This window comes from Luteococcus sp. H91 (genome assembly GCF_038433135.1).
Taxonomy (GTDB): domain Bacteria; phylum Actinomycetota; class Actinomycetes; order Propionibacteriales; family Propionibacteriaceae; genus Luteococcus.
On record NZ_JBCDMV010000009.1, the window covers coordinates 1 to 57,671 of the forward strand.

45 protein-coding genes (1 of these 45 running past the window's edge) are annotated in these 57,671 nt (G+C 68.2%); 10 read left to right on the forward strand and 35 right to left on the reverse strand.

What is annotated here, in order from left to right:
* From AAEX57_RS06485 to hisD, 7 genes are all read right to left on the reverse strand, one after another.
* Positions 1 to 754, reverse strand: a 754-nt coding sequence (locus AAEX57_RS06485; RefSeq protein WP_342097765.1) for a GNAT family N-acetyltransferase, incomplete at its 3' end; no start/stop codon positions are given.
* Between the two features lie 8 nt (positions 755 to 762).
* A complete protein-coding gene (locus AAEX57_RS06490) occupies positions 763 to 3,084 on the reverse strand; it encodes an HAD-IB family hydrolase (RefSeq protein WP_342091319.1) in 2,322 nt (773 codons plus the stop codon).
* Positions 3,081 to 3,818 (reverse strand): bifunctional 1-(5-phosphoribosyl)-5-((5-phosphoribosylamino)methylideneamino)imidazole-4-carboxamide isomerase/phosphoribosylanthranilate isomerase PriA, encoded by a 738-nt coding sequence (gene priA / locus AAEX57_RS06495; RefSeq protein WP_342091318.1) that lies wholly within the window; start codon positions 3,816 to 3,818, stop codon positions 3,081 to 3,083. Before priA ends, AAEX57_RS06490 begins: the two co-directional genes overlap by 4 nt.
* Before the next feature lie 9 nt (positions 3,819 to 3,827).
* Positions 3,828 to 4,451 carry an imidazole glycerol phosphate synthase subunit HisH gene (hisH, locus tag AAEX57_RS06500; protein ID WP_342091317.1) on the reverse strand — a complete coding sequence of 208 codons (624 nt, stop codon included), beginning with the start codon at positions 4,449 to 4,451 and terminating at the stop codon, positions 3,828 to 3,830.
* Positions 4,452 to 4,483: 32 nt separating this feature from the next.
* On the reverse strand, positions 4,484 to 5,092 hold the full coding sequence (hisB, locus tag AAEX57_RS06505; protein ID WP_342091316.1) for an imidazoleglycerol-phosphate dehydratase HisB: 609 nt from the start codon (positions 5,090 to 5,092) through the stop codon (positions 4,484 to 4,486).
* Positions 5,089 to 6,216 (reverse strand): histidinol-phosphate transaminase, encoded by a 1,128-nt coding sequence (locus AAEX57_RS06510; RefSeq protein WP_342091315.1) that lies wholly within the window; start codon positions 6,214 to 6,216, stop codon positions 5,089 to 5,091. Before AAEX57_RS06510 ends, hisB begins: the two co-directional genes overlap by 4 nt.
* Complete coding sequence (hisD, locus tag AAEX57_RS06515) at positions 6,216 to 7,562, reverse strand: histidinol dehydrogenase (protein WP_446721095.1); 1,347 nt, start codon at positions 7,560 to 7,562, stop codon at positions 6,216 to 6,218. Before hisD ends, AAEX57_RS06510 begins: the two co-directional genes overlap by 1 nt.
* Before the next feature lie 95 nt (positions 7,563 to 7,657).
* Between hisD and AAEX57_RS06520 the strand changes: the two genes are divergently transcribed.
* From AAEX57_RS06520 to bluB, 3 genes are all read left to right on the forward strand, one after another.
* Positions 7,658 to 8,407 carry a DUF554 domain-containing protein gene (locus AAEX57_RS06520; RefSeq protein ID WP_342091314.1) on the forward strand — a complete coding sequence of 250 codons (750 nt, stop codon included), beginning with the start codon at positions 7,658 to 7,660 and terminating at the stop codon, positions 8,405 to 8,407.
* A 9-nt stretch (positions 8,408 to 8,416) separates the two neighbouring features.
* Positions 8,417 to 8,908: a Cys-tRNA(Pro) deacylase gene (ybaK, locus tag AAEX57_RS06525; RefSeq protein WP_342091340.1), complete on the forward strand. Its 492-nt coding sequence runs from the start codon at positions 8,417 to 8,419 to the stop codon at positions 8,906 to 8,908.
* A 69-nt stretch (positions 8,909 to 8,977) separates the two neighbouring features.
* The gene (gene bluB / locus AAEX57_RS06530) at positions 8,978 to 10,714 is read left to right on the forward strand and encodes a 5,6-dimethylbenzimidazole synthase (RefSeq protein WP_342091313.1); all 1,737 of its coding nucleotides are present in this window, start codon (positions 8,978 to 8,980) and stop codon (positions 10,712 to 10,714) included.
* 106 nt (positions 10,715 to 10,820) lie between these two features.
* On the opposite strand, the gene AAEX57_RS06535 is transcribed toward bluB, so the two are convergent.
* Genes AAEX57_RS06535 through AAEX57_RS06565 form a run of 7 tightly spaced genes read right to left on the reverse strand, consistent with a single transcriptional unit; the run spans position 10,821 to position 22,573 of the window.
* Positions 10,821 to 11,525 (reverse strand): hypothetical protein, encoded by a 705-nt coding sequence (locus AAEX57_RS06535; RefSeq protein ID WP_342091312.1) that lies wholly within the window; start codon positions 11,523 to 11,525, stop codon positions 10,821 to 10,823.
* 34 nt (positions 11,526 to 11,559) lie between these two features.
* Positions 11,560 to 15,117 (reverse strand): DNA polymerase III subunit alpha, encoded by a 3,558-nt coding sequence (gene dnaE / locus AAEX57_RS06540; RefSeq protein ID WP_342091311.1) that lies wholly within the window; start codon positions 15,115 to 15,117, stop codon positions 11,560 to 11,562.
* Between the two features lie 60 nt (positions 15,118 to 15,177).
* Complete coding sequence (locus AAEX57_RS06545; RefSeq protein WP_342091310.1) at positions 15,178 to 16,077, reverse strand: carbohydrate ABC transporter permease; 900 nt, start codon at positions 16,075 to 16,077, stop codon at positions 15,178 to 15,180.
* The gene (locus AAEX57_RS06550; protein WP_342091309.1) at positions 16,074 to 17,003 is read right to left on the reverse strand and encodes a carbohydrate ABC transporter permease; all 930 of its coding nucleotides are present in this window, start codon (positions 17,001 to 17,003) and stop codon (positions 16,074 to 16,076) included. The genes AAEX57_RS06545 and AAEX57_RS06550 overlap by 4 nt, the downstream gene beginning before the upstream one ends.
* Positions 17,004 to 17,049: 46 nt before the next feature.
* Positions 17,050 to 18,348, reverse strand: coding sequence for an ABC transporter substrate-binding protein (locus AAEX57_RS06555; RefSeq protein WP_342091308.1), 1,299 nt, complete (start codon positions 18,346 to 18,348; stop codon positions 17,050 to 17,052).
* Entirely contained in the window at positions 18,345 to 19,379 is a 1,035-nt protein-coding gene (locus AAEX57_RS06560; protein ID WP_342091307.1) for a LacI family DNA-binding transcriptional regulator, read from the reverse strand. Before AAEX57_RS06560 ends, AAEX57_RS06555 begins: the two co-directional genes overlap by 4 nt.
* Complete coding sequence (locus tag AAEX57_RS06565; RefSeq protein WP_342091306.1) at positions 19,379 to 22,573, reverse strand: glycoside hydrolase family 2 TIM barrel-domain containing protein; 3,195 nt, start codon at positions 22,571 to 22,573, stop codon at positions 19,379 to 19,381. The genes AAEX57_RS06560 and AAEX57_RS06565 overlap by 1 nt, the downstream gene beginning before the upstream one ends.
* A gap of 228 nt (positions 22,574 to 22,801) precedes the next feature.
* Between AAEX57_RS06565 and AAEX57_RS06570 the strand changes: the two genes are divergently transcribed.
* Positions 22,802 to 23,470, forward strand: a complete 669-nt coding sequence (locus AAEX57_RS06570) for an SGNH/GDSL hydrolase family protein (RefSeq protein WP_342091305.1) — start codon at positions 22,802 to 22,804, stop codon at positions 23,468 to 23,470.
* A 122-nt stretch (positions 23,471 to 23,592) separates the two neighbouring features.
* On the opposite strand, the gene AAEX57_RS06575 is transcribed toward AAEX57_RS06570, so the two are convergent.
* Positions 23,593 to 24,351, reverse strand: a complete 759-nt coding sequence (locus tag AAEX57_RS06575; protein WP_342097766.1) for a DUF6596 domain-containing protein — start codon at positions 24,349 to 24,351, stop codon at positions 23,593 to 23,595.
* Between AAEX57_RS06575 and AAEX57_RS06580 the strand changes: the two genes are divergently transcribed.
* A complete protein-coding gene (locus AAEX57_RS06580) occupies positions 24,292 to 25,197 on the forward strand; it encodes a helix-turn-helix transcriptional regulator (RefSeq protein WP_342091304.1) in 906 nt (301 codons plus the stop codon). The genes AAEX57_RS06575 and AAEX57_RS06580 overlap by 60 nt on opposite strands.
* 715 nt (positions 25,198 to 25,912) lie before the next feature.
* On the opposite strand, the gene AAEX57_RS06585 is transcribed toward AAEX57_RS06580, so the two are convergent.
* Both AAEX57_RS06585 and gltB read right to left on the reverse strand, forming a co-directional pair.
* Positions 25,913 to 27,418, reverse strand: coding sequence for a glutamate synthase subunit beta (locus tag AAEX57_RS06585; protein WP_342091303.1), 1,506 nt, complete (start codon positions 27,416 to 27,418; stop codon positions 25,913 to 25,915).
* Complete coding sequence (gltB, locus tag AAEX57_RS06590; RefSeq protein WP_342091302.1) at positions 27,411 to 31,940, reverse strand: glutamate synthase large subunit; 4,530 nt, start codon at positions 31,938 to 31,940, stop codon at positions 27,411 to 27,413. The genes AAEX57_RS06585 and gltB overlap by 8 nt, the downstream gene beginning before the upstream one ends.
* A gap of 341 nt (positions 31,941 to 32,281) precedes the next feature.
* On the opposite strand from gltB, the gene AAEX57_RS16220 reads away from it, so the two are divergent.
* Entirely contained in the window at positions 32,282 to 32,872 is a 591-nt protein-coding gene (locus tag AAEX57_RS16220; RefSeq protein ID WP_446721377.1) for a GNAT family N-acetyltransferase, read from the forward strand.
* A 77-nt stretch (positions 32,873 to 32,949) separates the two neighbouring features.
* Here AAEX57_RS16220 and AAEX57_RS06595 read toward each other — a convergent pair whose 3' ends face one another.
* From AAEX57_RS06595 to hisI, 9 genes are all read right to left on the reverse strand, one after another.
* A complete protein-coding gene (locus AAEX57_RS06595; RefSeq protein WP_342091301.1) occupies positions 32,950 to 33,417 on the reverse strand; it encodes a hypothetical protein in 468 nt (155 codons plus the stop codon).
* Positions 33,418 to 33,780: 363 nt separating this feature from the next.
* A complete protein-coding gene (lgt, locus tag AAEX57_RS06600; protein ID WP_342091338.1) occupies positions 33,781 to 34,608 on the reverse strand; it encodes a prolipoprotein diacylglyceryl transferase in 828 nt (275 codons plus the stop codon).
* A gap of 25 nt (positions 34,609 to 34,633) precedes the next feature.
* The gene (gene trpA / locus AAEX57_RS06605; protein WP_342091300.1) at positions 34,634 to 35,494 is read right to left on the reverse strand and encodes a tryptophan synthase subunit alpha; all 861 of its coding nucleotides are present in this window, start codon (positions 35,492 to 35,494) and stop codon (positions 34,634 to 34,636) included.
* Positions 35,491 to 36,747 carry a tryptophan synthase subunit beta gene (trpB, locus tag AAEX57_RS06610; RefSeq protein ID WP_342091299.1) on the reverse strand — a complete coding sequence of 419 codons (1,257 nt, stop codon included), beginning with the start codon at positions 36,745 to 36,747 and terminating at the stop codon, positions 35,491 to 35,493. Before trpB ends, trpA begins: the two co-directional genes overlap by 4 nt.
* Before the next feature lie 72 nt (positions 36,748 to 36,819).
* Complete coding sequence (gene trpC, locus AAEX57_RS06615) at positions 36,820 to 37,614, reverse strand: indole-3-glycerol phosphate synthase TrpC (protein ID WP_342091298.1); 795 nt, start codon at positions 37,612 to 37,614, stop codon at positions 36,820 to 36,822.
* A complete protein-coding gene (locus AAEX57_RS06620) occupies positions 37,611 to 37,874 on the reverse strand; it encodes an HGxxPAAW family protein (RefSeq protein WP_342091297.1) in 264 nt (87 codons plus the stop codon). Before AAEX57_RS06620 ends, trpC begins: the two co-directional genes overlap by 4 nt.
* Positions 37,871 to 38,386, reverse strand: a complete 516-nt coding sequence (locus AAEX57_RS06625) for a Trp biosynthesis-associated membrane protein (protein ID WP_342091296.1) — start codon at positions 38,384 to 38,386, stop codon at positions 37,871 to 37,873. Before AAEX57_RS06625 ends, AAEX57_RS06620 begins: the two co-directional genes overlap by 4 nt.
* The gene (locus AAEX57_RS06630) at positions 38,383 to 39,891 is read right to left on the reverse strand and encodes an anthranilate synthase component I (protein ID WP_342091337.1); all 1,509 of its coding nucleotides are present in this window, start codon (positions 39,889 to 39,891) and stop codon (positions 38,383 to 38,385) included. Before AAEX57_RS06630 ends, AAEX57_RS06625 begins: the two co-directional genes overlap by 4 nt.
* Before the next feature lie 8 nt (positions 39,892 to 39,899).
* On the reverse strand, positions 39,900 to 40,247 hold the full coding sequence (hisI, locus tag AAEX57_RS06635) for a phosphoribosyl-AMP cyclohydrolase (protein ID WP_342091295.1): 348 nt from the start codon (positions 40,245 to 40,247) through the stop codon (positions 39,900 to 39,902).
* A 200-nt stretch (positions 40,248 to 40,447) separates the two neighbouring features.
* Between hisI and AAEX57_RS06640 the strand changes: the two genes are divergently transcribed.
* A complete protein-coding gene (locus AAEX57_RS06640; RefSeq protein ID WP_342091294.1) occupies positions 40,448 to 41,089 on the forward strand; it encodes a TIGR03085 family metal-binding protein in 642 nt (213 codons plus the stop codon).
* A 43-nt stretch (positions 41,090 to 41,132) separates the two neighbouring features.
* On the opposite strand, the gene AAEX57_RS06645 is transcribed toward AAEX57_RS06640, so the two are convergent.
* The 4 genes from AAEX57_RS06645 to gatC form a co-directional block, all read right to left on the reverse strand.
* On the reverse strand, positions 41,133 to 42,494 hold the full coding sequence (locus tag AAEX57_RS06645; RefSeq protein WP_342091293.1) for a nucleobase:cation symporter-2 family protein: 1,362 nt from the start codon (positions 42,492 to 42,494) through the stop codon (positions 41,133 to 41,135).
* A gap of 215 nt (positions 42,495 to 42,709) precedes the next feature.
* Positions 42,710 to 44,209 (reverse strand): Asp-tRNA(Asn)/Glu-tRNA(Gln) amidotransferase subunit GatB, encoded by a 1,500-nt coding sequence (gene gatB / locus AAEX57_RS06650; protein ID WP_342091292.1) that lies wholly within the window; start codon positions 44,207 to 44,209, stop codon positions 42,710 to 42,712.
* Entirely contained in the window at positions 44,206 to 45,750 is a 1,545-nt protein-coding gene (gatA, locus tag AAEX57_RS06655; protein WP_446721093.1) for an Asp-tRNA(Asn)/Glu-tRNA(Gln) amidotransferase subunit GatA, read from the reverse strand. Before gatA ends, gatB begins: the two co-directional genes overlap by 4 nt.
* The gene (gatC, locus tag AAEX57_RS06660) at positions 45,750 to 46,085 is read right to left on the reverse strand and encodes an Asp-tRNA(Asn)/Glu-tRNA(Gln) amidotransferase subunit GatC (protein ID WP_342091291.1); all 336 of its coding nucleotides are present in this window, start codon (positions 46,083 to 46,085) and stop codon (positions 45,750 to 45,752) included. The genes gatA and gatC overlap by 1 nt, the downstream gene beginning before the upstream one ends.
* A 252-nt stretch (positions 46,086 to 46,337) precedes the next feature.
* Between gatC and AAEX57_RS06665 the strand changes: the two genes are divergently transcribed.
* Complete coding sequence (locus AAEX57_RS06665; protein ID WP_342091335.1) at positions 46,338 to 46,949, forward strand: amino acid-binding protein; 612 nt, start codon at positions 46,338 to 46,340, stop codon at positions 46,947 to 46,949.
* Here the strand turns inward: AAEX57_RS06665 and AAEX57_RS06670 are convergent.
* The 4 genes from AAEX57_RS06670 to AAEX57_RS06685 form a co-directional block, all read right to left on the reverse strand.
* The gene (locus AAEX57_RS06670; RefSeq protein ID WP_342091290.1) at positions 46,942 to 47,148 is read right to left on the reverse strand and encodes a hypothetical protein; all 207 of its coding nucleotides are present in this window, start codon (positions 47,146 to 47,148) and stop codon (positions 46,942 to 46,944) included. The genes AAEX57_RS06665 and AAEX57_RS06670 overlap by 8 nt on opposite strands.
* 90 nt (positions 47,149 to 47,238) lie before the next feature.
* Complete coding sequence (locus AAEX57_RS06675) at positions 47,239 to 48,258, reverse strand: methionine synthase (protein WP_342091289.1); 1,020 nt, start codon at positions 48,256 to 48,258, stop codon at positions 47,239 to 47,241.
* The gene (mnmA, locus tag AAEX57_RS06680) at positions 48,255 to 49,325 is read right to left on the reverse strand and encodes a tRNA 2-thiouridine(34) synthase MnmA (protein ID WP_446721097.1); all 1,071 of its coding nucleotides are present in this window, start codon (positions 49,323 to 49,325) and stop codon (positions 48,255 to 48,257) included. Before mnmA ends, AAEX57_RS06675 begins: the two co-directional genes overlap by 4 nt.
* 14 nt (positions 49,326 to 49,339) lie before the next feature.
* On the reverse strand, positions 49,340 to 50,506 hold the full coding sequence (locus AAEX57_RS06685) for a cysteine desulfurase family protein (RefSeq protein WP_342091287.1): 1,167 nt from the start codon (positions 50,504 to 50,506) through the stop codon (positions 49,340 to 49,342).
* A 313-nt stretch (positions 50,507 to 50,819) separates the two neighbouring features.
* Here AAEX57_RS06685 and glgX point away from each other — a divergent pair, with 313 nt between their 5' ends.
* A complete protein-coding gene (gene glgX, locus AAEX57_RS06690) occupies positions 50,820 to 53,024 on the forward strand; it encodes a glycogen debranching protein GlgX (protein WP_342091286.1) in 2,205 nt (734 codons plus the stop codon).
* A 94-nt stretch (positions 53,025 to 53,118) separates the two neighbouring features.
* On the opposite strand, the gene AAEX57_RS06695 is transcribed toward glgX, so the two are convergent.
* On the reverse strand, positions 53,119 to 55,683 hold the full coding sequence (locus AAEX57_RS06695) for a glycogen/starch/alpha-glucan phosphorylase (protein WP_342091284.1): 2,565 nt from the start codon (positions 55,681 to 55,683) through the stop codon (positions 53,119 to 53,121).
* 124 nt (positions 55,684 to 55,807) lie between these two features.
* Between AAEX57_RS06695 and AAEX57_RS06700 the strand changes: the two genes are divergently transcribed.
* On the forward strand, positions 55,808 to 57,671 hold the 5' portion of the coding sequence (locus AAEX57_RS06700) for an alpha-1,4-glucan--maltose-1-phosphate maltosyltransferase (protein ID WP_446721092.1). It continues 203 nt past the right edge of the window; the window shows 1,864 of its 2,067 coding nt (coding positions 1-1,864); its start codon is at positions 55,808 to 55,810; its stop codon lies beyond the right edge, outside the window.

A 57,671-nucleotide genomic window follows, 5' to 3' on the forward strand; every position in this document is an offset into this window, starting at 1 on the left:
AGGCGCTGTCCATCGCAGAACCCCCCACATCACCGTCGTGGGTGGCCACCCACGACCACTGCGGACGGGCAGCCCGGCGCCGCATCGAGTGTTCCCACGCGGCGGACGAGACACGGTGCACCCCGGGGACGTCGGCGAAGGCCTCATTGTGTGCCAGCCGGACGGCCTCACTCAGCTCCGGATGATAGGGCTGCAGCTGGATCCCGTCGGTGCTCGGCATGGTCGGGATGGTGCGGTGCCCGTACTCGTCCTCGAAACCCCGGTGCATGTCGAAGTACCAGCGCCGGGCGGTGAACCCACCCTGCTCCATCAGATGCCCGTGGGCACCCGCCTTCTCATCCACATAGCGGGTCAGCAGCACCCGACGGCCCAGTTCGGGATGTGTGACAAGTGTCTCGTCGAACCACTCCTGGGCCCGCGCAACCTGCCACTCCAGGAGCCGCCGGCCCAATTGCTGGTGTCGCCAGGCCGGGTGCACGCCGCCATCCAGCCAGACCTGGGGCTCACCGACGTCGAGCCCGCGAATGTGGTTCCAGCCGTAGGCGACGATGGTGCCGCCCTTGTCCCGCCCCACGACGGCATCGGCGGACGGATCCGCCCCGGGTGCGCTGTAGTACTCCTCCAGCTCGGTCAGCCCCAGGCGCTCGACCGGGTCGTCGAAGTACTCGATCGCAGTTCGCAGTTCCGCGAGCTGGTCGAGGTCCTCGGCTTGCAGGGCGGTCCATTCCAGGCTGCCCTCGACGAAGGGATCCACGTCGCCGGTCAGCGCCCGACGTTCTCGGCGCGACGAGGCAGCTTCCAGCGCTGGATGGATCGGCTGGAATGCCAGTCGACCACGCTCCAACCGCCCTTGCGGGCGGCGCGCAGCAGGCCCACGTCGGGCTGCACCGCCACCGGATTGCCGACGGTGTTCAGCATCGGCAGGTCCACATGGCTGTCGGCATAGGCGTAGCACGTGTCCAGGTCGATCTGGTGCTGGGCCGCGTAGTGCTTCAGCCACGCGGAGCGGGACTCGCCCACCATCGGCGGCGAGGTGAGGAAGCCGGTGCACACGCCGTTCGCGTCGGTGGCCAGTTCGGCGGCGATGATCACGTCGAACAGGTCCTCCAGCGGCCGGGTCAAGGGCCGGATCACGCCGGTCATCAGGATGGTGGTGTGTCCGGCGTCACGGTGCTCCTGGATCCGGGCCAGGGCGTCGGGCGAGAGGCGATCCTTCACGAAGGGTGCCATCTGTTCGTCGACGTAGGCCTCCAGCCCGCTCATCTCCATCCCCGCATAGCGCCGGTAGATGGATCGCAGGAAGGTGGCACGGTCACGTCGATCGGCACCCAGGTAGCCGGGCAGTGAGGCGGCGACCTCGGTCAGCTCCCGCACCCGCCCCACCGGGGACAGGTTGGGCAACCGGGCCCACAGGTAGGTCTCCACCACATTGGTGTCCATCACGGTGCCGTCCAGGTCGAAGGCGGCCAGCACCGTGCCCGGCTCGGCGGGCTTGAGCTCCTTGTAGGTGCTGGAACGCTTGCCGCGACGGTTGCGCAGCGCCTCCAGCCGGCGCACCGGATCGGTGATCGCCGGGGTGTGGATCTCCATCATGTAGGTCCGCCAGTCCACCGCCGAGGTGTCGAAGGCGAAGGAGGCGACGTCGTCGGGGTGCAGCGAATTGTGCAACGCCATGGTGCAGTCGTCGACGAAGTGCACCTGCGACTGCAGGTATTCCCCGTAGAGGCTGAGGTAACGGCGCAGGAAGCTGAGGCTCTTGCCCTGCTTGTCCAGCGCGGTGGCCGCCTGCCGGGTGTACTTTCCGCGCGGCGCCCAGCTGAGCGCGCGGTTGCCGACCTTGTGCGCCTTCTCGGCGACATTGAGGAAGCGCTCCACCGGCTGCTCACCGGGGAACTTCCAGGTGGCCAGCGGCGCGACCGTTCCGTCGGAGCGGGTGTAGGGGTGCTGGCTGAAGTACTCCCGGATGTACTCGTAGATCTCCCGGAAGGTCATCGGGTTCCGGGCACCGGTGGAGCAGTGGTAGAACTCCGGCTGCCCGATCTGCGGCTCGGTCGCGCAGACCGCGACGATGGCATTCACCACGTGGTCACACGGCACGATGTCCAGCGCCGCATCGGGTGAGGCCGGAAACTCCTTCAACTGTCCCTTGCCATAGGCCAGGATGATCGGATCGGCCATCTTGAAACCCTCGATCCACCCCGGGTAAGGGTGCACCAGACTGGACTCCACGATGGCGGGCCGCACGATCGAGACCTTGATGTCCTTGCCCAGGTCAGCGACGACCCGCTCCCCCATCGCCTTGGCGAAGGTGTACACGTCGGTCCAGCCCAGCGAGCGGGCGCGCTCGGTGCCCGCCTCCACCAACTTGGCCTTCACCCATTCCTGACGGCGACGCTCGGTGTCCTCCGCCGTGGTCAGGAAGCCGGCCTGCCGGTGTTCCCGCTCGGCCTGCTTGCGCAGCTCGGCCAGCTGTTCCGAGGTACGGCTCTGCGCCTCCACCAGCTCGCCCATGGCCAACGCCTGCTCGGTCTCCACCCGGTAGTCGACGTCGTGCTCGTGCGCCGCCTCGGGGATCGCGCCCCGGCGCCGCCCCGCCGTGTAGGCGGTGGAGATGTGCACATAGTGCGGGATCCTCACCAGACTGCCCTGTTCGTCGCTGCAGGCCCTCAGCATGGCCTGCATCAGCGCCTGGGTGCCCAGCACATTGGTCTTGAAGGCCGAGTCGATCGGCGGGTCGAAGCTGACATCACCGGCGCAGTGGATCACCACGTCCAGGTCCCGCGGCAGCTCGGGCACATTGGGCAGGTCGCCGGAGAGCACGTCGACGCGGGCATCACAGAGAGCCTCGGCACCACCCGCCGCCGTCGCCAGATCCTTGAAGATCGGCTTCTTGAGCAGGCTCACCACCCGATCCCGCGCGGTCACCGACCCCTTGGGCCGCACCAGCACCACGGCACGGGTGTCCGGCAGCTCGGTCAGGATCTTCCACAGGATCTGTTCACCGATGAAACCGGTCACACCGGTCATCACGATCTTCTTGCTGGCCAGCTCGTCCTTCAATCGGCCGTGCAGCAGCGCCGTCATCGGGCGTCCTCACCCTTGGCGGCGGCCAGGGCCTCGGGCAGCGTGAAGTTGCCCACGTACAGGGCCGTGCCGACGATGGCACCCTCCACGCCGATCGGCACCAGGCCGCGCAGCTGGCGCAGGTCATCCAGGGTGGAGATGCCACCGCTGGCCACCACGGCGGCCTCGGTGCGGGCACAGACCTGGCCCAGCAGTTCCAGATTGGGGCCGGTCAGCATGCCGTCGCTGGCCACGTCGGTGACGACATAGCGGGCACAGCCGGCGGCGTTCAGCCGCTCGACGGTCTCGAACAGGTCCCCACCCTCGGTGGTCCAGCCGCGGGCCGCCAACCGCGTGCCCTTCACGTCCAGACCGATCGCCACCCGGTCACCGTGGGTCTTGATGATCTGCTCACACCATTCCGGGTTCTCCAGGGCGGCGGTGCCGACATTCACCCGTCGGGCACCGGCGGCCAGTGCCCGCTCCAGGCTGGCGTCGTCGCGGATGCCGCCGGACATCTCCACATTGATGTGCAGTTCGTCGACGATCCGGGCCAACACCTCGTAATTGCTGCCGCGGCCAAAGGCCGCGTCCAGATCCACCAGGTGGATCCACTCGGCTCCCTGACTCTGCCAACGGCGGGCAGCCTCGAGCGGGTCTCCGAAGACCTTCTCGGAGCCGGCCACTCCCTGGACAAGCTGCACGGCCTGCCCGTTCTGGACGTCAACGGCGGGAAGCAGAACAAGAGAATTCACGACTGAACCCTAGCCCATCGAAGCGTTGTCACCGTGTGACAACCAGTTGGTCAGCAGTTGTGCCCCGGCGGCACCCGACTTCTCGGGGTGGAACTGGGTGCTCGACACCACACCGCGCTCGACGGCGGCGACGAAGCGATCCCCGCCATGTTCCGCCCAGGTGACCAGCGCGTCACCGGGGGCGGCGTGCACGCCATAGGAGTGCACGAAGTAGAACCGCTCATCGGCCAGCCCGGCGAAGAGCCGACTGCCGTCGGGCACCGCCACCGTGTTCCACCCCATGTGCGGCAGGCGCTCGGCGTTCAGCTGCTCCACGGTGCCGTCGAAGACCCCCAGACCCGCCGCAGCACGGCCGTGTTCCGCGCCATCACCAAACAGGATCTGGTGGCCGACGCAGATCCCCAGCAACGGCTTGCCCTGCTCGATCCAGCCGGCGATCAGCTCGTCTCCCCCGACGGCCCGCAAGCCCTCCATGCAGGCGGCGAAGGCCCCCACCCCGGGCACCAACAACTGGTCGCAACGGCGCAGCGCGTCGTGGTCGCTGCTGAGCAGCACGTCGCCGCCCGCGGCCTCCAGTGCACGGCAGGCCGAGTGCAGGTTCCCCGAGCCATAGTCCAGCACGCCGACTTTCACCAGGCGAGGGTGGCGACCGCAAGGGTGAGCGGTCACAGCGCGCCCTTGGTGCTGGGGATGCCCTGCACCCGCGGGTCCGGTGCCACGGCGGTGCGCAGCGCCCGGGCGAGGGCCTTGAACTCGGCCTCGACGATGTGGTGCGGATCCCGCCCGGCCAGCAAGCGCAGGTGGATGCACAGCCCCGCATTGAGCGCCAACGATTCGAAGACGTGGTAGGTCATCGAGCCGGCATAGGGCACCCCGGAGCCGCCGATCAGGGCGTAGACCTGGCCATCCGGTTCCCCGGTGCAGACGCAGTAGGGCCGGCCGGCCACATCCACCACGCACTGGGCCAGGGCCTCGTCCAGCGGCACCATCGCGTCGCCGTAGCGAGTGATGCCCGACTTGTCGCCCAGCGCCTGCTTGATCGCCTGGCCGAGCGCGATCGCCGTGTCCTCGACGCTGTGGTGGCCGTCGATGTGCGCGTCGCCGGTGCAGCTGATCGTCATGTCGATGCCGGAGTGCTTGCTCAACGCGGTGAGCATGTGGTCGTAGAAGCCGACGCCGGTGCTGATCTGGCTGCTGCCGGTGCCGTCCAGGTTGATGCTGACGCTGATGGTGGATTCGCTGGTGGTGCGCTCCACGGTGGCGGTGCGGCTCATGCGGACTCCTTGATGGTGGGCAGGATCTCGGTCAGGGCGGCGCGGAAGGCGGCCATCTCCTGTGGCGTTCCGGCGGAGACCCGCAGGTAGCCATCGGGGCCCGTCTCGCGGATCAGGACGCCCCGCTCCAGCAGGAGCTGCCAGACCTCATGCCGGTCGGCGAAGCGGCCGAAGAGGCAGAAATTCGCCTGGCTGGGCACCACGTCCAGGCCCTGTTCCCGCAGCCACTGCTGCAACTGCTGGCACTGGTCGCGCAGATCATCAACCCGCTGCAACATCTCGTCCGCATGGGCCAGTGCCACCAGCGCGATCGCCTGCGAGGCGGCCGAGAGGTGGTAGGGCAGCCGGACGATCCGACAGGCATCGACGATGGCCGGGGTGGCGGCAAGGTAGCCCAAACGACCGCCCGCGTAGGCGAAGGCCTTGCTCATGGTGCGGCTGACCACCAGGTGCTGGTGGCGCGGCAGCAGCGCCAGGGCGGAATCCTCCGGGATCTCGGTGAACTCCTGGTACGCCTCGTCCACCACCACGATGCAGTCCGGGCGCACCTCGGCCAGTCGGGTGCAGATCTCGTCGATCACGCTCACCGGCGTGGTGGTGCCGGTGGGGTTGTTCGGAGTGGTGATCAGGATGACGTCGGCCCGGTGTTCCGCCACGGCGGCCAGCACCGCGTCGGCCTCCACCCGGTAGCCCTCGCCGCGGGGCACCGCCACATAGTTGCTCAGGGTGTTTCGGGCGTATTCGGGGTACATCGAGTAGGTGGGGCTGAAGCCCAGCACCGTGCGGCCCGGGCCGCCGAAGGCCTGCAGCAGGTGGGTCATCACCTCATTGGACCCATTGGCGGCCCAGATGTTCTCGGCGGCCAGCCCGAAGCCGAGGTAGTCGGCCAGGGCTGTGCGCAGCTCCAGCGCCTCCCGATCCGGGTAACGGTTGACGGTGCGGGCGGATTCCGCGATCGCCTTGCCCATCTGCTCGCGCACCTTGTCGCTGGGCGGGTACGGGTTCTCGTTCACGTTGAGCGCCACCGGGACGTCCAGCTGCGGGGCGCCGTAGGGCTCCTGGCCCACCAGTTCGGCACGCAGTGGCAGCTGGTCCAGGGTGATCGGTGCGACGGGTTCGTTCATCACTGCACCTCACCGTCGACGGGCCGACGCACCGTGATGGCATTGGCATGGCCGGGCAGGTTCTCGGCCAGGGCAAAGGTCTCCACCCCGTCGGCCAGCTCCAGCAGCGCCGCCTGGTTGTAGTTGATCACGTGGACGGCGCGCATGAAGCTGCGCACATTGAGCCCCGAGCTGTGGCAGGCGCAGCCCGCGGTGGGCAGGACGTGGGTGGAACCGGCCGAGTAGTCCCCCAGCGAGACCGGCGAGTAACCACCGACGAAGATCGCGCCGGCATTGCGCACCCGCGCAGCAACCGCCTCGGGCTCGCGGGTCTGCACCTCCAGGTGCTCGGCGGCGTAGGCGTCGCAGACCAGCAGCCCCTGCTCGATGTCGCGGACCAGCACGATGCCGGACTGCTCGCCGGTCAGGGCCGTGTGTACTCGCTCGGCGTGCCGGGTGGCGGCCGCCTGCCGGGCGGTGACCTGCTGCACCGCGTCGGCAAGGGCGACGGAATCGGTGACCAGCACCGATCCGGCCATCGGGTCGTGCTCGGCCTGGCTGATCAGGTCGGCCGCGACGTGCTCCGGGTTGGCGCTGTCGTCGGCCAGGACCATGATCTCGGTGGGCCCCGCCTCCGAGTCGATGCCGACCTTGCCGCGCAGCAGCCGCTTGGCAGCGACGACGTAGATGTTGCCGGGGCCGGTGACCATGTCCACCCGCTCGCACAGGCCGGGCACACCGTGGGCGAACATCGCGATCGCCTGCGCGCCGCCGACGGCGTAGACCTCGTCGATGCCCAGGATGTGGCACAGCGCCAGGATGTTGGGGTGCGGCAGGCCGCCGAATTCCGTCTGCGGCGGGCTGGTGACGGCGATTGACTGAACCCCGGCCACCTGCGCCGGCACCACATTCATGATCACCGAGCTGGCCAGCGGCGCCAGACCACCGGGCACGTACAGCCCCACCCGACCGACGGGGATGATCCGCTGGGCGACGGTGGCACCGGGAGCGACGGTGATGCTCGGGGAGGTGCTCTCCTTCTCTGCCAGCTCGCAGACCTGCCGGCGCCGGGTGATCGACTCGTCGAAGGCGGCCCGCAGCTCGGGATCCAGTTCCCCGGCACACTGCCGGAGGATCTCCACCGGCACCCGCAGATGCTGTGGGGTCACCTTGTCGAACTGTTCGGCGAAGCGCAGCAGTGCGGCCTCGCCCTCGGCCGCGACCGCATCGCAGATCGGGCGGACCTTCTCCACCGCATGTTCGACGTCGAACGTGGCGCGCGGGACCGCGGCGCGGTAGTCGAAGGACTCGCCCTCGGCACCGGCGGCTGTCAGGTCAAGAGTTCGCAGAAGTTGGTTCTCAGGCACGGGCCGAGTCTAGTTTGCGGCCCCGACAGTTTCCGGCGGCTTCCACCGGCTGGCACGGGCCAGCCCCGGCTGACCTGCTGTGATGGGATGCACGCGTGGAATTCCTGCAGCACGGCTTCATCGGCGTCGGCACTGTGGTCAACATCGTGACGATCCTGCTCGGCTCGGCCGCCGGCCTGGCCCTGGGCGGGCGGCTCTCCGCCCGCACCGCCGCCACCGTCACCGACGGCCTGGGCCTGGTGGTGCTGGTGATCGCCGCCCTGTCCCTGCGGCCCCTGCTGCAACCCACGCTGAACCAGGCGGTGGGTGATGGTGCGGCGCTGATCGTGATCCTGCTGGCCCTGATCACCGGCTCGCTGATCGGCTCCTGGCTACGGCTGGAGGAGCGGATGGACGATCTGGGCCGGTGGGTGCGCAGCAAGCTGGGCGCCGACGATTCGCACCGCTTCGTCGACGGCTTCGTGACCGCGACCCTGGTCTTCTGCGTCGGCCCGCTCTCCATCCTGGGATCGCTCTCCGACGGGCTGGGCCGTGGCGCAGAACAGCTGCTGGCCAAAGCCGTCCTGGACGGTTTCGCGGCGGTGGCCTTCGCCAGCTCCCTGGGCGTCGGGGTGATGCTGTCCGCCGTCACGGTGGGCCTCTACCAGGGAACGCTCACCCTGCTCGGCTTCCTGCTGGGCGACGTCCTGCCGCCCGCCCAGATCGACGCGCTGACCGTGGCCGGGGGCCTGGTGTTGATGGCCCTGTCCATCCGGCTGATGGGGCTCAAGCCGATGCGGGTGGCCGACATGCTGCCCGCCCTGGTCTGTGCACCGCTGTTCGTCTGGTTGATCCAACTGTTCTGAAAGGACTGTCTGCCCGTGGCCGCCACCGGAACACCCGCCACCAAGGCACTGGACCGCGCGAAGGTGCCGCACACCCTGCTGCCCTATGACCATGACCCGGCCAATACTCACTTCGGTGAGGAGGCGGTGCGCGCCCTGGGCCAGGATCCGGCCCAGGTCTTCAAGACCCTGGTGGTGAGCTGCACCGGCGGGCCCGCACCGCTGGTGGTGGCGGTGGTGCCGGTGGCCCAACAGCTGGACCTCAAGGCGCTGGCGGCCGCTGCTGGCGCGAAGAAGGCCGCTCTGGCGGAGCATTCGTTGGCGGAGCGGACGACGGGCTACATCGTCGGCGGCATCTCCCCGCTGGGGCAGAAGAAGACCCTGCCCACCTTCATCGACTCCTCCGCGCAAGCCTTCGGCACCATGATGGTCTCGGCCGGCAGGCGCGGCCTTCAGGTGGAACTCTCCCCCGCAGACCTTGCCCTGATCACCCGCGCCAGCTTCGCCACGATCGCCCGCTGACCCGTCGCAGGCCAACGGCTTGCGCACCCCGACGCACCGCCCGACAGGCTGGTCAATAGGGTGGGGAGCATGGCCCAGAGCACTCCCTTCCCCCGCCCGGTTCCCGTGATCGGGGACACCTCCGCCGCGCACGAGCGTGCCGACGATCCGGCGGGCTGGGCCTTCGACGAGCAGACCATCGATGCGCTGGACAGGGTGCTCAGCTCGCGGCGGGACATCCGTCGGTTCCGGCCGGATCCGGTGCCGCCCGAACTGGTGGACAAGCTGATCGCCGCCGGCCATGCCGGCCCGTCGGTGGGCCATTCGCAGCCGTGGCGGTTCATCGTCGTCCAGGACCCGCAGTTGCGGGACCAGGCCGCGGCGATGGCCGACAGGTCGCGGCTGTGGCAGGCCGCCAAGCTCGCCCCGCAACGCGGCCAGCAGCTTCTGGACCTCAAGCTGGAGGGGCTGCGGGAGGCACCACTGGGTCTGGTGGTGGCCTGTGACCGGCGCACCCCGGCGATCGGCGTACTGGGCCGGGCCACCTTCACCGACGCCGACATGTGGAGCTGCGCCGCCGCGATCGAGAACATCTGGCTCACCGCCCGCGCCCACGGTCTGGGCATGGGGTGGGTCACCCTCTTCCAGCCGCAGGAACTGGCAGACCTGCTCGGCCTGCCCGAGGGCGTCGAGACCCTCGGCTGGCTCTGTCTGGGCTGGCCCGACGAGCGTCCGCCCTCGCCCGGGCTGGAGCGGCTCGCCTGGTCACAGAAGATGCCGCTGGACGACGTGATCCTGCACGACCACTGGCCCACCGACGACCTCCCGACACCGGCCAACCACCTGCGCGCGCCGGACCAGACCCGTATGGTGCACGCAACCGACACCGCGGACGACCTGCTGACCACGCCCGGCTCGCTAGGCGTGCTGGATCGTGCCCTGAACCGGGTGGAGGCGGTGCGGCCGCAGGGCATCGATGGCGGCTGCCTGGTGCTGGCCGGCGCGGACCACCCGGTGACCGTGCACCGGATCAGCTCCTTCGAGCCACACGTCACCCACGACGTGCTGACCGCCAGCGTGCAGGGCGCCGGGATGGGCGTCGTCGCCGCCCACGGCGCCGGGCTGGGCTCCATCGTCGTCGACGCCGGCGTGCTCTCCCCCGTCGCCGGTGCGCGCCAGCACCGGCCGACCGACCCCACGGGCGATCTGGTCGGCACCGACGCGCTGAGCCCGGCCGATGCCCGGACCCTCTTGGCGGCCGGTTGCACGATCGGCGCCGAGGCGGCCGCCTCGGGCCTGGTGGTGCTGGGCGAGGTCGGCATCGGCAACACCACCGTCGCCGCTGCCCTGGCCGCTGCCCTGCTCGGTCTGAACGCCGAAGAAGCGGTGGGACTGGGAACGGCCGCCGACGCCGACATGCTCACCCGCAAGCAGCACGTGGTCGATCGGGCACTGGCCCGGTGGGCGCAGGAGCCGGGCCACGAGGATCCGCTGCAGACCCTGGCTGCGCTGGGTGGCGGCGAGTTCGCGGTGCTGGCCGGTGTAGTACTCGGCGCGGCCGAGAACCAGGCCGTGGTGGTGCTGGATGGCTTGGCCACCAGCGTCGCCGCGCTGCTGGCGGTCAGGATCGAACCCGGCGTGCAGGCCTACCTGATCGGTGGCCAGCAGAGCCGCGAGCGGGCCCACGAGCAGGTGCTCACCGAGCTCGGGCTGGAGCCGCTGCTGGCGCTGCGGTTGCGCAGCGGCGAGGGCGTGGGCGGTTGCCTGGCGGCGTCGCTGCTGCTGCAGGGGCAGAACATGCGACGTCTGGTGGCCCGCACCAGGTAGGGCCGGACGCGAGTGGAACTGGCCGACACGCTCGGCCATCGTGCTTGCGACCCACGGCCACCGTGGTTGCAACCCAACGACCACGCGGCCCGAGCTTGTCGAGGGGTCAGCCGGCGGGCGGCGGTACCGGTGTGCTGGGCGGCTGGTCACCCACCGGCGGCGCGGTCACGTCCTTGGTGCGAGGTCGTCGTACCCGGGGCCGGATCTGCTCGTCGACGCCCAGCGACGAGTACAGCAGGATCGGGATGGTGGCGAAGAAGGGCCAGACCAGCATCGAGGACCAGGCGTGCAACTGGAAGTCGATCGGCACCGATTCACCTGCACCGGCCTGGGCGATCCGGGTGCGGAAGTTGTGCGGCCCCATCAACATGCCGACCCACCAGCACAGTAGGCCGCTCAGCACGGCCGATGCGAAGGCCAGCAGCGTCACGGGCCAACCGAGGCGACGGAACCAGCGCCAGGCCAGCACCCCGATCGTCGTTCCCAGGATCATGCCGAACAGGCAGAACCAGGCGTCGGTGGAGAAGACCTGGGTGAGGCCCCGTTCGGAGATGGTGGCCCGGCCGTCGGCGTCCACCTGGTACGTGGGCAGGTCCACCACCAGATGCCACAGCACCCCGGTCAGTGCGCCCACCAGCATCGTCAGCAGTACGAAGACCAGCAGGCCGCGGGTGCGGGGGCCGATCGGCAGCCGCGTCATCATCGGCAGCCGGGGCTGGGGCGCGTAGGCCTCGCCCTCCAGCAGTTCCATGTCCTCGGGGCTCGCGGCGGACGTGCCGGACGAGCCGAGCATCGGCTCGGTGTGCGTCACCAGGTCGCCTTTCTGTTCCGGATGCTGCGTCACTCTACCCCGCCAGGCAGGACGGCCCGAGCAGCGCCTTCAGGTCTGCCATCAGCGGTTGCGAGGCGGTGACCCGAAGCGTGTCGTCCAGTCGGAAGAGCGTGTTCTGCTGCTGGGTGAGCAGTCGCAGCCGCACCTCGGTCATGCCCGGGTGGCTGTGCAGAACCTCGCGCAGCTGGTCCACCACCGGCGGGGTGCACCGCCCGGCGGGCAGCTGGATCACCACGGGCCCGGTGGGTCCGTCGGAGATGTCGGGGATGGAGAGTTCCTGGCAGTGGATCTCCACCGACTCCTCCTTCTCCCGGATCCGGCCCTTGACCCGCACCACCTGGTCGGTGGCCAGGTGCATCGCGATCTGCTCGTAGACCTTGGGGAAGCACATCACGTTCACCGACGCCTCCAGGTCCTCCACCGTGAGGATCGCCCAGATGGCGCCGGTCTTGGTCTGCTTGCGTTGGATCGTGGTGATCATCCCGGCGATGCTCATCATCCCCTCCTTCGGCCCGTCGGGGGCGATGAGGTTGCCGATGGAGATGTCGCGTTCGGACTCCAGGATGTGTTCCAGGCCCTGCAGCGGGTGGTCGGAGACATAGAGGCCGAGCATCTCGCGTTCGAAGGCGAGCTTGGTGCGCTTGTCCCAGTCCTCCAGTTCCGGCACCGTCTCGTGGTGCTGCTCCGCCTCCGGCTCGTCGGCGGCCAGCCCGAAGTCACCGAACAGGTCGTCCTGGCCATTGGCCTGGTTGCGCTTGAGGTCCAGCACCTGGTCGACGGCGGTCTCGAAGATGCTCATCAACGCCCGACGGGAGTGCCCGAGCGAGTCGAAGGCGCCGGCCTTGATCAGCGATTCGATCATCCGCTTGTTGCAGACCTGCAAGGGAACCTTGTCCAGGAAGTCGTAGAAGTCGGTGAAGGCGCCCTCGCTCTGCCGGGCCTCCACGATGCCGGCCACCACGTGCTCGCCGACATTGCGGATGGCACCCAGACCGAAGCGGATGTCCTCCCCGACGGCGGTGAACTCCAGCTCGGAGGTGTTCACGTCGGGCGGCAACACCCGGATGTGCTGGGCGCGCATGTCGCCCAGGTAGAGCGCCATCTTGTCCTTGTCGTCGCCGACGCTGGTGAGCAGCGCGGCGCCGTACTCGGCCGGGTAGTTGGCCTTCAGCCAAGCCGTCCAGTAGGAGACCAGGGCGTAGCCTGCGGCGTGCGACTTGTTGAAGGCGTAGCCGGCGAAGGGCACCATCACGTCCCAGAGGGTCTGGATGGCGGCGTCGGAGTAGCCGTTGCCGCGCATCCCCTCCTGGAAGTGGTTGAATTCCTTGGCCAGGATCTCGGGCTTCTTCTTGCCCATCGCACGACGCAGCAGGTCGGCGCCACCCAGCGTGTAGCCGGCCAGGGCCCGGGCGATCGCCATGATCTGTTCCTGGTAGACGATCAGGTGGAAGGTGTCGCCGATCAGCGGATCGAGCGCCTCCTTCAGCTCCGGGTGGATCGGGACGATCTCCTGCCGGCCGTTCTTGCGCTCGGCATAGGCGATGTGGGCGTTGGCGCCCATCGGACCGGGCCGGTACAGCGCGAGCACGGCGGTGATGTCGTCGAAGCCGGTCGGGCCCATCTGGCGCAACAGGGAGCGCATCGCGCCGCCGTCGAGCTGGAAGACACCCAGCGTGTCGCCGCGGGCCAGCAGGTCATAGGTCTTCTGGTCGTCGAGTTCCAGGGTGGCGACGTCGATGTCGATGCCCTTGTTGGTCTTGATGATCTGGACGGCGTGGTCCATGATTCCCAGGTTGCGCAGGCCCAGGAAGTCCATCTTCATCAGGCCCATTTCCTCAAGCTGAGGGTAGGCAAAGCCGGCGATGATCATGCCGTCCTTGTCCCGCTTGTGCATGGGCACGACGTCCAGCAGCTTCTCGCTGGACAGGATGAAGGCGCAGGCGTGCACGCCGGTGCCGCGCATCAGGCCCTCCAGCCCGAGCCCGGTGTCGATCACCTTCTTGACGTCGGCCTGGGTGTTGTAGAGCTCCCGGATCTCCATCCCCTCGGCGTAGCGAGGGTGCTGCTCGTTGAACAGGTCCTTGAGCGGGACGCCCTTGCCCATCACGTCGGCCGGCATCGCCTTGGTGATCTTGTCGCCCAGGCCGAAGGGGTAGCCCAGGATGCGGTTGGCGTCCTTGACGGCGGCCTTCGCCTTGATGGTGCTGAAGGTGTTGACCTGGCTGGTGTACTCGTCGCCGTACTTGGTGGTGACGTAGTCGATCACCTTGTCGCGCTTGCGGTCGTCGAAGTCCAGGTCGATGTCGGGCGGGCTGATCCGCTCGGGGTTGAGGAAGCGCTCGAAGAGCAGGCCGTGCTCCAGCGGGTCGATCTGGATGATGCCGGTGAGGTAGGCGATCATCGAGCCTGCGGCAGAGCCTCGGCCGGGGCCGACTGCGACGCCCATCTCCCGTGCCTTGTTGCAGATGTCGGAGACCACCAGGAAGTAGGAGCTGAAGCCCAGCGGCTCGATCACCGTCAGTTCGGTCTCGATCCGCTCCAGGACGTCGGGGCGATCGGCGTCGCCGTAGCGGATCTTGACGCCCTCCTCCACCTTCTTGCGCAGCCAGGATTCCTGGGTCTCGCCCTCGGGAACGTCGAACTGCGGCATCCGGTCGACGTGCTTGAAGACGTCGGCGTAGCTCTCGATCCGCTCCGCGATCTCCAGGGTGTTGTCGCAGGAGTCGGGCAGCTCACTGAAGAGCTTGCGCATCTCCTCATTCGTCTTGATGTAGTAGCCGGAGCCGTTGAAGCGGAAGCGGTTGGGGTCATCCTTGTTGCGGCCCACGCCGACGCACAACAGGTCGTCGTGGCTGTCGGCCTGGTCCTCGGTGACGTAGTGCGAGTCATTGCTGGCCACCAGCGGGATGTTCAGCTTCTTGGCGACGCGCAACAGGTCCTCACGGACATTGCGTTCAATGTCGATGCCGTGGTCCATCAGCTCCAGGAAGTAGTTCTCACGCCCGAAGATCTCCTGGTAGGCGGCCGCCGCGGCCACCGCCTCGTCGAACTGCCCCAGCCGCAACCGGGTCTGCACCTCGCCGGACGGGCAGCCGGTGGTGGCGATGATCCCCTCGGAGTACTGGCTGATGATCTCCCGATCCATCCGGGGCTTCATGTAGTAGCCCTCGTAGGAGGCCAGCGAGCTGAGCCGGAAGAGGTTGCGCAGACCGGTGGCATTGGCGGCCCACATGGTCATGTGGGTGTAGCGACCACCCCCGGAAACGTCCTTGCCGCCCTCCACCGTCGCGTCAGTGCCGTCGTGGCGGCCCTTGGCCCAGAACTCCTGCACCCGGGAGTGCCGCGACGACGGCGCCACATAGGCCTCGATCCCGATGATCGGCTTGACGTCGGGATAGTCCTTGGCGATCTTGTGGAATTCGTAGGCGCCGAACATGTTGCCGTGGTCGGTCATCGCGATGGCCGGCATGCCCTGGCGGGCAACCTCCGCGAAGAGCTTGGAGTTCTTCGCGGCCCCGTCGAGCATCGAGTACTCGGTGTGGGTGTGCAGGTGGACGAAGTTCTCGGCCATGGGGTGGCTGCGCCTCTTTCCGCTGGTGCTGTCCGGGAGAAGCCAATCTACCGCGCGCGATCAGCCCTTCGTCGCACCCAGGGTGAGACCCGCCACGAACTGCTTCTGCAGGACGAAGAAGACCACCAGCACCGGCAGCGCGGCGATGATCGAGCCCGCCGAGAGCAGGTTGTAGTCGGTGAAGAAGGAGCCCTTGAGGTTGTTCAACGAGCTGGTCACCGGGAACTTGTCACCGCTCTGCAGCAACACCGTCGCCCAGAAGAACTCGTTGTAGATCCACGCCACCTGCAGGGTGCCCAGCGCGGCCAGCGGCGGGCGGCACAGCGGGATGGTCAGGCCCCAGAACTGCCGCCAGACCGACGCGCCGTCCATCTCCGCCGACTCGTAGATCTCCTTGGGCAGTGTCTTCATGTAATTGCTCAGCACGAAGGTGCAGAAACCGGTCTGGAAGGCGACATTGACCAGGATCACCCCAAGGTGCGAGTTCAGCAGGGTGCCCGACGCGGAGACCCACTCGGGCACCTCGAAGGCCCGGAACATCCGGTAGATCGGGATCAGCAGGGACTGCGGCGGCAGCAGGTTGGCCGCGACGAACAGGCTGAGCAGCGACAGGTTGAACTTGAAGCTGAACCGGGCCAGCACGAAGGCCATGCAGGAGCTGAAGGCCAGGGTGAGCAGCACCGCACTGATGGTGATGATGGCGGAGTTCACGAAGCTGTTGGAGAAGCCGCCCCGCTCCCAGGCATTGGTGTAGTTGTCCAGGGTGAAGCCGCCGAAGGACATGTAGCCGTGGTCCATCGTGTAGCCGTAGTCCCGGAAGGAGTTGAACAGTGCCCACAGCAGGGGGAAGAGGAAGACCAGGCTGGTGGTGATCAGGAAGGCGTGCAGCGCCACCCGGCCGGCGGTCAACGGGCGGTGCCGCGAGGGCAACACCTCGGGTGTGGTGGTGGAGGTGCTCACTGGCCCTCTCCCTTCATGACGACGCGGAGCTGGATCACGATGAAGACCGAGCTGATCAGCAGCATGATGGTGGCCAGGGCGGAGCCGAAGCCGATCCGGCTGGCCTCGCCCACCACATTGGTGGTGACCAGGGTGGAGATCAGCTCCAGGCCATTGCGGCCCCGGTTGATCACCCAGGCCAGATCGAAGGCACGCAGACCCTCGATCACGGTGATGGTGACGACGATGATGTTGATCGGCCGCAGGGCGGGGAAGATCACGTCGCGGTAGGTCTTGAACTGGCTGGCGCCATCAATGGCGGCCGCTTCGCGCAGCGACGGATCGATCCCCTTCAGACCCGACAGGTAGAGCAGCATGATGTAGCCGACGTGCCGCCAGCCATTGGCCAGCATGGCCGCCCACAGGTTGATGTTGGAATTGCCGTACCAGTCGATCTGGGTGCCGAAGAGCCAGTTCAGGAAGCCCTGGTCCCGGCTGTACATCAGCTGCCAGATGAAGCCCACCAGCGCGGCGGACAGCACCACCGGCAGGTAGAGCGCGGTCTGGTAGGCGCGCGAGCCGCGGATCTCCTTGTCCAGCAGGATCGCCAGGAACATGCCGAGCGGGGTGAAGACCAGGAAGAGGCCCAGCAGCCAGATCAGGTTGTGGGTGAGCGCCGGCCAGAAGGGCGGGTAGATGGTGGCCAGATCGGTGTAGTTCTTCAGGCCGACGAACTCGATCTGGTCCAGACCACCGACGCCGTCCCACTTGGTGAACGACAGCGCGACCGAGGTGAGGGCCGGGAGCCAGACGAAGACCACCACGAGCAGGACCGGGATCGTCGCCATGGCGATGATCGTGGCCTTGTCGGCGGCGCGCATCTTGCGTCGCCGACGCCTGGAGGGCGGTGCTTCGGTGGCAGTCACGGCAGGGGTGGTGACAGACATGGTTCTCCTCGGTTCGCGCCGTCGTCACTGACGCGCGGGACAGGGATCAGGCGAAGATGGACTTCTTCTGTTCCTCGACGGACTTCAGGATGGAATCGATCGCTCCGGGATCCTTGGTGAACTGCTGGAAGGCGGGGCCGATCACGGTGTTGGCGAAGTCGGGACGCGAATCGCGGTCCAGGAACTGGGAGATGTTCTCCGCTTCCTCGATCATCTTCACGGCCTTCTTCTGCAGCGGCGTGTAGCTGGCCTGGTCGGCCTTGGAATTGGCGGCGATCACCGACGGGTCGGACTTGATGGTGATCCCGACGGCTTCCGGGGTGCTCAGGTAGAGCAGCAGTTCCTTCGCCGCGGCTTCGTTCTTGGGCTTGGCCGCCATCATGAAGCCGTCCACCGGGGCCTCGACCACCTTGGTGCCGACGGCCGCGTCGAATTCCGGGAAAGCGAAGAAGTCGATGTCCTCCTTGGCGTCCTTGGAGGCCTGGAACTGCTGGGAGATGAACATGCCCATGGTGTACATGCCGGACTTCTTCTGGATCAGGCTCTGCGCTGCCTCCTGCCAGGTGCGGCCCAGCGAGTCACTCTGGTGGAAGGGCAGCAGTTCCTTCCACGCGGCGAAGACCTTCTTCACCTGCTCACTCTCCCAGGACTCCTCGCCGGCCATCAGCTTGACGTGGTGGTCGTAGCCGTTGATCCGCAGGTTCAGCATGTCGAAGGTGCCCATCGCCTCCCAACCGTCCTTGTTGGCGAAGGCGATCGGGTTCAGGCCGTCCTTCTTCATCTTCTCGCAGAGCGTCAGCCACTCGTCCTTGGTCTTGGGAACCTCGTAGCCGTGCTGCTTCCACACGCTCGGGCGGTAGAAGATGCCCCACGGGTAGTAGGTGGAGGGCACGAAGATCTGCTTGCCGTCGGCGGTGGCCAGGTTCTTCATCGACTCCGGCATGCCGTCGATCTTCTCCCACACATCGGAGACGTCGCCGACCAACTGCTTGTCCGCGAAGTAGCGGGCGCGGTATCCGGCAAACCAGGTGAAGACATCATCCGGGCTGCCCTGCAGGTAGTTGTTGATGCCTTCCTTGAAGGTCTCGTGCTGGATGGTGTTGATCTTCACGTCGGCCTTCTTGAAGCCGGCCATCATCTCGGCAAAGGCCTTGCGGGGAATGTCATCCGACTGCGACGAGCCGACGGTGACGGTGCCACCGACCGAGGCGCCCGAACCGGGAGCTGTGCTGCTCTTCTTGTCACCTCCACAGGCGGTCAGCCCGCCGAGCGCGGCGGCGCCGACAAGGCCCTGCAGCATGGCCCGGCGGCCGAAGTGGGGCATGGGGATGGTCTGGTTGGTCATCGTTCTCCTCCTTGAGAGCGGTTGGGTTGTGTGCTGGCCCGAAGGACCAGCTCGGTGGAGAAGACCCGATGTCCGGGGTCGTCTCCTTGCAGAGCCGTGGTGAGCATCTGCACCGTTGCCCGGCCCAGCTGGCGCAAGGGCTGGCGAACGGTGGTCAATGGGGGGTTGGACGTGCGGCTGATTTCGTGGTCGTCGAAGCCGACCAGCAGCAGGTCGCTGGGGACGCGCAGTCCCCGTCGCGTGGCCTCGTCCAGGGCACCGACGGCCATCCGGTCCGAGGCGCAGAAGACGGCATCCAGGTCTGGGTGGCGCTCCAGCAGGGCGGCCAAGGCGGTGCCGCCGGAGGCGCGCCCGTAGTCGCCGTGCTCCACCAGGTCCTCGGAGAAGCGCTGCCTGAGCGCCTCCCGGAAACCGATCTCGCGTTCCTGGCTGCCCAGCGCATCCAGCGGTCCGGCGATCATCCCGATGCGGGTCGCCCCCAGCTCCTGCAGGTGTTCGGTGGCCTGGCGTGCCCCGGTGCGATCGGTGATGGTGACCGACCAGAGCAGCTTGTTGTGGTGGTCGGCCGGCGGGATACCGCAGACCACCACCGGCACCTCGGCGTCGGCGATCACGTCCAGCATTGGGTCGCTGACGTGCGGGCTGAGATGCACCACCCCGTCGACGTGCCGGGAGCCCAGGAAGGTGGCGGTGCGCCGACGCTCCTCGTCGTTGCCGGCCAGCAGGAGCACCAGGGCTGTCTCGGTGTCGGCCAGTCCGTCGGAGACCCCCTGCAGCAGCAGGCTGAAGGTGGGGTCGGCGAAGAGCTCGTGTTGCGGTTGGGTGAGCAGCACCGCGATCGCATTGTTGCGTCCGCTGGCCAGCGAGCGGGCGTGCGGATTGGCGCGATAGTTGGACTTCTTCACCGCCGCCTCGACGGCCTTGCGGGCCGCAGGGCTCACCCTGGGGCTCCCATTCAGGACGCGGCTGACCGTCCCGCGGGAGACTCCCGCGAGCTGGGCGACGTCCTGGATGGTGGCCTGCTTGGGCATCACTGGCACCACAGGGTGAAGCCGAAGCGGGTGCTGGTGGGCCACAGTTGGTGCTGCGGGAGGACGTCGGGGCCGCAGGAGCGGGTGCCCAGGCCGTGCTGGGCGGCGTCCAGGTACAGGTGGGTGTGGGTTGGCGCCGGGAGCTCGTGCTGGTGCGCCGCGGCGGTCAGCTGGTGGGCATCGTGGCGTCCGACGCCGAAACCGATCCGCCGCTCCCCCAGCGCTCCGAGCTGCAGGGATTCGATCCGCAGCGTGGGCAGACCTTCTCCGCTCAGCCAGGCCCAGAAGAGATCGGGCCGGTGGCCGCTCTCCTGCGGGACGGCATAGGGCGTGGTCATCTCGTCGATCGGGCGTTCCCACCAACCGTGCCGGGCGGCGGTACGGGAATCCGGGTAGGCCTCCTGCGGCCCCATGCCGCACCAGTAGGCGTCGCGGTAGCCCAGCGGAAGCGCCAGGTGGACGCCGATCCGGGGCCAGGTGCAGATCGGTTCGCGCGGGCCGATCGGGTCGACGCTGACCTCGCAGCGCAGCGCACCGTCCAGCTGCGTCCCCTCAACCCGTGCCCCCTCAACCTGTGCCCCATCGACGAGTGCCCAGCGGAATTCCACCTCGGCGCCGTGGGTGCCCTGGGCGGGCAGCAACCGCTGTCGCACCACGTACTCGTCGCCCTCGATCCGGGCGTGCACCAGCCGGGCGTGCAGCCGGTCCAGGCCGGCGGCGCGCCAGCGGTCGGCCGACGAGGGGCCGTCGACGCCGTGGCCGTGGGTCAGTTCCGGGTCGGCCAGTTCGTAGGAGCCGAAGGTGGTCAGCGAGTCGTTCTCCGTCGGGGCCCGCCACAGCTCCAGGTGGCAGGCGTCGACGGCAACCTCCCCCAGGCTGGTCAGGGTGCCGGTGATGGCGTCGAAGCACGCCGGACCGATCCGAACCACATCGCCGTCCAGCGTCGGGGCGGCCGTGGGGCGCGGCAGGGGCTGCGGTGCGGCGGGCTGGTCCAGCCGGAAGCGGGCATGGCCCAGCTCGAAGTCGTGTTCACCCGCCAGCCAGCTCCGCTTGGCGCATTCGTGCTTGAACCACAGGGCGGTGACGGCGATGGTGGCCCACGAGCCGGGCTGGTAGCTTTCCCTGACGCAGTCGGGCAGGCTCACCACGACGCTCTGACCGGCGGGGATCACCGGCACGTCCAACCGCACGCTCTTGTCCCGTCGGATCTCGCCGCGCTCCATCGCCTCCAGCGTCGGACCGGGGGTCTCCCCCACGGCCCAGGTGCACAGGAAGTCCACCTTGGCGGAATCCAGTCCGTGCCAGCGATTGGTGATCCGCAGCCGCCGGTCCTCGGTCAACTCGAAGGTGAAGGGCGCGTTGACCGCCGCCAGCTCGCCCAGTCCGGGGCTCGGCGTGCCGTCGGCCAGCACCAGGCCGTCGCAGACGAAGGAGCCGTCGTGGACCCGTTCACCGAAGTCGCCGCCGTAGCCGTGGAAGGGCGTGCCGTCGGCAGTGTGGGTGAGCAGGCCATGATCGCGCCACTCCCACACGAAGCCACCGTGCCAGCCGGGCAGGTTGAAGGCCTCGTCGTACTCGGCGAGTGCGCCGGGGCCATTGCCCATGGCGTGGGCGTACTCGCAGAGCATCATCGGCTTGGCGGCCAGCCGGACGGATTGCGCGCTGCGCTGGGTGAGGGCCACTCCCAAGCCCTCGCTCATCTCGCGCATCTCCACCAGTGAGGTGTACATCCGACTGACCACGTCTGAATACGCCGCCTCGTAGTCGCCCTCGTAGTGCACGGGACGGCCGGGGTCGCGGCGCTTGATCTGGTTGGCCATCGCGGCCAGGTTGGCGCCGGTGCCGGACTCATTGCCCAGGCTCCAGCAGATGATCGACGGGTGGTTCTTGTCCCGCTCCACCATCCGGTCGGCGCGGTCCAGGTAGTTCTGCTGCCAGGCCGGGTCCTCGGACGGGTTGCCCACCCAGCCGTTCAGCTCGAAACCGTGGGTCTCCAGGTCGCACTCGTCAATCACCCAGAAGCCCAGCTCGTCGCACATCTCCAGCAGTTCGGGGTGTGGCGGGTAGTGGCTGGTGCGAACCGCGTTGAGGTGGTGGCGCTTCATCAGCTCCAGCCCGGCGCGGGCGTCCGCGGCGTCGAAGACGCGTCCCTTGCTGGGGTGGAACTCGTGCCGGTTCACCCCGCGGAAGCGCACCGGTGCGCCGTTGACCAGCCAGTCACGGCCAATGATCTGCACCGTGCGGAAACCCAGGCGCAGGTCGATCTGTTCGGCCTGGTTGCTGACCGTGGCCGGGTAGAGCCGGGGCGTCTCGGGGCACCACGCCTCGACGCTGTTGATCCGGATGGGCGCGATCTCGGCTTCGCTCTGCCAGGTGACCTCGACGCCGAGCTGCGGAACGCGCAGGGTGATCGGGTAGGCGGCCTCGGTGGCCCGCACCTCGGGGGTAATGGTTCCGGTGCCGTCGGTGTGGTCGTAGTCGGCCCGGAGCCACGCGTCGTCGATGCCGGCGACGGGCCGGCCCACCAGGCTGACGCTGCGGAAGATGCCCGGCAGCCACCACTGGTCCTGATCCTCGACGTAGGTGTTGGCGCTCCACTGGTACACGCGGATGTGCAGCAGGTTGGCGCCGGGGTGCAGGTGTTCGGTGATGTCCAGTTCCAGCGGAAGGCGGGAGCCGGAGAAGGTGCCCACCCGGGTGCCGTTGATGCTGATGAGGCCCAGGCTCTCGACGCCGTCCAGGCGCAGCAGCACCTTCTCGAAGCCCTGCCAGTCGGCCCAGGCCTCGGGCGCCTGCAGGTCAGTGCCGTTGGTGTCGGCGTCTGCCCCGGGCAGGGTGATCCACAGCCGGTGGTCGCCGGTGGGGTTCTCATCCGGGACGTGCGGCGGATCCAGCGGGATCGGGAACTGCACGTTGGTGTAGGCGGGCTTGCCCCAGGCGCCGTCGTTCTGCAGCACCCAGTGCCCGGGGATCTCGATCCGCTCCCAGGCGGCGTCGTCGAGTTCGGGGCTGGCGGCCTCGACAGGGGCCCAGGCCGGGCTCGCACTCAGCCGGAAGCGCCACTGGCCGTCGAGACTCCATCGCAAGGGCTCGTTGCGACGCCAGGAGCGGGCAGGCAGACGCACGGGCGCAGCAGTGCTGATCAGCTCCGTGCCGCGCAGACCACCGGTGTGATCGGTCCCACCCTCAAACACAGGAAACTCCCTCGTAGCCCGTTCGACATGCGCTCACGTCTGTGTGAACGCTCCCACACTAGCGGCCCTCAAGGTTCATTTGCAATGGCTCAGCACATATTCGCTCGGTCGGACTGAGCGATTGACCAGACAGGCCAGGAGGCTGCATCGGTGCGAGTTCTAGGCTACGAGCATGGCGCGCAAGCAGATCCTGTGTGTCGGGGACAGCCTGACCAGAGGCGGAGTGGGATGGTCCTACATACCGTTCTCACACCATCGGCGGACCATGGTCAACGAAGGGCGCGACGGCGACACGCTCTGGGGACTCGGGCATCGGCTTTCCAAGCTGCTCCAGCGGCCCGGCCGACCACCTGCGTGGTGGGAATCGGGACCAACGACCTTCTACTGCCATTCCTGTCGACGCGGCCCGGCTGGCGACAGATCATGGCGATTCGCTCCCGGCTCATGCACAGCTGCACCTCTGACGACGACTTCGTTCGGGACTATCGCGCCCTCATCTCCCGCATCCAAGCCGCCGGGCTGACCACAGTCATCGTGGGCCTACCACTCATCGAACTTCGCGACTACCCGGACGACGTGTGCGCCCGCCGCAACCTCATGCTCCGAGACATCGCCGCGCAGACCGATTGCACCTTCGTGGACGCGGCAGCGGCCATGGCTGCCGCTGGACCCGCATTGCCGGCCGCTCGGCGCTACGCGTGGTCGAGGTTCCCACCCATCCGGGTGATGGATGCAGTCATCATGCAGATCGCTCCCCCGACCAAGGACTGGTTCACCGTCCTGCGCAGGCTCCAACTGACAGTCGACGGCGTGCACTGGAACAGCCGCGCCGCCAAGGCCGTCGCTCATGCCATCGATGACGCATTGGATGACGCCGAGGTGCCCGTCCCCGAATAGCCCAGGAAGGGTGAGGGCGGCGGGCAGAACTGCCGCTGACCGAACACCATTTTCCGCAACTAGCAGTGGTGCAGTTGTCATCTCGCGAGTCTCGTTGCCCGATAGAAAGCACACCCCAATGGTCAGCCAAAGTCTATCGACTCGACGGCGGCTAACTGGCCACGAAGGTATCGGAGTTCGGGTCCGTCCGGGCAGAGGGCAATGGCTGTCTTGTATGCGTCGCGGGCTGCACTGATCTGTCCTTCACGCCGCAACAGCTCTGCACGAACGACATGTACACGATGGTGGCCGGGGAGTTGATCAGCCGCAGCTTGTAGGACACGAAGGCCTTCCAAGGGGCCCGACAATTCGGCGACAGCCACCGCGCGGTTGAGTCGGACGACTGGTGAGCCTGTGAGGAGTTCAAGTCGTCGGTAGACACGAACAACGGCCGCCCAGTCCGTGTCTGCCGCAGTAGCGGCGGTGGCGTGGAAGGCAGCGATCAGTGCTTGCAAGCGCAGCTCTTCCGCAAAGCCGACCGTGGGTGCGATCGCGCGAAGCACCGCCAGCCCACTGTCGATCTCGTCCTTGTGCCATCGGCTGCGATCCTGATCGGCAAGCCGCACCAGGCCACCATCAGCATCGGCGCGCGCATCACGTCGGTCATGCTGCAACGTCACCAAAGCGCAGAGCGCGTCCAGAACAGGCGTCCCTGGAACCAGTTCGGAGGACCGTACGGCCGGTAGGTCTGGGCTCGGCGGGAAGTCCGCTGGGCAAGGTGTCCGGTTTGGTCGAGACGAGCCGGGCCGGGGGGAGTCAGAGTTGGTGTCGAGGAGGACATCATGCCGAGTTGGGGCCAGGTCAATGCGGTACAGCGGATGCAGGACCATCTGCAGGCACATGTGGATGATCCTGAGCAGGACGTCGCTGCCATGTGTGCTGCGCTGGGCTACTCGGAGCGCCACGCCCGTCGGCTGTTCAGCTCACTGGTGGGCATCACACCCGCCGAGTACCTGCGCCGCCTCCGGCTGACAGCCGCTGCCCAAGCTCTCGCGGGCGGGAACCAGACCGTTCTGGAGGCCGCCATCGCAGCAGGTTTCGAGAGCCATGACGGCTTCACCAGAGCGTTCGCGCGAGAGTTCCACCTCACCCCGTCCGACTACCGGCGGATCCGGCCCCCAGTCACCTGGTTCATCGCGAACCCGGTGCGCCACTACTACAGCTACCTCGACCCGTACCAGGAGAACACCATGACCACAATCACCTGCACCGTCACGATCGTCGACCACCCCGCCGCCCGGCTGCTCGTCCAGCGCTCCACACAAGCCAGCGAGTACTGGAGCTACTGCGAAGAGATGGGATGCGACTGGGAAGGACTGCTGGCGAGCATTCCCGAGCGGCTGTGCGACTCTGCTCTGGTCACGCTTCCACCGTCCATGGTCCTGCCCGAAACATCACCCATCGCGGCGGGTGTGGAGCTGCCAGCAACTTGGTCGGGTCCGGTGCCCGAGGGCTACGAATTGGTGGAGTTGCCCGCCCAGACCAGCGCGCACTTCGTCACCCAGCCCTTCGAGAACGAGGACGACTACGCCCGCGTTATCGGATTGCTGGACGAGGCCGTCGCCCAGTACGATCCGGCCCCGTTCGGCTACCGGATAGACCCGACCGCAGGTGTTGCCTACAACTTCGGTGCGCAGGCCGCCCGCGGCGGACGCCAGAACCATCCCCTGACGGCGGTCCCCCGATGAGCCTGCCCCCGCTCGACCTCGTCGCCGCCGCCCGGACAGGAAGCAAGAACCTGCGCGATACACTCGGCACACCACCCTCACAATCCGCTGTCCTGGACGAACTCCATGCCCTCGGACAGCGCAGGCGTGACTTGCTCGGGGAGCTACGTGACGTCGTGCACCGAGCCGAGGCCCAAGGCTTGTCAAGGGCGACCATCGCGAGAACGATCGGCCTGACGAGCCGCGCCCTGCGACGAGACCTCTCGGCCACCGCTGGGTGCTTGTCCGCGCACTCATGCAGATGAACGCTCGCCCTTTGCGTGTGACGTTGAGGTACATGGCATTCATGGGTCTCAGTGCTACAAGTCAGACTCCGACGAGGAGCCTCAGCACCACTCCGTCACCAGCCGGACCCCGCGGTCGCGGGTGTACTTCGCAAGCCCACGCCTTCGTCGAGGAAGAGCACACCCCGATGGGTCGAGACGTTACCTTCCCGATCCGCAACATGACGTCACGGCCGGAGGTGGCCAGTCTGCTTCAAGGTCTATTGGTCACGGCTTGCACTCCGGCCCAGACGTTCACGGGCCAGGCAAATGACACCGGCCGACCCTTGCCTGACACGGTGGCCCGGACCCGCCGATCTCCCGGGAAGACCGGGCTCCATTCCGTGCACGCACACGGTCCGCCGCCCCCCCATCGGGGCGACGGACCGTGTGTCTGTGACACCTGCGAAAGGTCAGGCCTTCAACTGGCGGACCTCGGGGCCGATCGGGCGGGGCAGCTTGCTGGGCACCCCGGACAGGAAGGCGTCGACGCCATTGGCGCAACCCCGACCCTCCGCAATGGCCCAGACGATCAGCGACTGGCCACGGCCGCAGTCACCGGCGGCGAAGACCCCGGAGACATTGGTCTCGTACTGGGCGCCGCGCTTGATGTTGCCGCGCTCGTCCAGCTCCAGACCCAGCTCGGCCACCACCCCGTCGGGCTCGGGGTGGACGAAGCCCATCGCCTGCAGCACCAGGTCAGCCTTGAGCTCCTTCTCGGTGCCCTCGACGGTGACCAGCTTGCCGCCCTCGAACTTCACCTCCGAGAGGCGCAGCCCGGTGACGTGCCCGTCCTCACCGAGGAATTCGGAGGTATTGACGGCATACAGCCGCTCGCCACCCTCCTCATTGGCCGAGGCCACCCGGTAGATCATCGGGTAGGTGGGCCACGGCTGCTGCTCGGGCCGGCTCTGCGGCGGCTGCGGCATGATCTCCAGCTGGGTCACCGACGCGGCGCCCTGACGCAGCGCCGTGCCCAGACAGTCATTGGAGGTGTCGCCACCGCCGATCACCACGACGTGCTTGCCCTTGGCGTGGATCTGGCCCTCGGCAGGCTCACGGGCCTCGACAGGCTCGGCCGTCGCGAGGCGCTTGGTGGCCTGGGTCAGGTAGTCCATCGCCTGGCGGATGCCGTCCAGGTCGCTGCCCGGCACCTGCAGGGCACGCGGCACCGTCGAACCGATGGTCAGCACCACCGCGTCGAAGCGTTCCCGCAGCTGCTCGCCGGTGATCCCACCGTGCTGGTCGGCGTCGGGACCGATCGGGGTGTTGGTCTTGAAGACCGTGCCCTCCAGTCGCATCTGCTTGAGCCGCCGGTCAAGCACCGACTTCTCCATCTTGAACTCCGGGATGCCATAGCGCAACAGCCCGCCGATCGCGTCGGCGCGTTCGTAGACGACGACGGTGTGTCCGGCCCGGGTGAGCTGCTGGGCGACGGCCAGGCCGGCCGGTCCGGACCCGACGACGGCGACGGTCTTCAGCGAGTGCCACTGCGGCTGCTGCGGCACCACCCGTCGGTCATCCCAGGCCTTGTCGATGATGGAGACCTCGATGTTCTTGATGGTTACCGGCTCGCGGCTGATGCCCACCACACAGGCGGTCTCACACGGCGCCGGGCACAGCCGCCCGGTGAACTCCGGGAAGTTGTTGGTGGCGTGCAGCCGCTCCAGGGCGCTGGTCCATTCGTCGCGCCAGATCAGGTCATTCCACTCCGGGATCAGGTTGCCCAGCGGGCATCCCGTGTGACAGAAGGGAATGCCGCAGTCCATGCAACGGCTGGCCTGCTCGGTGATGATCGGCAGCAGGGAACGGCCGGGCGTGCCCGGGTAGACCTCCTGCCAGTCACCCAGGCGCTCGTCGACGGGACGACGCTCGGCCAGCTGGCGCTGCTTGGTGATGAATCCGCGCGGATCAGCCATGAGCTGCCTCCATCATGAGATCGGTCATTTCGTCTTCCTTGATGCCGGCGAGGAGCGCGTCCTCACGGGCCTTGATCACCCGGGCGTAGTCGCGCGGGACGATGCTGGTGAAGTGCTCCGCCAACCAGGCGTCGTCGTGGCCCAGCAGGGCGTCGGCGACGGTGGATCCGGTGGCATCGCGGTGCAGCTCCAGCAACTCCTTGATCCGCTCGACGGCCTTCGCGTCGGCCGGCTGGGCATCCACCAGTTCGGTGTTCAGCCGGGCGGCATTCAGGTCCAGCACCCAGGCCGAACCACCGCTCATGCCCGCGGCCACATTGCGGCCGGTGGGGCCCAGGATCAGCGCCTCACCGCCGGTCATGTACTCCAGCGCGTGGTCACCCACACCCTCCACCACCGCCGTGGCACCGGAATTGCGCACGCAGAAGCGTTCGCCCACCACACCCCGCAGCAGGATCTGTCCGCTGGTGGCGCCGTAGCCGATCACGTTTCCGGCGACGATCTGCGTCGAGGGGTCAAAGCTGACGTCCTCGCTGGGGGTGACGACGATCCGCCCGCCGCACAGACCCTTGCCGACGTAGTCATTGGAGTCACCCACCAGCCGCAGCGTGACGCCGCGGGGCAGGAAGGCGCCGAAGGACTGTCCGGCGGTGCCGTTGAGGGTGAACTGGATGGTGTCGTCGTCCAACCCCTTCCCCTCGGTGGCCATGGTGACCTCGTGACCCAGGATGGTTCCCACGGTGCGGTCCACATTGCGGATGGCGACGGTGTGGTTGACCTTCTCCCCCGCCTCCAGCGCGGGCCGGGCCAGCTCCACCAGCTGGGCGTCCAGCTTGGCGGCCAGGCCATGGTCCTGGCTGACGGTGTTGTGCAGCGGGGTGCCCTCGGGTGCCTGCACCTGCTCCAGGATCGGCGAGAGGTCGAGCCCCTTGGCCTTCCAGTGGCTGATGGCCGGGGCGGCATTGAGCACCTCGACGTGGCCGACGGCCTCCTGGATGCTGCGGAAGCCCAGCTCGGCCAGGATCTCGCGCACCTCCTGGGCGATGAACTCCATGAAGTTCACCACGTGGTCCGCCTGGCCGTGGTAGTGCTCGCGCAGCGCCCGGTTCTGCGTCGCGATGCCCACCGGGCAGGTGTCCTTGTGGCAGACGCGCATCATGATGCAGCCGCTGACCACCAGGGCGGTGGTGGCAAAGCCGAACTCCTCGGCGCCCAGCAGGGCGGCGATCACCACGTCGCGGCCGGTCTTCAGCTGGCCGTCGCACTGCACGACGACGCGATCCCGCAGGCCGTTGACCAGCAGGGTCTGCTGGGCCTCGGCCAGGCCGAGCTCCCACGGTCCGCCGGCGTGCTTGAGCGACGTCAGCGGCGCCGCGCCGGTGCCACCGTCGTGGCCGCTGATCAGCACCAGGTCGGCCTTGGCCTTGGCCACACCGGCCGCGACGGTGCCGACGCCCACCTCGGCGACGAGCTTCACATGCACCCGGGCCTTGGGGTTGGCGCACTTGAGGTCGTGGATCAGCTGCTTCAGGTCCTCGATGGAGTAGATGTCGTGGTGCGGCGGCGGGCTGATCAGGCCGACGCCGGGCGTGGAGTGCCGGGTCTTGGCCACCCACGGGTAGACCTTCGGGCCGGGCAGCTGGCCGCCCTCACCGGGCTTGGCACCCTGCGCCATCTTGATCTGGATGTCGGTGGCGTAGCTCAGGTACTCGCTGGTGACGCCGAAACGGCCACTGGCCACCTGCTTGATCGCGGAGCAGCGCGCCGGGTCGTGCAGGCGCTCGGAGTCCTCGCCGCCCTCGCCGGTGTTCGACTTGCCGCCGATCCGGTTCATCGCGATCGCCAGCGTCTCGTGCGCCTCCTGGCTGATCGAGCCGTAGCTCATCGCGCCGGTGGAGAAGCGCTTGACGATCTCGCTGACCGGCTCCACCTCGTCGACGCTGATCGGCTGCCGGTCGCTGTTGAACTGCAACAGCGACCGCAGCGTCATCAGCCGCGACGAGTTGTCGTTGACCAGGCTGGTGTAGCGCTTGAAGACGTCGTAGCGGCCGGTCTGGGTGGCGTGCTGCAGGCGGAAGACCGTCTCGGGGTTGAACAGGTGTTCCTCCCCCTCGCGCCGCCACTGGTACTCGCCGCCGACGTCCAGTGTGCGGTGCGGGGTGACCGAGGTGATCGGGTAGGCGCGCTCCTGGCGCAGCTGCACCTCCCGGGCAATCTCGTCCAGCCCGATGCCCTCGATCCGGGTGGGGGTGCCGTCGAAGAACTCCTCGACGAAGTCGCTCCTGAGCCCCACCACCTCGAAGATCTGGGCGCCGGTGTAGCTCTGGATGGTGCTGACGCCCATCTTGCTCATCACCTTGAGCACGCCCTTGCCGAGTGCCTTGTAGACATTCTGGATGGCCTGCTCCGGCTCGGTCTGCACGTACAGCTCGTGCCGGGCCATGTCCTCGGCGGATTCGAAGACCAGGTAGGGGTTCACCGCGGCCGCGCCGTAGCCGATCAGCAGGGCGACGTGGTGCACCTCGCGCACGTCGCCGGCCTCGACGATCAGGCCCACCCGGGTGCGGGACTTCTCCCGGACCAGGTGGTGGTGGATGCAGCTGGTGAGCAGCAGCGACGGGATCGGCGCCAGCTCCCGGTTCGCGTGCCGGTCGCTGAGGATGATGGTGCGGGCACCGTCGGCGATCGCCTGGCTGACCTCGGCGCGGATCTCGTCCAGCCGGGCGCGGAGCGCCGCTCCCCCACCGTCCACCGGGTAGAGGCCGCGCACGACGTAGGACTGGTAGTCGGGGTGCTCCCCGTCGGTGTTGATCCGGTTGATCTTGGCCAACTGGTCGGAATCCAGGATCGGGTAGGGAATCACCAGCTGACGGCAGGATTCCGGCCCGGGGGTGAGCAGGTTGGCCTCGGCGCCGATCGAGCCGGCCAGGCTGGTGACCAGCTCCTCCCGGATGGCGTCCAGCGGCGGGTTGGTGACCTGCGCGAAGAGCTGGGTGAAGTAGTCGAAGATCATCTTCGGACGCTCGCTGAGCGCGGCCAGCGGGGTGTCGGTGCCCATCGAGCCGATGGTCTCCGCGCCGGTATTGGCCATCGGGGCCACCACCAGCCGCAATTCCTCGTGGGTGTAGCCGAAGAGCTGCTGGCGACGGGTGACCGAGGCGTGCGAGTGCACGATGTGGGTGCGTTCGGGCAGCTCGTTCAGGTTCAGCTGGCCGGCGGCGAGCCACTCGCCGTAGGGATGTTCGGCGGCCAGGGCGTCCTTGATCTCGTCGTCGTCGATGATCCGGTGCTCGGCCAGGTCCACCAGGAACATCCGGCCGGGCTGCAGCCGACCCTTCTGGGTGACGTCCTTGGGCTCGACGGGCAGCACGCCCGCCTCGGAGGCGAAGATCACCCGGTCGTCGGTGGTCACCCAGTAGCGGGCGGGGCGCAGGCCATTGCGGTCCAGCACGCCGCCGATCTGGCTACCGTCGGTGAAGGTGACGCAGGCCGGCCCGTCCCAGGGCTCCATCACGGCCGCGTGGAAGCGGTAGAAGTCGCGCCGGGCCTGGCTCATCTCGGTGTGCTTCTGCCACGCCTCGGGGATCATCATCAGCACGGCGTGCGGCAGCTTGCGGCCGCCCAGGTGCAGCAGTTCCAGCACCTCGTCGAAGCTGGCCGAATCGGAGCCCGACGGGGTGCAGATCGGGAAGAGTCGCTTCAGGTCGCCCGGGATCACGTCGGATTCCAGCAGCGCCTCCCGCGAGCGCATCCAGTTGCGGTTGCCCTTGACGGTGTTGATCTCGCCGTTGTGCGCGATCATCCGGAAGGGGTGGCTGAGTTCCCAGGCGGGGAAGGTGTTGGTGCTGAAGCGGGAGTGCACCAGCGCCAGCGCGGAGGCCATCCGCTCGTCGTGCAGCTCCGGGTAGACATGCTCCAGCTGGTCGGTGGTCAGCATGCCCTTGTAGACCAGGGTGCGGGAGCTGAGCGAGGAGAAGTAGACCCCGGCCTCAATCTGGGCGCGCTTGCGCAGCACGTAGACCAGTCGGTCCAACTCCAGACCGGTCTCCTGCCCGCGACTGGAGACCAACAGCTGCGCCATGTGGGGCATGGCATTGAGGGAGATGGGGCTGAGCGTGTCGGTCTGCACCGGCACCTCGCGCCAGCCGAGCACCTTCAGACGTTCCTCGACGGCAATCTTCTCGATGGTGATCCGGGCCATGTCCCGGTCCGCCTCGTCGACGGGCAGGAAGGCCATGCCGACGGCATAGGCGCCGGCCTCGGGCAGGTCGAAGTCGCAGGCCTCGCGCAGGAAGGCGTCGGGCACCTGGATCAGGATGCCGGCGCCGTCACCGGCGGCCTCGTCGGCGCCGGTGGCACCGCGGTGGTCGAGATTGCGCAGGGCCTCCAGGCCCTGTTCGACGATGTCGTGGTCGGCGACGCCGGTCAGTCGGGCCACGAAGGCCACGCCACAGGCGTCGTGCTCGAAACTGGGGTCGTACAGCCCCTGCTTGGGGCGATGCGGAAAGACCTGATGGGTCATGCATGTTCTCCGATCTGGCAGGTCGGTTGCCCGACGACGGGATCGGCGCCCGAACCACTGCGGCCACGGGGCACCAACCGTGGCGAAACGCTAAGTGGCCCATGTTTCGGGCATGTTTCGCGCTCATTTCATGGACGTCTCCGCAGCGCGTGGGGGGATCGAGGTGCATGAGCACCATCTCTGGTCGGGTTCAACCGCCTGGTCAGCAAGCCAGGTGTCGCCCGCGAGCGCCCGGTGGAGGCTCGTCCCGCGAGGTGCGTGAGGGCGCACTCGTGCTGAGAGTCGGACGTTGGCAGGCGGGCATCCTTGACGGCTCGTGTGCCTTCAGTACAGTCGCGCGCATGCCACCTTCCTCACCTACGCCGAGAAGCGGCCACATCCATCTGGTTGCACCTGATCCGGAGCGTTTCGACAGCTGGGCAGACTGCCTGCGCGACTTTGCGTCCGGTCCGATCGACGACTCCGGCTACCTGCCGGGGCAAGCCCCAGAACCCAGCCGTGACGCGTTTGCCGAGTACCTGACTGACCGACTCAGCGCTGACGATCCCGGCAAGCCGCTTCCGGACGGATGGGTCCACTGCACCTTCCGGTGGATCGTGGACTCAAGTTGGCCTGAAGGAGGACCACTGCTCGGGTTCTTCGCCATCCGGCACGCCCTGACCCAGTTCCTCTTCGACCAAGCAAGACACATCGGCTACAGCGTCCGCCCAGCAGCACGACGACGAGGCATCGCTTCCGCGGCGCTCAAGGCTGGCCTGCCCATCGCTGAAGAACTTGGCGCCAGTCCGACACTGGTGTGCTGCCTTGAGGAGAACGAGGCTTCGAGGCGAACCATCTTGCACGCGGGCGGCCAGTATGACGGATCATGCAACGGCTTCCGAAGGTATTGGATTGGCGCTGAGCCTTGGCCGTCCGGACCCACCGCCAGATAGCTAAAGTGGATGCGAGCTTCTACAACCGCAGAGTACAACTTGAATGTTTTGGACCGTAAGCGTTGTACGTCGGTGGATCACTCCAGATCCGAGGGCACGTCCAGGGTCCATGGGGTGCCGCGCAATTCCTCCACGAGCAGTTCCACGGCTGGCCCGAAGGACGTGGCGGGAAGGGGGTCGTCCAGCCCGGGGAAAGCGTCGGCAGCGAATATCCGCACGTCCTGGTCAATCCACAAGAGCTGGCCGGGCGCCTGGGGTGCCGAGCCAGCCTGGTTGTGCAGCCGCAGATGGCGTGCGCGGAGCCGGCCGCTCTCAAAGTCGCGCAGCGGTGGATACTCCAGGGCCCGTACCACCTGGCCCCCGACGCGGGCATGCCACGACCGCTGTGCCAGGTCCCCGGAGAACTCCTCGTCGGTCAGCGGACCAGGCAGGGCCAGGACCTTGCCCTCGCCCAGAACTGGTTGGCGTTCGGAGCACTGCAGTTCGCTCATGGCAACCACCATGGCCCGGGAGAGCTCGCCGTCGAAACCCTTGTCGGGCTGCACGATCCACTGCCCGTCACCCCCCCCAGCCGGCACAGCAGCTGGTCGCTTTGGTCAAGTTGCATCCTGTGGCCCCACACCTCGCGAGCCTCCCCCGCCTGTTCCCCCAGCGAACAGAGGTGCGTGCAGCAGCTCTCGGCGCCGCTGGCCCCAGGCCAGTCCGAGTACCAGCTCTCGCCGTCGGACACCCACTGCCGCACCACGGGCGTAGCCATGACGTCTTCTCCGGTCAGCCTGAACAACAGTGCGGCCGGAGGCAGCGGCCCCGGGGACCCCGGCGCCTGCGGCCACTGCTCGATGCGATGTTCAGCCCGGATCGACGGTCTTTTCACGCCTCCACACTAGCCATCGGTCCAGCCGAGAACCTCACGCCCGTGGCGAGCGGCTGGCCCCGTCCCTGCCTTGCCACCGGCCCAGCAGCCAGAAGGCAATCACGGCGCCGGTGAAGACGATCACGGAGGTGTACTCGTTGAGTCGGAAGCCGGCGGCGGTGTTCACCGGGTCGATCCGCAGGTGTTCGATCCACAACCGTCCCGCGCAGTAGTAGGCGACGTAGAGCGCGAACAACCGCCCGTGGCTGATCCGGAAGCGGCGCTCGGCCCACAGCAGGAAGGCGACGCCGGCCAGGTTCCACAGCATCTCGTAGGCGAAGGTGGGGTGGAAGGTGGCGAACTGCTCGTAGCCCGACGGGCGGTGCACGGCGTCGATCTCCAGCCCCCAAGGACGCGTGGTGGGCCGGCCGAAGAGTTCCTGGTTGAACCAGTTGCCCAGCCGGCCGATTGCCTGCGCCAGGATCACCGCGGGCGCCGCGGCATCGGCCATGGACGCAAAATCCATCCCCTTGCGCCTGCAGAGCAGCCAGGCGGTGAGCGCGCCCAGCGCCACCCCACCCCAGATGCCCAGGCCACCATTCCAGATGAACAGCGCCTCGATTGGCCGCCTGCCAGGGCCGAAGTAGAGCTGGTGGTCAGTGATGACGTGGTAGAGCCGGGCCCCGATGATCCCGGCGACGATGGAGATGCCCAGCACTTCCTCGAAGGCCTCCGGATCACCGCCCTTGGCGACGAAGCGTCGCCTGCCCAGCATCCACCCCAGCACGATGCCGGTCAGGATGCACAGGGCATAGGCGTGGATGGTGAGTGGGCCCAGGTGGAAGGCCGACCAGCCGGGGCTGGGAATCGACAGCGGGGCCAGGATGGCGGCGCTCAGCACGGCGTCCTCAGGCCTCGCCGCGCACGCCGCGGGCCAGCTCGGCGGTCAGCTGGCGCAGCGCCGTCAGATCCCGCGAGCCCTGCTCCTCATTGGCCAGCAGGTGCTTGACCAGCGCGGAACCGACGATCACACCGTCGGCCACCTGGGCAAGTTCCTTGGCCTGTGCCCCATTGGAGACCCCCAGCCCGACGCCGACGGGCAGCTCCGGACGGGCCTCGCGCACCCGCGCCACCAGGGCGGGGGCGGCGGAGCTGGTGCTGGTGCGGGTGCCGGTGACGCCCATCACGCTGGTGGCATAGACCCAGCCGCGGCAGGCGTCCAGGGTGGAGACCAACCGTTCGTCGGTGGAGGACGGCGCCACCAGGAAGACCCGGTCCAGGCCGTGCTCGTCGGAGGCGGCGATCCACGCGCCCGCCTCGTCCGGGGTGAGGTCGGGCGTGATCAGACCGGCGCCACCCGCGGCGGCGAAGTCCCGGGCGAAGGCGTCCACGCCGTAGGTCTCCACCAGGTTCCAGTAGATCATCGCGGTGGCCTGCTTGCCGGCCTTGGCGACGGCCTCGACGGCGGTGAAGATGTCCCGGGTACGGACCCCATTGGCCAGCGCCTTGGTGGTGGCGTGCTGGATCACCAGCCCGTCCATCACCGGATCCGAATAGGGCATGCCGATCTCGACGATGTCGACGCCGAGCCCGTCGGTGCCCTCGCAGAGCGCGGTGATGGCGTCGATCGATCCGGGGACGTCCGGGTAGCCGATCGGTAGGTAGCCCACCAGCGCGGCCCGGCCCTCATTGCGGGCGGCGGCGTAGGCGTGGCCGGACTTGCCGAGCCGGGCCTCGTCGTCGAAGGGGGTGTTGGGGTAGTGGCTCACTTCTGCTCCATTCGTCCGGCGACGTCGTCGACGCTGCCGTCGATCCCGAAGTACTTGATGGCGGTGTCCACGTCCTTGTCGCCGCGGCCGGAGACGTTGATCACGATCAGCGGCTGGGTCTCGGGATCCTTGGCGGTGAGTTCCAGCGCCAGCCGACGCGCACCCGCCACGGCATGGGCGGATTCGATGGCGGGCATGATGCCCTCGGTCTGGGTGAGCAGCTTCAGCGCGTCCATCGCCTCGGCGTCGGTGACCGGCAGGTAGTTGGCCCGGCCGGTCTTGGCCAGCCAGGCGTGCTCCGGGCCGACGCCCGGGTAGTCCAGCCCGGCGGAAATGGAGTGCGACTCGATGGTCTGGCCGTCCTCGTTCATCAGCACATAGGTGCGCATGCCGTGCAGCACGCCCATCCGTCCCGCGGTGATGGTGGCGGCGTGCCGCCCGGTCTCGACGCCGTCGCCGGCCGCCTCGAAGCCGTAGAGCGCCACCTCGGGGTCGTCGATGAAGTCCGCGAAGATGCCGATCGCATTGGAACCGCCGCCCACGCAGGCGGTGACGGCGTCGGGCAGCCGGCCGTAGCGCTCCAGCATCTGGGCCCGGGCCTCGGTGGAGATGATCCGCTGGTACTCGCGCACGATCTTCGGGAAGGGCGCCGGCCCGGCGACGGTGCCGATCAGGTAGTGGGTGCGATCCACATTGGTCACCCAGTCCCGCATCGCCTCGTTCATGGCGTCCTTGAGCGTCATGGAACCGGCCTCGACGGCCACCACCTCGGCGCCCAGCATCTGCATCCGGGCAACATTCAGCGCCTGGCGTTCGGTGTCCACCTTGCCCATGTAGATCCGGCACTCCAGCCCCAGCAGGGCGGCTGCGGTGGCGGTGGCGACGCCGTGCTGACCGGCGCCCGTCTCCGCGATCACCCGGGTCTTGCCCATCCGCTTGGTGAGCAGCGCCTGGCCGAGCACATTGTTCACCTTGTGCGAGCCGGTGTGGTTCAGGTCCTCGCGCTTGAGCACGATGGTGGCGCCCTGCGAGCCCTCGGCGGCGCAGTGCTCGGCGAAGCGGTCGGCCTGCCAGATCGGGGTGGGCCGTCCGGCGTAGTCGCGACGCAGTCGCTCCAGCTCGGCGTGGAAGGCCGGATCGGCCGCGGCGCTGGCAAAGGCCTCGTCCAACTCGTTCAGCGCCGCCTGCAGCGCCTCGGGGACGAAGCGGCCACCAAAGTCGTCGAAGTGACCGTGCTCATCGGGCAGGCTCATGGATTCTCCAATGGCAGTGCGTGGCGGCCCCGCCGGGGTGACGAGGCCGTGGAAAGACTGCCCGCGGCGGGGTCAGCGGGCCGCGGCGGCCTCGACCATCGCGCGAATCGCGCCGGCCGGGTCGCCGTGGCGCACCAGTGCCTCGCCCACGAGCACGACGTCGGCACCCTGGGCATGCACCAGGGCGGCGTCGTCGGCGGTGAGGATGCCGGATTCGGCAACCTTCACCGGCCCCTCACCGATCAGGTCTACCAGCCGCCCGAACTGGGCGAGGTCCACCTCGAGGGTTTTGAGATTGCGGTTGTTCACGCCGATCAGCTGTGCCCCCAGATCCACCGCGCGCCGGGTCTCCTCGGTGGTGTGCACCTCCACCAGCGGGGTCATCCCCAGATCCAGCACCAGCCGGTGCAGGTGGTTCAGCTGGGCGTCGTCCAGGGCAGCGACGATCAGCAGCACCAGGTCGGCGCCATGCGCCCGGGCCTCCCAGACCTGGTAGTCGTCGACGATGAAGTCCTTGCGCAGCACGGGGATCTCGACGGCGGCACGCACCGCGTCCAGATCCGCCAGCGAGCCGTTGAAGCGGTGCTTCTCCGTCAGCACGCTGATCGCGCTGGCTCCACCGGCCTGGTACTGCTGCGCCAGGGCGGCGGGGTCGTCGATCGTCGCCAGGGCCCCCTTGCTGGGGCTGGAGCGCTTGACCTCGCTGATCACGCTGAGTTCGGGCTCGCGGAAACGCGACAGCACGTCAAGGGCGGGGCGCCGGTTCTGGATCCGGCTTTCGAGCTCGGGCAGGCTGGTGGCCGCCTTTCGCTCCTCGAGGTCGCGTCGGACCCCGACAATGATGTCGTCGAGGACGCTGGAGCTCACAGGTCTCGCGCGGGGGTGCCGTAGCCCTGGGCCTTCATCACCAGGGTCAGGATGCCGGCCAGCAGGATGATCACCGACGGGACGATCACGCCGGCCCAGCCGAAGCGGTCAAAACCGAAGGTGGTTGTGTAGGTGAGGATCAGGAAGGCGGCCAGGGAGATCCAGGAGCCGGCCCACGCGGCGGGCGACTTGCCCTCGTGGTATTCCAGCTGTTCCTGACGCTTGACCTTCTTGTACTGCTGCATGCCCGGGTAGCTCATTGCGGATCCTTCTGGTCGGCCCCGGCGCCGGGGCGCGGCTCGATTGTGCTGGGAGAGTCCTCTCGGGTGTTGACCTTACCGCCAAAGTCGTCGCTGGTGGGGTCAAGACCTGCGTCGAGCGCCTTCCAGACGTCCAGATCGGTCTGCGGACGCCCGACGCCCGCGGAATCGCGCTCAAAACGCTGCGCCCGCGAGCCCCACCGCTGTGCCGTTCCCAGCTGGGTCACCGCCCCGGCAAGGCCCAATGCCGACGCGAGCCAGAGCAGCTGGTGCCCCTCACCGCGGGCCACCACCAGCGCCAGCCCGGCCGCCAGCGCGATCTCCAGGAGCCCGACGATCCGTCGCCCCCACACGCCGAGCAGCAGGGAGACCCCGACGGCGGCCAGCAGCGCCCAGCCGATCGCCTTGACGGCGTCGGCATGTTGCCCGGACTGCTTGGCCAGGTAGAGCGCCAGTCCAGCGGCGACGGCGGTGGCCAGCCAACTGGCCAGCTTCAACTGGGTGGGCTTCATGCGGCGCCTCCCCACGGCCCCAGGCCCTCGGCCCGCCGCACGGCATTGAGCACCGCCTTGGCCTTGTTCTGGCACTCCAGGTTCTCGCTGGCGGGCACGGAGTCGGCGACGATCCCGGCCCCCGCCTGGACATGGGCGACGCCGTCCTTGAGCAGCGCGGTGCGGATCGCGATGGCGGTGTCCGCATTGCCCGCGAAGTCGAAGTAGCCGACCACTCCCCCATAGGTGCCGCGACGGGTGGTCTCCAGCTCGTCGATGATCTGCATCGCCCGCACCTTGGGCGCCCCGGAGAGGGTGCCGGCCGGGAAGCAGGCCAGGGTGACGTCCAGGCCGGTCCGGCCGTCGGCCACCTGGCCGGTGACGGCGGCCTCCAGGTGCATCACGTGGCTGTAGCGGCGCACCTGCATGAATTCGGTGACGGCGACGGTCCCGGGCTCACAAACCCGGCCCAGGTCATTGCGGCCCAGGTCCACCAGCATCAGGTGTTCGGCGCGCTCCTTCTCGTCGGCCAGCAGGTCCGCCTCGTGCTGCCGGTCCTCGACGGGGGTGGCCCCGCGGGGGCGGGTGCCGGCGATCGGGTGGGTGGTGGCGACGCCGTCGGTGACGGTCACCAGGGCCTCCGGGCTGGAACCGATCACGCTGAAACCGTCCAAGCGCAGCAGGTAGAGGTACGGGCTGGGATTGGTGTTGCGCAGTTCCCGGTAGATCGCCAGGTCGCTGGCACTGGTGGGCAGGTCGAAGCGCTGGCTGGGCACCACCTGGAAGATGTCGCCGGCCCGAACGTGTTCCTTGGCGGTCTCCACCAGGGCACAGAAGTCCTCGTCGGTGCGCTGGCGGACGATCTCGGTACCGGCCGCATCGCCCTGGTGGGCCAGCAGCGGCTGCCGGGGTTGCGCGAGCCTGTCGGCCATCGCCCGGACCCGTCGGGTGGCGTCGGCGTGGGCCTCCTCCAGGTGCTCCGGGGAGTCGTCGAAGTTGATGGCATTGGCGATCAGCCACACCTCACCCTTGTGGTGGTCGAGCACGGCCAGGTCGCTGGCCAGCATCATCACCAGCTCGGGCACCTGCAGGTCGTCGGTGCAGCTGTCCGGCAGGTTTTCCAGCCGCCGCACCACGTCATAGCCCAGGTAGCCCACCATGCCGGAGCTGAAGGGGGGCAGGTCGGGATCGCGCTCGGTGTGCAGCACCGCAAGGGTGTCCCGCAAGGCGGTCAGCGGATCCGCGTCGGTGGACAGCCCGGCCAGTTCCCGGCCGACCCAGCGCGCCTGGCCGTCCACCTCGGTCAGGGTGGCGGCGGCATTGACCCCGATGAAGCTCCAGCGGGACCAGACTCCGGCGTCGGCGGACTCGAAGAGAAAGGTGTGGGCCCGGTCTCCGCAGAGCTGGTGGTACAGCCCGATCGGGGTGATGTCGTCGGCCAGCAGCCGGGTGTGCACGCTGATCACGCGACGCCCAGCCTCGGCCTGGGCCCTGAAGCCGTCGAGGTCCGGGGTGATGGTCGTCATGGTCTGGCTCACGCGTCGTCCCCCAGCAGCAGATCGGCATCGAAGCAGGTGGCATCCCCGGTGTGGCAAGCGCCCCCGGTCTGGTCCACCCGGAGCAACAGGGTGTCGCCGTCGCAGTCCAGCCGCACCTCCCGGACGTGCTGGGTGTGTCCCGAGGTCTCCCCCTTCACCCAGTACTCGTTGCGACTGCGAGACCAGTAGGTGGCCTTGCGGGTGTCCAGCGTGCGGGCCAGCGCCTCGTCGTCCATCCACGCCAGCATCAGCACGGCGCCCGTGGTTGCGTCGGTGACGACGGCGGGCACCAGCCCGTCGGGATTGCGCTTCAGGCGCTCAGCGATCTGGGGGCTCAAGGACATGCCGCCCATTGTGGCCGATGCGGACCGCTGCACCCAACGAGCCATCCGCCCCCGAGACGGTGCAACCGTTCCTGACAGGCGCAACCACTAGAACGGTTGCACCTGTCAGGAACGGTGGCGCGGTAGGTCGCCCGGGGCCTGATCGCGCATGTCCCGCGGGTGGGGCCCCAGGCATCCGTCTGCCCGCCTAAGATCGGTCCATGTCCCTTTCCCGGAGTGAACGACACCAGCTGTGTGATCTGTTCGACGAACTGGGCCCCGACGCCCCAACACTGTGCGAGGGTTGGACGACGCATGACCTCGCCGCCCACCTGTGGGTGCGGGAGGCGGATCCCCTCGCCGCACCCGGCATCGTGATCGAGCCCTTGGCCGGGCTGACCGAGAAGCGAATGGCGCAGGCCAAGACCAAGCTGGCCTATCGCGAGCTGGTGGCCCGGGTCCGCAAGGGGCCGGCCCGGATCTCGGTCTTCGCCCTGCCTGGCCTGGATGAGGCAGCCAACGCTGCCGAGTACTTCGTGCACCATGAGGATGTCCGCCGCGCGCAGGGCCCGAACGTGACACCCCGTGATCTGGGCACTGATGCGGAGGCACTGTGCGCCAAGCGGCTGGCGTCGTTGGGCCGGGCGATGTTCCGCCGCTCCCCCGTCGGCGTGACCGCCGTCCGCACCGACGGACCGACCGAATCCCTGGTGCTCAAGCCCGGCGATCCCAGCGTGGAACTGCGCGGCAAGCCCAGTGAGCTCCTGCTGTTCGCCTTCGGTCGCGGGACGCATGCCGACGTTGAGCTGATTGGCGACGACGAGGCGGTGCGGCGGTTGCACGAAGCCCGCTTCGGCATCTGATGGCCTCCATCAGCCTGGGAAGTCCCGATCGAGGGCTGAGCGCTCAGTCATCGAAGGGCTCCGGCGCGGGGACGGCCTCCATCTCGTCGCCCAGGTTGCCGCGGGTGGCGTGCCGACCGTTGAGCAGCAGGTTCAGCACGACGGCACTCAGGGCCGCCGCCGAGATGCCCGAACCAAGGATCATGCTGGCCCAGGTGGGCAGGGCGGCGTAGAAGCCGGGGATGGCGATGGGGAACATCACCAACGCCAGCGAGGCGGCCACCACGAAGATGTTGTTGCCCCGCTCGAAATCGGCCTGCTGCAGGGTCTGGATCCCGGCCGCGGCCACGGACCCGAACAGCACGATGCCGGCGCCACCCAACACCGCCGACGGCACGCAGGCCACCACCCGCCCGAGCAACGGGAACATGCCCAGCACCAGCAGCAGGACGGCGCCCGCGGCAACGGTGTAGCGCGACTTCACCTTGGTCACGGCCACCAGCCCCACATTCTGGGCGAAGGCGGTGGGCGGGAAGGAGTTGAAGACCGGCGCGACCACGGTGGCCAGCATGTCCGCCCGCAGACCGCTGGCGATCCGCTTCTGGTCCACGTCGGTGCCGACCACCTTGGCGACCGCGAACAGGTCGGCCATGATCTCCATCAGTGTGACGATGATCACGATGGTCATTGAGACGATCGCGCCCACCTCGAAGCGCGGTGTGCCGAAGGCGAAGGGTCGCGGCAGGGCGAAGACGGCCCCGCGGGTCACCTGGGAGAAGTCCGCCTGCCCGAACAGGGCGGCCACGATGGTTCCCGCGACGATCCCCACCAGGATCCCGATCCGGGCCAGCGACCGCACCCGGGTGCAGGCCAGCACCACCAGCAGCGTGAGGCCGGCCAGCAGCAGGTTGGTCACCGACGCCGTCGGCGCCTGGTTGGTGATCCAGCCGGCCGCCACCGGCAGCAGTGAAACGCCCATCGCGGTGATGATGGTGCCGGTGACCACGGGCGGGAAGAACCGCTGGATCCGGCTGAACAGCGGTGCGAGCAGGAAGCCGATCACGCCCGCGACGATCACGGAGCCGTAGATCACCGGCATCCCACCGCCGGAGGCCAGGATGGCCAGCATGGTGGAGACCGCGGCAAAGGTGGTGCCGTTGACCAGCGGCAGCTGGGAGCCCAGACCGGGCAGCCCCAGCGACTGCAGGAGGGTCGCCAGGCCGCTGACGAAGAGCGCGGAAGCCACCAGCATGCCGGTCTGGTCCGCAGGCAGCTTCGCGGCGGTGGCGATGATCAGCGGGATCGCGATCACCGCCCCATACATGCTGAGCACGTGCTGGAAGCCGTACAGGAAGGCGGTGGCGACGGGCAGCCGCTCGTCCTCGGGTCGGATGAAGGACGGCGTGGTCTGGCTGGGACTGCTCACGGGCAAGGATTCCTTTTGGCGAGGTGCGGGAGAACTCGGGCGGGCGGAAACCCACCAAGCTACATCTCACCACCCGCCCACGCCGGACGAGAGCCCGGGGTCGGACATCACATCCATTCACCACACAGGCAATGCCAGACAAGCTGCAGGCCGGGTACCCAGCGCAGTGGTCGCGCCGGGCACCCGGCCCGCACCTGCCTGGCCGACGTCCTCGCTCAGGCGAGCTTCTCCAAGATCAATTCGCGCACCCGGCCGGCGTCGGCCTGGCCCTTCATGGCCTTCATCACCTGACCGATCAGCGCGCCGGCGGCCTGCACCTTGCCGTCGCGGATCTTCTGGGCGACGTCGGGATTGGCGGCGATCACGTCGTCGACGGCGGCGGACAGTGCACCATCGTCGCTGACCACGGCCAGGCCGCGCTTCTCGACGATCTGGGCGGGCTCCCCCTCACCAGCGATGACCCCGTCGATGACCTGGCGGGCCAGCTTGTCGTTGATCGTCTTCGCGTCGACGAGCTGCTGCAGCTCCACCACCTGCGCGGGACTCATGCCCACCTCGTCCAGTGCGACGCCCGCCTCGTTGGCGCGGCGGGCCAGCTCGCCCAACCACCACTTGCGTGCAGCCTGCGGCTGGGCACCGGCATCCACCGTGGCCTCGATCAGGTCAAGCGCGCCGACGGCCTCGATGTCGCCCATCTCGCGATCGGACAGACCCCACTGCTCGACGATCCGCTTGCGGCGCTGGGCCGGCGGCTCGGGCAGCGTGGCGCGCAACTCCTCAACCCACTCGCGGCTGGGGGCAATCGGCACCAGATCGGGCTCGGGGAAGTAGCGGTAGTCCTCCGCCTGCTCCTTGGAGCGGCCGGGGGTGGTGTACTCCCCCGCCTCCTGCCACATCCGGGTCTCCTGCTTGACCTTGCCACCCTTGGCCAGGATCGCGCCCTGACGTCGCATCTCGTAGCGGAGCGCGCCCTCGACGGACTTCAGCGAGTTCACGTTCTTGGTCTCGGTGCGGGTGCCGAGCACGGTGGAACCCTTGGGCATCAGCGAGACATTCGCGTCGCAGCGCATGTTGCCCTGCTCCATCCTGGCCTCGGAAACGCCCAGTGCCTTCATCATGTCGCGCAGGTAGGACATGTAGGCCCGACCAACCTCGGGGGCGTACCTCCCAGTGCCCATGATCGGACGGGTGACGATCTCCATCAGTGGCACGCCGGCCCGGTTGTAGTCCATCAGGGAGTAGTCGGCGCCCTGGATCCGGCCGATCCCACCCACGTGCAGGCTCTTGCCGGCGTCCTCCTCCATGTGGACGCGCTCGACGTCCACCCGGAAGGTCTGGCCGTCCACCTCGACGTCGACGTGGCCGTCATGGCAGATCGGCTCGTCGGACTGGCTGATCTGGTAGTCCTTGGTCATGTCCGGGTAGAAGTAGTTCTTCCGGGCAAAGCGGGACAGCTCGGCGATCTCGCAGTTGATGCTCAGACCAATCCGAATGGCCGACTCGACCGCCTTGCCGTTGACGACGGGCAGCGATCCCGGCAGGCCCAAGCAGACCGGGCAGACGTGGGTGTTGGGGTCTCCGCCGGGTTCGGCGGAGCAACCGCACCACATCTTGGACTGGGTGTTCAGCTCGACGTGCACCTCCAGACCCAGCACGGGGTCGAAGCGCTCCAGCACCTCGTCGTAGTCCATCAGTTCATCGTCGGACCAGCTCATGCCTCAACCGCCTTCTTGGTCAGGGTGTTCTCCAGCGCCGGGGCCTGGGCCAGCAGCTCGCCGCCCCACTGCTCCTGCAGCGCCTTCTCCAGCACGGCTCCGACTCGGTACAGCCGGTCGTCGGCCATCGCCGGGGCCATCACCTGGAAGCCGACCGGCAGGCCATCCTCGGGAGCCAGCCCGCACGGAAAGGAGGCCGAGGCATTGCCGGCCATGTTGGACGGGATGGTGCACAGATCCGCCTTGTACATGGCCATCGGGTCGTCGGTGCGCTCCCCCAGCTTGAAGGCCGTGGTGGGCGTCGACGGGCTGACCAGCACATCGCACTGCTCGAAGGCGGCGTCGAAGTCACGCTGGATCAGGGTGCGGACCTTCTGCGCCGATCCGTAGTAGGCGTCATAGTAGCCACTGGACAGGGCGTAGGTGCCGATGATGATCCGACGCTTCACCTCGTCGCCGAAGCCCGCGCCGCGGGTGGCATTCATCACCTGTTCGGTGGAGCGAGTGCCGTCGTCGCCGACCCGCAGGCCGTACCGCATCGCGTCGTAGCGGGCCAGGTTGGAGCTGACCTCGCTGGGCATGATCAGGTAGTACGCGGGCAGCGCGTAGTCGAAGTTCGGGCAACTGACCTCCACCACCTCGGCGCCGGCCTGCTTGAGCAGCTCCACCGCCTCGGTGAAGCGCTGCTCGACGCCGGGCGCATAGCCCTCGCCGCCGAATTCCTTCACCACACCGATCTTCATCCCCTGCACGTCGGCTTTCCGCACGGCCTCGACGACGGGCGGCACCGGCGCGTCGATGCTGGTGGAATCCATCGGGTCATGCCCGGCGATCACCTCGTGCAGCAGCGCGGTGTCCAGCACCGTGCGGGCGCACGGGCCGGGCTGGTCCAGGCTGGAGGCCATCGCGATGATGCCGTAGCGGCTGGCGCCCCCGTAGGTGGGCTTCACGCCGCAGGTGCCGGTGACCGACGCGGGCTGCCGGATGGAGCCGCCGGTGTCGGTGCCGATCGCCAGCGGCGCCTCGAAGGCGGCCAGCACGGCTGACGAGCCACCGCCCGAACCGCCGGGAATCCGGTCCAGGTCCCATGGGTTGTGGGTGGCGCCGAAGTAGGAGGTCTCGGTGGACGATCCCATCGCGAACTCGTCCAGGTTGGTCTTGCCCAGGATCACCAGGCCGGCGTCGAGCAGCTTGGTGACGATGGTGGAGCTGTACGGCGGGATCCACCCCTCGAGGATCCTGGACGACGCGGTGGTGGGCAGCCCCTCGTAGCAGAGCAGGTCCTTGACCGCGATCGGGACGCCGGCCAGCGGGCCGAGCTTCTCCCCCGCCGCGATCCGGGAGTCGACGTCGGCGGCCAGCTGCAGCGCGCGCTGGTCGTCGACGGCGTTGAAGGCGTTGACCTGGCCGTCGACGGCGGCGATCTGGCCCAGGAAGGCCCGGGTCACCTGCACGGAGGTGACGGTCTGTGCTGCAATCCACTCGCCGAGCTGGGCCGCGGTGGCCGCCAGGATCTCCGGGATGCCGATCTGGGTGCTCATCAGGCCTCCTCGTCCAGGATGCGGGGCACCCGGAAACGGCCGTCCTCGGCCGCGGGGGCGCCGCTGAGCACCTGCTCCGGGCTCATCGACGGCTTCACCACGTCGTCGCGGAAGACATTGGTCAACGGCAGTGCGTGCGAGGTCGGGGGGATGTCGGCGCCGGCCACCTGCGCGACGCTCGCCACCGAGTCGAGGATCACGTCCAGCTGGGGCGCGAGCCGCTCGCGCTCCTCACTGGTCAGCTCGATCCGGGCCAACGCCGCAAGGCGGGCCACGTCATCTGGCGTCAGGGCCACGATGTCACTCCTGGAATGGTTGATCTGTCCGTGCCGCATGGCACCCGGTCATCCTAGTGCCCGACACCGACAAGACCAGCCGACGGTCGTCCGTGGGCCGGAGTCACCAATCCACCGGCCATCGCGGTGCACCTCCGACTGTCGCTCCGCACGCGCTGCAGCAGGTGCCCAGTGACACGCCGGGGTGCACCGACGAGCTGTGGGCCGCTGACCCAGGGGGCACCGCGACGGGCCAGTCCGTGGGAAATGCGGGGACCGGCCCCGGGAGTTTGCAAGACTGCGTCGGTGCATTTGGTTCGCGTCAGGATTCCAGACCGCCCCGGCTCGCTCGGGGTGGTTGCCAGCGCCATGGGCACCTCCGGCGCCGACATCTCCGCGATGGAGATCGTGGAACGGGGCGACGGCTGGGTGATCGACGACTTCATGCTGTCGGTGGGACGCCGAGGCCTGGTGGAGACCCTGGTCAGCACCTGCAATGCGATCGCCGACGTGAAGGTGCTGTGGGTCTCCCGCTACCCGGACAACTGGGGGTTGGAGGGCGACATCGAGGTCTTGAACCACATGACCGAGCACCCCGAACGCGCCGCCGAGACGCTGGCCGCGCACGCCCCTCGGGTCTTCCACTGCCAGTGGGCGGCCCTGGTGGACCGGCACGACGGGCACCTGATCCACGGCAGCGACCACTCCCCCGACTTCGTCGCCGGTGACCATCACGCGCTGGGCGGGCTCGACGAGCTGGGCACCCGGGAACTCTCCTCGGGCTGGCTGGCGGGCTGGGGAGACAGCACCGTGGCCGTCTGCCCGGTGGACGACGACCGGGCGTTGGTGCTGGGGCGCCACGGCGGGCCGACCTTCCTGCCGTCGGAGATGCGACGGCTGCAGCACCTGGCAGCGCTCAGCTGAGCCCGTTCAGCTTCTTGTAGAAGTACCAGCCCAGACCGCACAGTGCGGCCACCACGGCGATGAAGGCCAGGCTCACCCAGATCCGCAACCGCCTCTTGGCCTGCGTGGTGGGAACGCGCTCGGGGCCCCACTCGCCCACCTTGGGCTGCACCCGCGCGGGGGCAGTGCCATTCAGGTTCAGGTCGGAGAAGCCACGCATGCGCCCCACCCTACCCGGCACGCGTGGGTGGGAGCCGGCCGCGACGGGCTCGGCCGCCCGGGCAACGACCCCCGGTCTTGCCGAGGGCCCTCAGCGGGCGATCTGTTCGGCCAGCAGCGGGGCAGCCTCCAGCAGGGCATCGAGCTGGGTGATCGCCGGGCGAAGGCTCCAGCCCGCCAGCCCACAGGCCGGGGAGATGTCCACACCGGACAGCAGCAGGGCCGGGTCCAGCCCCAGCGGGCGCAGCAGGTCCAGACCCCGTCGCACGATCCGGTCGGGGGTGCTGAGCGCATCGGGCACGTCGGTGGGGGCCAGCCCCAGCACCAGGCGTCGCCCGGCCTCCAGCCACTCGCCGACGGCATCCAGCTCCCGGGCACTCAGCGTGCCGACGTCCAGCGCCAGCTCGTCGATGCCGCTTCGACCCATCAGTTCCAGATCCAGACCGGGGGCGCAACAGTGCAGGCGCACCGGCCCGGTCAGCTCCCCCAGCGGTCGCGCGATGCGGCCCAGCAATTCGGAGGCCAACGGTCGGTCCACCCCACGCAGGGTGGCCAACCCGGAGGCGGTGGGGATCTTGGCGCCCATCACCGACGGCAGCAGCGGCTCGTCCAGCTGGATCCGCCAGTCCACCTCGGGCAGTCGACGGCCCAGCTCCCCGATCAGCGCAGTCACCCCGCTGGCCAGGCTCTCTGCCAGTTCCCGACGTGCCCCGTGATCGGCCAGCACCCGCTCGGCCCGCGGGCGTTCCAGGCTGGCGGCCAGCGTCCACGGGCCAGCCACGGTCAGCGTGACCTGGCCGCTGAAGCCCTGTGCGGCCTCCTCCAGGTCGTCCAGGTCCCGACGCAACAGGGCCCGTGCCCGGGCATGGTCGACGCCGGAATGGTCGGCCAGTCGCCAGCCCTGCGGCTGCAGGTCGAAGGCCAGGCCGTCGGTCATCGCCAGGCTGCGCCCGATCAGGTCGGCGCCCACCCCTCGCCCCGGCAGTTCGGGCAGCCAGGCCAGCTCGAAGGCGCCCAGCACATGCCGCACAGCCCCCGGCAGGTCCTGCCCGGGCAGCGAACCGATCCCGGTCGCGCGGATGGTCCCGGGCATCCGGAGGTTCTCGCTCATGCTGGGGCCCCGGCCCGACGGGTGGCGGCGATGGTGGACGAGCCCACCACCCGGTCCCCGTCGTAGACCACCACGGCCTGGCCGGGGGCGATTCCGGTGGCGGGGGCGTCCAGTCCCACCGTCATGGCGTCGGGGGTGGAACAGATGGTGGCGGGCATCGCCTCGCCGTGCGCGCGCACCTGGGCCAGCCCGCGCCACACCCCCTCGGGGCGGGACTGGGTCCAGCTGGGGCGAATCCCTTCGATCCGTTCGATGGCCAGCGACTCCTTGGGCCCGACGGTCACCCGGTTCCGCACGGGTTCCACGTCCAGCACGAAGCGCGGCTTGCCGTCGGCGGCGGGTACCCCCAGGTGCAGCCCTCGGCGCTGGCCGACGGTGAACTGGTGGAAGCCGGTGTGGTGGCCCACCACCTCCCCGGTCTCGTCGACGATCTGGCCGTCCCGCTCTCCCAGGGCCCGCCCGAGGTAGCCGGCGGTGTCGCCGTCGGGAATGAAGCAGATGTCGTGGCTGTCGGGCTTCTTGGCAACCCCCAGCCCCAGCGCCGCCGCCTCGGCACGCACCGTGCTCTTGGGCACGTCGCACAGCGGGAACAGTGAGTGCGCGAGTTGCTGCTGGTTGAGCACCCCGAGCACATAGGACTGGTCCTTGGCGGCGTCCGCCGCCCGGTACAGGGCGAACTCGCCGTCGCTCTCCGCCAGCCGGGCGTAGTGGCCGGTGACCACCTTGTCGAAGCCCAGCGCCATCCCCCGCTCCAGCACAGCGGCGAACTTGATCTTCTCATTGCAGCGCAGGCAGGGATTGGGGGTGCGTCCCGCGGCATATTCGGCGACGAAGTCGTCCACCACGTCGGCCCTGAAGCGGTCGGAGAGATCCCAGACGTAGAAGGGGATCCCGAGTTTGTCGGCCACCCGACGGGCGTCGTGGCTGTCCTCCAGGGAGCAGCAGCCGCGGGCGCCGCTGCGAAAGCTCTGCGGATTCTTGCTCAGCGCCAGGTGCACGCCGGTCACGTCGTGCCCGGCGGCGACCATCCGGGCCGCGGCGACGGCGGAATCCACCCCGCCGGACATGGCCACGAGCACCCTCACTGCGCATCCCCCGCGACGGTGCGGGCGGCGCGCGCCAGGGAGACGACGTCGGGCAGCACCTGGATCAGGGCCGCGACGTCGTCGGTGGTGGTGCTGGGGCCGAAGCTGAACCGCACCGAGGCCTCGGCCTGCTCGGGGGTGCGGCCCATGGCGAGCAGCACCTCGCTGGGCCGGTGCACCCCGGCGCGGCAGGCGGATCCGGTGGAGCAGTCGATCCCGGCCTGGTCGAGCAGCATCAGCAGGTCGTCGGCCCGCAGGCCGTCGAAGGTGAAGTTCGCGATGGTGGGGCTGGCCTGGGCGGAGCCGTTCAGGAAGGAACCGGTGATGGTGGCCCGGACCCGTTCGGTGAGCCGGTCACGCAGGGTGCGCAGCCGCGCCGTCTCGGTCTCGAGGTTCTTCACCGCATGGGCCGCCGCGGCGGCGAAGGCGGCCGCCAGCATGGCGGGTTGGGTGCCGGAGCGGACGTCGCGTTCCTGACCGCCGCCCAGCCCCCAGGCGGGCAGTTCCAGCTCTCGCTTGGCGATCAGGGCGCCGATCCCCACGGGGCCGCCGATCTTGTGGGCGGACAGGCTCATCAGGTCCGCCCCGCTGGCGGCGAAGTCCAGCGGAATGTGGCCCAACGCCTGCACCGCGTCGGTGTGCAGCCAGGCGCCGACGGCATGGCTCAGCTCCACGGCACGATCCAGCGGCTGGATGGTGCCGGTCTCGTTGTTGACGCTCATCACCGAGACCATGGCGCTCTCCTGGCCCAGCCGCTCGGCCAGTTCCTCGGGGTCCAGCAGGCCGTCCCGGTCACAGGAGAGCACCCCCACGGCGGGCATCCGTACCCGGGCCGCGGAGACGGCGTGGTGCTCGGTGGCGCCGATCAGGACGCCTCGTCGTCCGGGACGACGGGTGCCGGCATTCAGCGCGATGCTGTCCGCCTCCGAGCCACCACTGGTGAATATCACCTCGCTCGGATGGGCCCCGACGGCCTCCGCCAACTGCTCCCGGGCATCCTCCAGAACGGCCCTGGCGGAACGGCCAGAGGTGTGCAGGGCGGCCGGATTTCCCACCAGTCGCCCATGCCGCATCAGGGCCTCCGTGGCCGCGGGCACCAGGGGGCTGGAGGCGGCATGGTCCAGGTAGATTCGACGCTGGCGCTGGCCCTCGGTCTGTTCCATGTCTCCATCCTCACACTGTGCCGGCCACCCTCTGGCGGACGAAGGTGCGACGCTACACGTCGTCACCCCTCCAAGAAACTACCGCGACTGTGGGCAGGCTGAGTGTGACGGGGCGCGCCGCGGCACGTAGGATGCACAATGGTGGCAAGATTGGCCTTCGTGCCCACGAGCGCGCGGCCCGTTGAGGCCCCGCCCAAGCGGGCCACGCAAAGCGCAGGCACTGTGGCCGGAGGGGAGCCCAATGCCTCCTTCGGTCACGCACAGCAGGTCGGACACCTCCGATCTGTAAAGAAGGCAGAAGAGGCAACAATCCATGAACTCTGAGACACCCTCGCCGATCGACTCCTCGATCCTCGGTGCCCAGCTCCTCGATGATGGCTGCCGGTTTGCCCTGTGGGCACCCCGAGCCCACCGTGTTGAATTGTCCCTGGTGGCAGCCGACCGCAGCCAGCACAACATTGACATGGCCCGCAATCCCGACGGCGTGTGGATCGTGCACGTGCCTGGCGTCCTGGCCGGCCAGCGCTACGGTTACCGCGTGCACGGCGACTGGAATCCCGACGCCGGCATGCGCTTCAACCCTGCCAAGCTGCTGCTGGATCCCTATGCCCGGGCGATCACCGCCGGCGTCGACTACTCCGGCCCGATCCTGGACCACACCGCCGACTCCAACTACCTGCCCGACCCGCGTGACTCCTATGAGTCGGTGCCGCTGAGCGTCGTGGTGGCCCCGTCGAACCCGCCGAAGCCGATCAAGCAGCGTCGGCCGCTGAGCGAGTGCGTTGTCTACGAGACCCACCTCAAGGGTTTCACCAACCTGCACCCCAGCGTCCCGGAGCACCTGCGCGGCACCTACTCCGGCCTGGCCTATGACGCGGTGATCGACTACCTGGTGGAGACCGGGATCAACACCATCCAGCTGCTGCCGATCCACCACTTCGTCAGCGAACCCTTCATCGTGGGCCGCGGCCTGACCAACTACTGGGGCTACAACACCCTGGGCTTCTTTGCCCCGCACGCCGCCTACTCGTCGGTCAGCACCCTGGGCGAGCAGGTGACCGAGTTCAAGAACATGGTCAGCAAGCTGCACGAGAACGACATCGAGGTGATCCTCGACGTCGTCTACAACCACACCGCGGAGGGTGGCCACGAGGGCCCGACGCTGAGCTTCCGCGGCCTGGACCACCTGGGCTACTACCGGCTCACCAATGACCTGCGCAATGACTACGACGTGACTGGTTGCGGCAACTCGGTGGACACCTCCCACCCCGGCGTGCTGAACATGATCATCGACTCGATGCGCTACTGGGTGACCGAGATGGGCGTCGACGGCTTCCGCTTCGACCTGGCCACCACACTGATCCGTAACGAGCAGCACCACGTGGACCAGAACCACGAGTTCAAGAAGCGGATTGCCGAAGACCCCGCCTTCGACGGCATCAAGATGATCGCCGAGCCGTGGGACATGGGGCCCTATGGCTACCAGGTGGGCAACTGGGGCACCGGTTGGAGCGAGTGGAATGACCAGTACCGCAACTTCATGCGGGATTTCTGGCGCGGCGCCACCCAGGGTGTCGCCACCCTGGCCACCCGGCTGTGCGGCTCCCCCGACATCTTCGACCGCGACGGCCGCGGCCTGCACTCCAGCGTGAACTTCATCACGGCCCACGACGGTTTCACCATGCGTGACCTGGTCACCTACGACATCAAGCACAACGATGCCAATGGCGAGGCCAATCGGGACGGTGCGGACGACAACCGTTCCTGGAACTGCGGTTGGGAGGGTGAGACCGTCGACGAGGGGATCAACGACTTCCGTCACCGTCAGGTGAAGAACATGATGGCCACGCTGATCCTGTCCTCCGGTGTGCCGATGATCACCGCCGGCGACGAGCTGGGCCGCACCCAGGGTGGCAACAACAATGCCTACTGCCAGGATTCCCCGCTCAGCTGGGTGCACTGGGACACGCTGGACTCGTGGGGTGACCTCTCCGAGCTGACCTCGACGCTGCTCAAGGCCCGACGCGACTTCCCGCCGCTGCGCGCCACCGAATTCCGCTCCCACACCGAGGTGCTGGACGCCGAGGGCCATGGCCTGGGCCGTTACGATCTGGCCTGGCTGGACTGCTGGGACGGCGAGATGCGCGACGACCAGTGGCACGACGGCGGCCGCCGCCACCTGGGCATGTACGTCTCCGATGCGGATTCGGCCTTCCTGACGTTGTACAACGGCGCGTCCAATGACGTGCTGGTCCGACTGCCCGGTGGTTCCTGGTCGAATGGCTACCAGGTGGTGGCCACCACGGCACACCGCGACGAGCTGCCCGAATCCCCGATCGCCCCCGCGCAGGAGTTCGAGCTGCCCGGCCGCAGTGTCACGCTGCTGCGTTGCGACGTCGCCTCCCAGGCGCCGAAGCCGATCATCGACGAGTTCGAGGAGCCGCTGCCCGCTGAGGAGCTGCCCCCGGCCGATCAGACCGCGGCCAAGCTGGCCAAGCTGGACGACCAGGAGTACTGAGCGGCTCAGCGATCCGCCCAGACCCAGGAACGAAGGAACGCGGCGGCCTCCCCGAGGGGAGGCCGCCGCGTTCTGTTTCACGGGCAGCCGCAGGTCACAGCACCGGCGGGGTGTGCCAGATCTCGCGGATGTAGTCCTTCATCGAACGGTCGCTGGAGAAGAAGCCGCTGCGGGCGACGTTGAGGATCGCGGACTTGGTCCACGCCTCCTCGTCGGCGTAGAAGGCCTCCACCTTGGCCTGCGCCTCCATGTAGGAGCCGTAGTCGGCCATCGCCATGAAGCGGTCCGAGGTGAGCCAGTTGGAGACGATCGGCTCGAAGACCCGACGGTCACCGTCGGAGAAGGCACCGGACGCGATCAGGTCGATCGCACCCTTGAGCCGCTCGTCGCTCTCGTAGTAGGAGCCCGGGTTGTAGCCCTTGGCCCCCAGCTCGGCCACCTCCGGCTCGGTCATGCCGAACAGGAAGAAGTTGTCGTCACCGACGTGCTGACGGATCTCCACATTCGCGCCGTCGTCGGTGCCGACGGTGAGTGCGCCGTTGAGGGCGAACTTCATGTTGCCGGTGCCCGACGCCTCCATGCCGGCCAGCGAGATCTGCTCCGACAGCTCGGCCGCCGGGATCAGCTTCTCGGCCAGGGTGACGTTGTAGTTGGCCGGGAAGGCCACCCGCAGCTTGCCCTGGGTCCGCTCGTCGGCGTTGACCACCGCAGCCACCTTGTTGATCAGGTGGATGGTGTCCTTGGCCATCTTGTAGCCGGGGGCGGCCTTGGCGCCGAAGACCACGGTGCGGCCCTGCACATCGGCCGGATCCAGCTTGCCGGTGATGATCTCGTTGTAGAGCGTCACGATGTGCAGCAGCTTGAGTGACTGGCGCTTGTACTCGTGCAGGCGCTTGACCATCACGTCGAGCATGTGGTCCTCGGGGATGATGATCCCGTCGCGCTGCTCCAGCAGCTTACCCAGCTTGGCCTTGTTCTGCCGCTTGACGTCGCGGAAGGCGGCGCGGAAGTCGGCGTCCTCGGCGTACGGCTCCAGCTCGCGCAGCCGCTCCAGGTCGTTCACCCAGCCCTTGCCGATCGAGTCGGAGATCAGGGTGGACAGCGAGCGGTTGGCCAGTCGGATGAAGCGACGCGGGGTGACACCGTTGGTGACATTGGTGAACTTGCCCGGCCACATCTCGTTGAAGTCCGGCAGCACCTTGTCGCGCAGCAGCTGGCTGTGCAGGGCGGCGACGCCGTTCACCTTGGAGCCGGCGACGGTGGCCAGGTAGGCCATCCGGACCGAACGCTCCGGGTGCTCGGCGATGATCGACATCCGGCGCACGCGCATCTCGTCGTTGCCGAACTTCTCCCGCACCTGCTCCAGGAAGTGGTCATTGATGTCGTAGATCAGTTCCAGGTGACGCGGCAGCAGCCGGCCCAGCAGCTCCACCGGCCAGACCTCCAGCGCCTCCGGCAACAGGGTGTGGCAGGTGTAGGCGAAACACTTCTGGGTGACCTCCCAGGCCTCCTCGAAGTCGAAACCCTGCTCGTCGATCAGGATGCGCATCAGCTCGGGCACCGCGATCACCGGGTGCGTGTCGTTCAGCTGGAAGATGATCCGCTCGTCCAGCTTGTGCAGGTCGAAGCCGGCCTCCAGCTGGTTGTGGATGAAGTCGTGCAGCGAGCAGGCGACGAAGAAGTACTGCTGCTGCAGGCGCAGCTCCTTGCCCTGGGGGGTGGAGTCCTCCGGGTAGAGCACCTTGGAGATGTTCTCCGCGAAGGTCTGGGCCCGCACCGCGTCGGCGTAGTCGCCGGAGTTGAAGATCTGCAGGTCGAAGGCCTTGGTGGCCTGGGCGCTCCACAGGCGCAGGGTGTTGACCCGGCCGTTGAGGTAGCCGGGCACCATGTAGTTGAAGGGGATGCCCAGGACATTCCAGTCCGGGATCCAGGTGCTGGTCTTCCTGCCGTTGGCGTCGGTGCTGGTCTCGGTACGTCCACCGAAGTTCACCTGGACGCCGTGCTCGGGGTGGGCGAATTCCCACGGGCAACCGAGCGAGAGCCAGCTGTCTGGCTGCTCCACCTGACGGCCGTCGACGAAGGTCTGGCGGAAGATGCCGTACTCGTAGCGGATGCCGTAGCCGATGCAGGGCACGTTCATGGTGGCCAGCGAATCGATGAAGCAGGCGGCCAGGCGGCCGAGGCCACCATTGCCGAGGCCGGGCTCGACCTCCTGGGCGCGAAGCAGGGCGAAGTCGATGCCGCACTGCTTGAGCGCCTCTTCGGCGATGTCGATCAGGCCGCTGGAGAGCAGGTCATTGCCCAGCTGTCGACCGAGCAGGTATTCGGCGCTCAGGTAGCCGACGGCCTTGTGCGGGTTCTCCCGCTGTTGGCGCTCGGTCTCCAGCCAACGTGCCATCAGGTAGTTGCGGACGGTGGAGGCCAGGGCCATGTACTGGTCGTTGACGCTGGAATTGGCCAACGACACGCCCTGGTTGGAATTCAGCTCGTGAAGGAATTCTCGGACGAAACCGTCGACGGTCACCGGCGGGGTGCCGACCGGCGCCTTGGCAACCGGGTGGGTCGGCGGGAACTGGGGGCCGGTGTGGCGGCCGGTACGCGGAGACTCGTCCGAATGCTCGGTGGTCGCGGGCGTGGGTGCTTCTACTGAATTGGACACGAGTCGAGCCTAACGGACGTACCGCCATAAGCCGCGAACGGTGCCCAAAGCATGCCGAGCAGCTTTCGCGAACCCTCGCCAGCCCGGTGCCTGCATGGCTAGGCTGGGGCGCGTGAGCAACCCCATGCACCGGTCAGAGGCAGTCTCCTCCCACGTGTCCGCGCCCGCATCCGCGTCGGCGCCCATGCGCGCCACCGAAGCAGCCGGCTTCGAGGCCGTGCGTCCCGTTCCCGGCTTCGGCCGGATCCCGGTCTGCAATGTCTTCCCCGTCGTGGAGGAGGGCAACTACCCGGCCAAGGCCGTGGTGGGCGAGTGGTTCCCGGTCCGCGCCAATGTCTTCCGTGAGGGGCACGACGCGGTCAATGCCACCATCGTGCTGACCAGCCCCTCCGGCAAGAAGCTGAGCTTCCCGATGACCCAGCAGCAGCCCGTCGGGCTGGACATCTGGGAGGGCTGGGCCGCGGCCGACGAGGAGGGCGACTGGACCTTCCACGTCGAGGGCTGGTCCGACGTCTGGCACACCACCCACCACAATGCCGAGGCCAAGCTGCAGGCCGATGTGGACCGCGAGTTGGTCTGCCTGGAGGTTCGCCACGTCGCCGAGCAGGCCGCCGATCTGGCCGAGCAGGCCGGCGACGCCACCACCGCCACACTGTTGCGCGCCAAGGCCGCTGCCTTCCTGCCCGAGCTGCCCGCGATCGAGCTGTTGGAGATGCTGAACTCCAGCTCGCTGAACCGGGCCCTTGCCGCCCACGGACCGCGCGAGCTGGTCTCCCCCACCCGCGAGTACGGGCTGCGGGTCGACCGCCAGCGGGCCCTGTTCTCCAGCTGGTACGAGTTCTTCCCGCGCAGCCAGGGTGCCTGGTGGGATGAGGAGAACCAGCGCTGGCATTCCGGCACCTTCGCCAGCTCGCACGAGCGGCTGGAAGCCGCCGCGGCGATGGGCTTCGACATCGTCTACCTGCCGCCGATCCACCCGATCGGCACGGCTTTCCGCAAGGGCCGCAACAATTCGCTGACCCCCTCGGAGCACGACCCGGGCTCCCCCTGGGCCATCGGCAGCGTTGAAGGCGGCCACGACGCCGTCCATCCGGACCTGGGCACCATCGACGACTTCGACGAGTTCGTCGCCAAGGCCAAGAGCCTCAACCTGGAGATCGCACTGGACTTCGCGCTGCAGGCCTCCCCCGACCACCCATGGGTGACCGAGCATCCGGAATGGTTCACCACCCGCCTGGACGGCACCATCGCCTACGCCGAGAACCCGCCCAAGAAGTACCAGGACATCTACCCGATCAACTTCGACAATGACCGCGATGGCATCTACCGCGAGTGCCTGCGGTTGCTGCAGTTCTGGATCGGCCACGGCGTGACCGTCTTCCGCGTCGACAACCCGCACACCAAGCCCGTCGACTTCTGGGCCTGGATCATGAGCGAGGTGCACAAGACCAATCCCGAGGTGCTCTTCCTGGCCGAGGCCTTCACCCGTCCGGAGATGATGCACGCCCTGGGCAAGGTCGGCTTCCACCAGAGCTACACCTACTACACGTGGCGCAACACCAAATGGGAGCTGGAGGAGTACCTCACCGAGCTCTCCCGGGAGTCGGCCCACATGTACCGACCGAACTTCTTCGTCAACACGCCCGACATCAATCCCACCTTCCTGCAGTCGGGCAATCCGACGGCCTTCTCCATCCGGGCCATCCTGGCCGCGACGCTGTCGCCCACCTGGGGCGTCTACTCCGGGTTCGAACTGTGCGAGCACGAGGTCTTCCGGCACGGCGGCGAGGAATACCTGAACAGCGAGAAGTACGAGCTGCGCCCGCGGGACTGGCAGAACCACCAGCCCAACCTCTCCATGCTGATCGGGCGGTTGAACGAGATCCGCAAGCAGCACACCGCCCTGCAGCAGCTGCGCAAGATCGACTTCCACCACGCCCCAAATGATTCGGTCATGGTCTACTCCAAGACCGACGGTGAGGACCGGG

Excerpts from the sequence above, each read along its gene's own strand:
- AAEX57_RS06490 (WP_342091319.1), bottom strand. The coding sequence starts at position 3,084 with ATGACGGCGCTGCTGCACGGCCGATTGAAGGACGAGCTGGCCAGCAAG.
- hisB (WP_342091316.1), bottom strand. The coding sequence starts at position 5,092 with ATGAGCCGCACCGCCACCGTGGAGCGCACCACCAGCGAATCCACCATC.
- AAEX57_RS06510 (WP_342091315.1), bottom strand. The coding sequence starts at position 6,216 with ATGAACGAACCCGTCGCACCGATCACCCTGGACCAGCTGCCACTGCGT.
- bluB (WP_342091313.1), top strand. The coding sequence starts at position 8,978 with ATGGCCCAGAGCACTCCCTTCCCCCGCCCGGTTCCCGTGATCGGGGAC.
- dnaE (WP_342091311.1), bottom strand. The coding sequence starts at position 15,117 with ATGGCCGAGAACTTCGTCCACCTGCACACCCACACCGAGTACTCGATG.
- AAEX57_RS06550 (WP_342091309.1), bottom strand. The coding sequence starts at position 17,003 with ATGTCTGTCACCACCCCTGCCGTGACTGCCACCGAAGCACCGCCCTCC.
- AAEX57_RS06555 (WP_342091308.1), bottom strand. The coding sequence starts at position 18,348 with ATGACCAACCAGACCATCCCCATGCCCCACTTCGGCCGCCGGGCCATG.
- AAEX57_RS06560 (WP_342091307.1), bottom strand. The coding sequence starts at position 19,379 with ATGCCCAAGCAGGCCACCATCCAGGACGTCGCCCAGCTCGCGGGAGTC.
- AAEX57_RS06570 (WP_342091305.1), top strand. The coding sequence starts at position 22,802 with ATGGTCCTACATACCGTTCTCACACCATCGGCGGACCATGGTCAACGA.
- AAEX57_RS06580 (WP_342091304.1), top strand. The coding sequence starts at position 24,292 with ATGCCGAGTTGGGGCCAGGTCAATGCGGTACAGCGGATGCAGGACCAT.
- AAEX57_RS06575 (WP_342097766.1), bottom strand. The coding sequence starts at position 24,351 with ATGTGCCTGCAGATGGTCCTGCATCCGCTGTACCGCATTGACCTGGCC.
- AAEX57_RS06585 (WP_342091303.1), bottom strand. The coding sequence starts at position 27,418 with ATGGCTGATCCGCGCGGATTCATCACCAAGCAGCGCCAGCTGGCCGAG.
- gltB (WP_342091302.1), bottom strand. The coding sequence starts at position 31,940 with ATGACCCATCAGGTCTTTCCGCATCGCCCCAAGCAGGGGCTGTACGAC.
- AAEX57_RS16220 (WP_446721377.1), top strand. The coding sequence starts at position 32,282 with ATGCCACCTTCCTCACCTACGCCGAGAAGCGGCCACATCCATCTGGTT.
- trpB (WP_342091299.1), bottom strand. The coding sequence starts at position 36,747 with ATGAGCCTGCCCGATGAGCACGGTCACTTCGACGACTTTGGTGGCCGC.
- AAEX57_RS06620 (WP_342091297.1), bottom strand. The coding sequence starts at position 37,874 with ATGAGCTACCCGGGCATGCAGCAGTACAAGAAGGTCAAGCGTCAGGAA.
- AAEX57_RS06625 (WP_342091296.1), bottom strand. The coding sequence starts at position 38,386 with ATGAAGCCCACCCAGTTGAAGCTGGCCAGTTGGCTGGCCACCGCCGTC.
- AAEX57_RS06630 (WP_342091337.1), bottom strand. The coding sequence starts at position 39,891 with ATGACGACCATCACCCCGGACCTCGACGGCTTCAGGGCCCAGGCCGAG.
- hisI (WP_342091295.1), bottom strand. The coding sequence starts at position 40,247 with ATGTCCTTGAGCCCCCAGATCGCTGAGCGCCTGAAGCGCAATCCCGAC.
- AAEX57_RS06640 (WP_342091294.1), top strand. The coding sequence starts at position 40,448 with ATGTCCCTTTCCCGGAGTGAACGACACCAGCTGTGTGATCTGTTCGAC.
- gatB (WP_342091292.1), bottom strand. The coding sequence starts at position 44,209 with ATGAGCTGGTCCGACGATGAACTGATGGACTACGACGAGGTGCTGGAG.
- gatA (WP_446721093.1), bottom strand. The coding sequence starts at position 45,750 with ATGAGCACCCAGATCGGCATCCCGGAGATCCTGGCGGCCACCGCGGCC.
- gatC (WP_342091291.1), bottom strand. The coding sequence starts at position 46,085 with ATGCGGCACGGACAGATCAACCATTCCAGGAGTGACATCGTGGCCCTG.
- AAEX57_RS06670 (WP_342091290.1), bottom strand. The coding sequence starts at position 47,148 with ATGCGTGGCTTCTCCGACCTGAACCTGAATGGCACTGCCCCCGCGCGG.
- AAEX57_RS06675 (WP_342091289.1), bottom strand. The coding sequence starts at position 48,258 with ATGAGCGAGAACCTCCGGATGCCCGGGACCATCCGCGCGACCGGGATC.
- mnmA (WP_446721097.1), bottom strand. The coding sequence starts at position 49,325 with ATGTCCGGCGGGGTGGATTCCGCCGTCGCCGCGGCCCGGATGGTCGCC.
- AAEX57_RS06685 (WP_342091287.1), bottom strand. The coding sequence starts at position 50,506 with ATGGAACAGACCGAGGGCCAGCGCCAGCGTCGAATCTACCTGGACCAT.
- glgX (WP_342091286.1), top strand. The coding sequence starts at position 50,820 with ATGAACTCTGAGACACCCTCGCCGATCGACTCCTCGATCCTCGGTGCC.